Consider the following 41,863-nt stretch of genomic DNA (forward strand, 5'->3'; position numbering starts at 1 on the left):
TTACCGTGCCACGAACTGTTGCCAGTCGCGCGGTGCGCTCTTACCGCACCCTTTCACCCTTACCTGATCCCTTGCGGGCCATCGGCGGTCTGCTCTCTGTTGCACTGGTCGTAGGCTCACGCCCCCCAGGCGTTACCTGGCACCCTGCCCTGTGAAGCCCGGACTTTCCTCCCCTCCGCCCGTCTGTCCCGAGGGACACAACGACGAAGCAGCGATTGCCTAGCCAACTCCGAGGCGCGGATTATAGCCTTGCGATACGCACGGGGTAAACCGGCAATTCCCGTTTACAGCCATTTATCGCGCTTTGCCCCCCGTTTACATGCTGAATGCTCGACGGTTCGGGGGATTGCACAGGTCAAAAAGCAGTCTGCCAGCCTATTTCATCCGCTCAATAGTGCTCGAGACCATATTTGTAGAGGGCATTCTTCTTCACGCCGTGGACCTCGGCGGTCAGGGCAGCCGCTTTTTTCAGTGGCAGCTCAGTCACCAGCAGACCCAGAGTACGGATCGCCTCGGCTGGCAGATCCTCTTCATCTTTGGAGGCACCACTCACGACCAGCACGATCTCGCCGCGGCAACGGTTGTCATCCTCACCAAGCCAGGCCAGCATTTCAGAGGCAGGCAGACCATGAATTGACTCGAAGGTCTTGGTCAGCTCGCGGCACACCACCACCTGACGCTCGCCGAGAATGCGAGCAATCGCTTCTACTGTATCCTGCACACGGCGCGGCGATTCGTAAAACACCAGCGAGCGGGTGTCTTCAATAACGGCTTGCAGGCGATCGTCACGCCCCTTGCTCTTGGCGGGCAGGAAGCCTTCAAAGGCAAAGCGATCGGTGGGCAGACCGGCCGCACTTAGCGCGGTGATGGCAGCACAGGGACCGGGCAGCGGCACCACCTTTACCCCGGCTTCACGACAGCGGGTGACCAAGTGATAACCGGGGTCGCTGATGAGCGGGGTGCCGGCATCGGAGACCAGCGCAACACTCTTGCCCTCTTTGATCCGGCCGATCAGCACATCGGCTTTCTGCTGCTCGTTGTGATCGTGCAGGGCGAAGGTCGGCACCGAGATTTGGTAGTGGCTGAGCAGGATACCGGTATGACGGGTATCTTCGGCGGCTACCAGATCGACACTGCGTAAAATGTCCAATGCACGCTGGGTGATGTCCGCCAGATTGCCGATCGGAGTGGGGACTATATACAGGGTTGGGATGTCACTCATGGGATCTCCGAGTGCCCCGACAATTGTGTCGCCATATTGGCCCGTTTACACTATGGGGAACTTCAACACTGGTCGGGGAATGAACTTGAACCGGGTTACAAAGCAGCTAAGTGTATCACGACTCTTCGGCATCATACTCGCGGCAGTACTGCTCGCCGCCTGTGCGTCGGAGCCCACTCAACCGTCAGGGCAGTCAGGCATGCCCTCTGCGTTCTCCAATCTGACCAAGAATGCCCAGTGGTATCTTGAGCAGGTGGATCCCGCCAAGCCGGCCGAGGCCTTTACCTGGCAGATGCTGGCGGCACGCAGCTATCTGGCGCTGGGCCAGGCCAAACCGGCCTCGGCGCTGTTCCAGCAATTGCAGAAGCAGGCCAAGGATCCCGTTCAGAAGGCGCAGTTGCAACTACTGCAAGCCCATCTGTTGCTGGCGCAAGGCCACGCCAATCAGGCGCTGATCCTGCTGGAAGGCAAACCTGAGGTGCTGCTGGATGCCGATACCCAGAAGGATTGGTATCGCCAGCGCGTAGTGCTGCAGCTCGACATCAATAACAAGTTTGGCGCAGCCAAGTCATTGATTGCACTGGAGCCCTACCTCAATCAGAGCGAGCAGGCGACCAACCATCAGCAAATCTGGTCGTTGCTCAAAAGCATGACCCCTTCCACCCTGCAAGCGCTGGAAGAGGCTCCGGCCCCTGATGTGACCACCGGCTGGCTACGACTGGCGGCACTGGTCAACGAGTTTGGCGCCCAGCCGAACTTGCTGGCCCGCCAACTGGCAGGCTGGAAGCGTGACTTCCCCAACCATCCGGCCCAGAAAGATATGCCGGCAGGATTGGGCGATCTGGCGGCCACTGCCAGCACCTCGGTGCAACAGATCGCTGTGCTGCTGCCCCTCTCCGGCAATCTGGAGCCGCAGGGCGCAGCCATCCGTAATGGTATGCTGATGTCTTATAAGGAAAATCAGGGGCAATTCACCCTGAACTTCTACGACACCCAGAGCAAGTCGACCGGCGACCTTTATAAGCAGGCGATTCAGGAAGGGGCAGACATGATCATCGGCCCGCTGCTGAAAGATCGGGTCGAGGAGCTGCTCAAGGCCAATCCGACCGTGCCGGTACTGGCGCTCAACGAGCTGGACAAGCCGGTCGTCAACGACACCACCTACTACTTCTCCCTTTCTGCTGCCGCAGATGCCGCGCAGGCAGCCCAGTACCTTTACACCCAGGGCTACCGTAAACCGCTGCTGATCGCCGCCCAGGGGCGGATCGGTTACAGCAGTATCAAGGCGTTCGAGCAGAGCTGGGCCACCCTGAGCCAGGATAAGCCGGTCGTTGCCACCTTCGGTGCGCGCAACGAAGTGCAGGGGATGGTCAAGAATGCCCTGAGCGGCCGCTCTACCGCCCGTGCAGGTGAAGTGGTGCAACTCTCTGATGCCACACCGCGCAGCATCGATGCCGTTTACGTGGTCGCCAACAGTCTGGAAACCCGGATGATCAAGCCCTATGTGGATGTCTCGGTCAATCCGATGGGCAGCCTGCCCATCTACACCAGCTCCCGTGGCTACGACAGCGCCGCCACCGAGGTCGCCTCCGAGCTCAACGGCATGCATATCGCCGATATGCCGCTGCTGCTGGGCGGCTACGAGAAACAGCGCGAGCAGATCGCCCTGCTCTGGCCGCAGACCCAGGGTGACCTGCTGCGTCTGTTTGCCATGGGCTACGATGCCGTCAGCCTGGCTGAGAACCTCCAGCAGATGCGCAAGGTAGGCGGCATGCAGCAGGCCGGCATGAGTGGTCAGCTGAGCGTGGATGCCCAGGGCAATATCGTGCGGATGCTGAGCTGGGGTACTTACCAGAACGGCAAACTGGTCGACGAGAACGCCGTTCAGCAACTGGAGGAGCCCTCCAATGAAGGAACTATGGAAACGGATGCGCCAGCAGTTGCCGAGCCTGTTCCCCTCACCAACGAGCAAGGGACAGCACTTTGAACAAGTCGCTGAACGCTGGTTGCAGGCCCGGGGCCTGCAACCGGTAGCTCGCAACTACCGCTGTCGTGGCGGTGAAATAGATCTCATCATGCACCAGGGCCAGACCCTGGTGTTTGTTGAGGTGCGCTACCGGGCCACCGGCAGCCATGGCGGGGCCGCCAGCTCGGTCACCCGCAGCAAACAGCACAAGATCATGCTGGCAGCGCGCCACTATTTGAAGCAACATGCCATCAACGAGGCCAATCAGGCCTGCCGATTCGATGTGATTGCGTTCGAGGGCGACCAGCCAGCCTGGATCCAGAACGCATTTTAAGAGGACCCTATGACTGACCGCATCAAAGAGAACTACACCGAAAGCATCCAGACCAAGATAGCCGCCGCCGAGGCGTTGCCGGATGCCATCCATACTGCAGCCCAGATGATCACCATCTGCCTGCTCAATGGCCACAAGGTGCTGGCATGCGGTAACGGTCCTTCTGCCGCACTGGCGCAACTGTTTATCTCCGAGCTGGTCAACTGCTACGAGACCCAGCGCCCCTCCCTGCCCGGCATGGCCCTGACCCCGGACATGGCAACCATCAGCGCCATCGCCACCGACCACGGTTTTGAAGAGGTCTACGCCAAGCAGATCCGCGCGCTGGGCCAGCCTGGCGACATTCTGGTGGTCATCACCACCTCCGGCCACAGCCGCAGCCTGATCAAGGCCGCCGAGGCTGCCCTCTCCCGCGACATGACCATAGTGGTGCTGAGCGGGGGTGACGGTGGCGAAATGGCAGGTCTGCTCGGCCCAAACGATGTGGAGATCCGTGTTCCCTCCTCCCGTCGCCCTCGCATTCTGGAAGTGAACCTGTTGACCCTGCACTGCCTGTGTGATCTCATCGACCAGACACTTTTCCCGCAACAGGAAGATTGAAACCATGAAAAAGCACACTATCCTGCTCGGTCTGCTGGTTAGCACCCTGCTGCTGCAAGGCTGCGCAGCCCTGGTTGTTGGCGGCGCCGCAGGGACTGCCAAGGCCTCTGGCGATCGCCGAACCCTGGGCGCGCAGTGGGATGACCAGACCATCGAGCTGAAAGCGGCCAATCTGCTGGCCGACAACAAACCCCTCAGCGCAGCCAGCAAGATCAGCGTCTACAGCAACAATGGCCGCGTCCTGCTGGTCGGCCAGACACCTTCTGACGTTTACAAGATTGAGGCGGGCAAAATTGTCAGTCGCATCGAAGGGGTCCGCCACGTCTACAACGAATTGCGCATCGGCCAACCTGCCAGTTTCACCACCCGCAGCAATGACTCCTGGATCACCTCCAAGGTGAAAGCCGACATGTTCGGCACCAAGAACTTCGACAGCACCAAGGTCAAGGTGGTCACCGAGAACGGCGAGGTGTTCCTGATTGGTCTGGTGACTCGCCAGGAGGGAGAGCAGGCAGTCAACATCGCCCGCCATGTCACCGGCGTGAAGCGCGTGATCAAGGCCTTCGAATTCGCCCAGAACTAAGCCCGACCGCACATAAAAAAACGCAGCCAATCGGCTGCGTTTTTTATTTGATCACCTTCAGGGTCGGACGACCGCTTGGACGCGGTGGTTCCGGCTCAGGCTCCACCGGCGCTTCAGCCTGCTCCAGCCAGATATCGTAACCCGGCTCAGGCGGGAACATGGTGCCCACGCCGTTCTCCCGGGCATGGATAGCCAGCACGGCCGCCATCGGGATATAGACCTGCTGGGATACCCCGCCAAAACGGGCACTGAAGCTGATAGCCTCGTTATCCATGTGAAATTGCATCACGGCTCGGGGCGCGATATTCAGTACAATTTGCCCGTCCTGAGCAAACTGCATCGGCACCATCACATGGGGAATGTTGACGTTGACCACCAGATGAGGGGTCAGATCGTTGTCCAGCAACCAGTCAAAGAACGCCCGTAACAAGTACGGGCGGCTCGGTGTCATTGTCGGTTCCATGCTCATACGCCAGCACGGATCTCGCGTTCGGCTTCGGTCAGGGAAGCCTGGAAGGACTCACGCTCGAACAGACGAACCATGTAGGCCTTCAGCTCTTTGGCGCCACGACCGGTCAGGTCGATGCCAAGGCTCGGCAGACGCCACAGCAGCGGTGCCATGTAGCAATCCACCAGACCGAACTCTTCGCTCATGAAATAGGGCATTTCACCGAAGATCGGCGCGATGGCCAGCAGGTTGTCACGCAGTTCGTTGCGTGCCGCTTCAGCATCGGTACCGGCCATGATCTTGTCGGCCAGGGAGTACCAGTCCAGCTCGATGCGGTGCATCATCAGACGGCTGTTACCGCGGGCAACCGGGTAAACAGGCATCAGGGGCGGATGCGGGAAGCGCTCATCCAGATACTCCATGATGATGCGCGAGGTGTAGAGCGCCAGCTCACGATCAACCAGGGTCGGTACAGAGTTGTACGGGTTCAGCTCGGCCAGCTCATCCGGCAGATTGGCTGGGTCAACCTGACAGATATCCACACTAACACCCTTCTCCGCCAGGACAATACGCACCTGATGGCTGAACATATCGTTGGCACCGGAAAACAGCGTCATTACCGAACGCTTATTGGCAGCTACAGCCATTGAACCCTCCCGTCATAAAAAAGCAGAAACGGCAATGAAGCATCTTGGTCTTCATTGCCGTGCATTATATTACCCGGATCTGGTCGCTTAGTGAACGTCGCGCCAGAATTCCTTCTTCAACAGCACAGTGAAGATGAAGAAGATCACGATGAAGCCAAGCACCCAGAAGCCCATGCGTTCACGCTCCTGTTGTACCGGTTCAGCCGAGTAGACCAAGAAGTTTACCAGATCCAGTACCGTCTTATCATACTCTTCGTCATCCATTTCACCGTTGCCGTCAGATTTGATGCTGACAACCTGCTGGGTCTCGACGCCATCGACCATGTGAGTCGCGAACTCGGCACGGGGAGTCCCCTGCAGCGGCTCCAGCACATGGGGCATGCCCACTGACGGGAACACCACGTTATTCACACCAAACGGACGGGTCGGATCCACGTAAAAAGAACGCAGATAAGTGTAAATCCAGTCCGCACCACGTACTCGGGCAACCAGAGTCAGGTCGGGAGGCGGCGCACCAAACCACTTGGCGGCATCCTTCTCGGACATGGCACTCTTCATCAGATCACCCACTTTGGCGTCGGTGAAAATGAGGTTCTCCTTCATCAGATCCTCAGGGATCTCCAGATCGGCAGCAACCCGGTTGTAGCGTTGGTACTGGGTAGAGTGGCAGCCGGCACAATAATTCATGAAGGTGGCAGCTCCGCGTTGCAGGGATGCCTTGTCACTCAGATCGTAATTGGCCTTGTCCAGTGCAACCGCACCTCCAGCGGCAAACACCAGAGAGGGCAGCAGGGTCAGCACTGCAAATATTATTTTTTTCATTTAAATGTCACCCTCTCCGGCAGCGGCTTGGTGCGTTCGTTTTTGCTGTAGAAGAACAACAGCACGAAGAAACCGAAATAACCCAAGGTACAGATCTGGGCAACCAGCGTCAGAGTCGGCGTCGACGGCAGTACACCCAGCACCCCCAGAATGATGAAGCAGACCACAAACTGGGCGATGTTCAGCTTGTGCAGCTTGCTGCGATAGCGTACTGAACGCACCTTGCAGCGATCCAGCCAGGGCAGCAGGAACAACACCACAATAGAGAGGCCCATCATGATGACGCCAAGCAGCTTGTCAGGTACCGCACGCAGAATCGCGTAGAAGGGGGTGAAGTACCACACAGGCGCGATGTGAGCCGGAGTCTTCAGGCCGTTGGCCACTTCAAAGTTCGGCTTCTCGAGGAAGTAACCCCACATATCCGGCTTGAAGAAAATGATGGCGCAGAAGAAGAACAGGAAGCCAGCGACACCGATCATATCCTTGACGGTGAAGTAAGGATGGAATGCCACCGCATCCAGCGGCCAGCCGTTCTCGTCCTTGTGCTTCTTGATATCGATGCCATCCGGGTTGTTGGAGCCCACTTCGTGCAGCGCCAGGATATGCATCGCAACCAGCATCACCAAAACCAGCGGCAACGCGATGACGTGCAGCGCGAAGAAGCGGTTCAGGGTCGCACCAGAGATAACGTAGTCACCACGGATCCACAGGGTAAGATCGTCACCGATGACCGGAATGGCACCAAACAGCGAAATGATGACCTGGGCCCCCCAGAATGACATCTGTCCCCAGGGCAGCAAGTAGCCCATAAAGGCTTCCGCCATCAGCACCAGGAAGATCAGCATGCCGAAAATCCACAGCAGCTCGCGCGGCTTCTGGTAAGAGCCGTAAATCATACCTCGGAACATGTGCAGGTAGACCACCACGAAGAAGGCAGAGGCACCGGTAGAGTGCATGTAACGTAGCAGCCAGCCATACTCCACATCCCGCATGATGTACTCGACGGAGGCAAACGCACCTTCCGCAGAGGGGTTGTAGTTCATGGTCAGCCAGATGCCGGTGATGATCTGGTTAACCAGCACCAACATGGCCAGCGAACCGAAGAAATACCAGAAGTTCAGGTTCTTCGGAGCCGGATACTTGGCCATGTGGTCGTTGTACATGGCCGTAAGCGGAAAGCGATCGTCAATCCAGCCCATCAGTTTGCTCAACATGATCAGGCCTCCTTGCCATCGGCACCGACCAGAATGGTGGTGTCGTTAATGAATTGATACGGCGGAATAACCAGGTTCAGTGGTGCAGGCACCCCCTGGAACACACGGCCAGCCATATCGAACTTGGAGCCATGACACGGGCAGAAGAAGCCGGACGCAACCCCCTGCACCTGCTCACCAAAACTGTCAGGCAGATAAGAAGGTGAACACCCGAGATGGGTGCAGATACCGACCGCGACAAAAATTTCGGGCTTGATCGATCTGTACCCGTTATGGGCATAGTCAGGCTGCTGCGGCTCTTCTGATGAGGGATCCCGCAACTTGTCATCATGTGCTGCCAGGGCATCCAGCGTCTGCTTGGTGCGTTTCACCACCCAGACGGGTTTGCCACGCCACTCGACACGGATGAGCTGACCCGGTTCCAACTTGCTGATATCGACTTCAACCGGTGCACCGGCTGCTTTGGCCTTGGCACTCGGATTCCATGACTTTATAAACGGCACTGCGGTAAACGCAGCTCCTACCCCACCAACGGCAACCGTTGACCAGGTAAGAAATCTGCGGCGACCGGTATCAACTGGCGCATTGCTCATCCAAAAACTCTCCCATGTGGACTCCGCACATTCTTATAGTGTCCCTGTTCCCCATTTTTCCCGTGACAACAGCGGCGGAAGCTGGATTTACAATTGCCACAGAAAACAGGGGAAATTTTAAAGAAAAGATAACAACTTGACAAGAAAGAGCGGTGAGCAATAAAAACAATAAAGAAACAATTTTTTGTCTTTTGTGACGCGTGGTTAGCATTGATGTCGGTAATATTACTAATAAAAAAAGCCTGGCGGTTGCCAGGCTTTTTTGACACTCGAAAGAGTGAGCACCGAAAGCGAATTAACGCTTGGAGTACTGCGGACGCTTACGAGCTTTGTGCAGACCGACTTTCTTACGCTCAACCTTACGGGCATCGCGAGTAACAAAGCCTGCTTTACGCAGTTCGGAACGCAGGGTTTCATCGTACTGCATCAGAGCACGAGTGATACCGTGGCGGATCGCACCAGCTTGACCGGAGATGCCACCACCGTTAACGGTGATGTACAGATCCAGTTTCTCGGTCATCTCAACCAGTTCCAGCGGCTGACGAACTACCATGCGGGCAGTCGGACGACCGAAGTACTGCTCCAAGGAGCGCTGGTTGATTACGATCTTACCGCTACCCGCTTTGATAAATACGCGAGCAGTGGAGCTTTTGCGACGGCCGGTACCGTAGTATTGATTTTCTGCCATGTTGCCAGTTCCCGATTAGATATCCAGTACTTGAGGTTGCTGAGCAGCGTGAGCGTGCTCGGCGCCTGCGTAAACTTTCAGTTTACGGAACATGGCACGGCCCAGAGGACCTTTCGGCAGCATGCCTTTAACAGCAGCTTCGATTACCATTTCCGGTTTACGCTGAATCAGCTTGTCGAAGCTGATTGACTTGATACCACCCGGGAAACCGGAGTGAGCGTGGTACATTTTGTCGGTAGTTTTCTTACCGGTAACACGTACCTTCTCAGCGTTTACAACGATGATGTAATCACCGGTGTCAACGTGCGGAGTGTATTCAGCTTTGTGCTTACCACGCAGACGAGCAGCGATCTCGGTTGCGATACGACCCAGAGTTTTACCTTCTGCGTCCACAATGTACCAGTCACGTTTTACGGTTTCTGGCTTGGCAACGAAAGTTTTCATTAAGTTAAACCCAATTACCTGTTACAGACCCAATTGTTTATGGGGGCTCTCCCACAAACAACAAACGATGGCCTACCTGTACCCCTTCGAATACAAGTAAAGCTTAAAGTGTTGCTGTCTTATCGACAGCTGTAACGTGGGCCGGGCGATTATAAGTGAAGTTGCCTTAAATATCACCTGCTAATTTCACTGCCATGAAACCAGCAAATGTCGCCCGGCCCTACCTGCCGCAGATGCCCATCCGACTGGCAGGCGCGGTATTGTGACTAAGGAAGGTGCACTCTGGCAAGGTATTCGTGCGATTGCATTTCCTGAAGCCGTGAAAGACAGCGTTGGAATTCGAAATTCAGCAGCCCTTCACCGTAGAGTTCTGCCATGGGAACCGCCGCCGACATGATGAGCTTGACGTGCCGTTCATAAAACTCATCGACCATGGCAATGAAGCGGCGAGCCGCGTCATCCGTGCCTGTGCCCATTGGCTGCACATTGGCCAGCAGAACAGTATGGAACAGTCTGGCCAGCTCGATATAGTCGTTCTGGGAGCGGGGAGTACAGCAAAGTTGCTCAAATTCCATATAGAGCACCCCTTCCCCCATTCCGAGCGACGTCAGCTGACGATGATTGACCTCGAACGTCCCCTCGCAAGCCGTGTGCCCACCGGTTAATTGCTGAAAATAGCGGTCAAGATTGGCTTTTGCCTGCAAGTCCAGCGGGCAGTGATAAATCTCCGCTTGTTCCAGCGTACGCAGGCGATAGTCGATACCGCCATCTACGTTAAGTACCTCGCAATGACGCTCGATCAGCTCGATAGCTGGCAGAAAACGGGCTCGCTGCAGCCCGTTGCGATAAAGATCCTGCGGCGGAATATTTGAAGTGGCGACCAGCACAACGCCGTGACCAAACAGCTCCTGAAACAGCGTGCCCAGCAACATGGCATCGGTGATGTCGGAGACAAAAAATTCGTCGAAACAGATGATGTCTGTCTCGCTGGCAAGCTTGCTGGCCACCAGTTTGAGGGGATCGGACTGCCCGCTCACCCCCTGCAATTCATCGTGAATGCGGTGCATGAAACGGTGGAAATGGCTGCGCATCTTGCGCGTCCCCGGCAGGCTGTCGAAAAAGGTATCCATCAGCCAGGTCTTGCCTCGGCCCACTCCGCCCCACATATAGATACCGAGGACGGGCTCCGGCGGCTTGGGCTTTTGCAGCCAACCCAGCAACCCTCGAGATCTGGTCGGAGTCGGGCGCCGTAGCAAATCCTGATACAGTCGCTCCAGCCTGCTAATGGCCATCCCCTGCGCGGGGTCGGCCACAAAGCCGGGGCGCAGCAGATCCTGCTGGTATTTTTGCTGCGGTGTCATCCTTGAGCGCCTCTCCAAGTCCCTGAATCGAGGACAAAATGGTATCACGGCCTCAGGACGCACGGTATAGTGCCATCAAGGCATGGCGGTTATGACGACCGCATAAACCCACTCTGTTTTAGCTGTAACAAGGAGCATCTATGAGTCTGTTAACTGGGATCCTGCTGGCTGTCGCGGCCTTGATTATCGGTATCGTTCTCGGCCGTTTTTCGGTACGCAGCCGCGATGCCGGCCGTCTGGAACAGGAACTGAAAAAGGCCCACAAGGAGCTTGAAAGCTATCAGGGCCAAATCAATACCCACTTCGCCGACAGCGCCGCGCTGATGGAGCAACTGGCCGAGCAGTATCAGACCCTCTATCGCCACATGGCCGAGCAGAGCAAATTCCTGGCCAAGGCACAGGAACCGCTGTTCCGTGAATCATTGGTAGAAGAAGCCCCAACCAAAGAAGCAGATGAGCCGGGCGTACCGCCTCGCGACTATGCCGGCGCCTCTTCCGGACTGCTCAAACAACCAAATTAGTTCCTCGCGGAACTAATTGGCCAGCCCTGTGGTCTGACCTTGACGATTGCAATGCAACTTTTTCTGGGAGCTGTTTTTCATATGCGTAAACCTCTTTCCATGCTCAGTGTGCTAGCCCTCAGCGTCGGTATCGCCATGTCTGCGGCCCCTGCTCAGGCCGCACTGCCTTCCCTGTTAGGCTCTAATCAGGAGATGCCAAGCCTGGCGCCTGTTCTCGAACAGGTCACCCCGGCGGTGGTCAATATCTCGGTTTCTGGCAAAAAAATTACCCGTCAGCGTCTGCCGGAACAGTTCAAGTTCTTCTTCGGCCCCAACATGCCCGATGAACAGGTGAGCGAGCAGCCGTTCCAGGCGCTCGGCTCCGGTGTCATCGTCGATGCCAAGAAGGGTTACGTCATCACCAACGCCCACGTGGTGCACGAGGCGGACGAGATCAAGGTCAACCTGAAGGATGGTCGTGAATATGCGGCCAAGAAGATCGGTGAAGACAAGCAGTCCGACATTGCCCTGCTGCAAATCAAGGCCGAGGATCTGGTGCAGATCAAGTTCGCCGACTCCGACGAGCTGCGGGTAGGTGACTATGCGCTGGCCATCGGCAACCCGTTTGGTCTGGGTCAGACCGTCACCTCCGGTATTGTCAGTGCGCTGGGTCGCAGCGGCCTCAACATCGAGAATCTGGAGAACTTCATCCAGACCGATGCGGCCATCAACTCCGGTAACTCCGGAGGAGCCCTGCTCAACCTGCGTGGCGAGCTGATCGGTATCAACACCGCGATTCTGGGCCCGAACGGCGGCAACATCGGCATCGGCTTTGCCATCCCTTCCAACATGGTGCGGGATCTGACCGAGCAGATCGTCAAGTACGGTGAAGTGCGTCGCGGCCAGCTGGGTATTACCGGCACCGAGCTCACCTCCGACATCGCCAAAACCTTCGGTTACAACAAGAAGGATGGTGCCTTCGTCAATCAGGTCATGCCTGATTCGGCGGCCGACAAAGCGGGCATCAAGGCTGGCGATATCATCGTCAGCATCGATGGCAAACCGGTTCGCTCCTTCGGCGAGCTGCGCGCCAAGATCGCCACCATGGGCGCTGGCAAGCAGGTCGAACTGGGGCTGATCCGCGATGGCAAGTCACAAACTGCCAAGGTGACCCTGAAGCAGGCCGATGACAGCGAAGTACGCGCCAGCGCGCTGCATCCAGCACTGGAAGGGGCCAAGCTGAGCACCACTACCGACCCGGTCTCCGGTGTTGCGGTGGCCGATATTGATCCTCGCTCTCCGGCAGCCGCTTCCGGCCTGCAGAAGGGTGACATCATCATCGGGGTCAACCGCCTGCGCATCAACACCCTGGGCGAGCTGACCAAGGCGCTCAAGAACAAGCCTGACGTGCTGGCACTCAACATCCAGCGCGGCGACTCCTCGCTCTATCTGGTGATCCGCTAACGCTCAAGTTGTTCGCCAACCCCTCTATCACCCGCGGCCTTCACCGCGGGTGATTTTTATCCATCGATAGTGTTATTCTCTGCGCGCAGCCTGTACGGATGAGAATGACATGAAAATTTCCCCTTTAGTCAGTTACTTGGGCAAGTCTGTCGGTTTCGGTTTGACCGTCGCGGCGCTGCTGTTGCTGCTGTTTCCCAATTTTCGCGGTGGCGCCCAACTCCCGGGGCTCATCACCAATGCCCGAGAACTGAGTTTCTCCTATGCCGCTCATCGGGCCGGCCCCGCCGTCGTCAACATCTACACCCGCAGCTTTGCTCCCAACCAGGGCAATCAGGGAGAACTGCGTCCACAAGGACTGGGCTCCGGCGTCATCATGACCCAGCGCGGCTACGTGCTGACCAACTACCACGTCATCGCTGACGCCGACCAGATCATCGTAGCCCTGCAGGATGGCCGGGTTTTCAGTGCCGAGCTGGTCGGCACAGACCCGCTTACCGACCTTGCCGTGCTCTATATCGAGTCAGACAACCTGCCGGTAATCCCGCAAGATCCGGAGCGGTTGCCAGAAGTGGGCGATGTAGTACTCGCCATCGGCAATCCCTACAACGTCGGCCAGACCATCACCCAGGGCATCATCAGCGCGACTGGCCGCACCGGTCTCTCCAGCATGGGGCCGGACAGCAATGGCCGGCAGGATCTGCTGCAGACCGATGCCGCCATCAACGAGGGCAACTCGGGTGGCGCGCTGGTCAACGGCCGTGGCGATCTGGTGGGCATCAACACCGCCACTTATCACCTCAACGGCAATCAGGAGAGCTACGGCATCAGCTTTGCCATCCCCTACCGGCTGGCGAAGCGGATCATGGATGAGCTGATCACCAACGGCAGGGTCATTCGAGGCTACCTTGGGATATCCAGCGTCGAGATCAACCCGATAATCGCGCGGATGATGAATCTCGGCGATCTGCGTGGTCTGGTAGTGAAGAGTCTGGATCCCTACGGTCCAGCAGCCAAAGGCGGTCTGCAACGAGGGGATGTGCTGCTCAAGATCAACGGCGAAGCCATCAGCGGTCCCAGAGCCGCCTTGGACAAGATCGCCGAGAGCCGCCCCGGCACCAAGCTGACCATATCGGTGTTACGCTCCGGCAAGCCGCTGGAAGTGGTGGTCACCATTGAAGAGGATGTGCGCTATCAGAACCGGGCTGGAGTCAGCAATGTCTCATCGGCCAGCTAACGCGGCAACGGTCTATTGCATCAGCCTGCAGCCTGATAGGCTGCGCCTAACTCTCATTTCTCCATGGAACTACATAGTCAGCCATGTCATGCCGCAATAGCGCGACCGAATACAAGTGAAAGGAATAGAAGAAGAACGAGGAGTGACTACTCCTCATTGAAGCCGGAGGTGAACAGCTCCACCACGGCGGCCAGGGCCTCGACCTCTTCGGGGCCCTCAACCTGTACTTCCACCTGCCGCCCTTGCGCGGAATCCAGCATCAGCAGGCCGATGATGCTGTCAGCATCGGCCTCCACACCATCTTCATTGCGCAGCAGCACGTGGGCATCGAAACCCTGCACCAGCTCGAACAGCATCATGGCTGGTCTGGCATGAATACCCAGCTTGTTTTTCACTTCAACCGAGGCGGAAACAGTCATCGGGTCGTCCTATTGGTCCGTCAAGATTGGGGGACACTCTTGTCGAGAGTGCGGTGGCGGATCTGCACGTTCTTGCCAAGCAAACGGAATGCACTGGCCAGCCGCTCTGCAATAAAGACCGAGCGGTGCTGACCGCCGGTGCAACCGATGCCGACCGTGAGGTAGCTGCGATTGTTGCGCTCCAGATGGGGCAACCAGGTCACCAGCATGTTCTCGACCTGCTGGGTAAACAGCATCACGTCAGCCTGCGCCGAGAGGTAGTTGGCGACCGGCTCATCCTTGCCAGTGAACGGCTTGAGCTCGGGGATCCAGTGAGGATTGGGCAGGAAGCGAGCATCGAACACGAAGTCGGCATCCTTGGGAATGCCGTACTTGAAGCCGAACGACTCGAACACCAGCACCAGCTCGTTCTCTTTCTTGCCGAGTACCCGGGTTTTGATGAGCTCGCTCAGGTCGTGAATGCTGAGGGTGGTGGTGTCGATACGCAGGTCAGCGGTCGAGGAGAGTGGCGCCAGCAGGTGGGTCTCCTCCCGAATCGCCTCATCCAGCGACAGCTTGTTGCGTGAGAGTGGGTGCAAACGGCGGCTCTCGCCATAGCGTTTGAGCAGGGTGCCGTTGTCGGCGTCGAAGAAAAAGCTGGAGAACTCTACCCGCCCCTCATTGCGCACCTGAGCCAGCAGATTTTCCAGTTTCTCCGGATCGCTCGGCAGGTTGCGCACGTCGATGCTGACCGCCAGCTTGTCGTACTGGCTCTCCACCGAGACAATCAGCTGGGGCAGCAGATTGACCGGCAGGTTATCCACACAGTAGTAACCCAGATCTTCCAGCACTCGCAGGGCTACCGTTTTACCGGAGCCCGAACGTCCACTTACCACGATTAACTGCATCTTGTTCCCTCACGCCAAAACGGGTGTCTCATCCTTGGCCTGCTGTCAGGCCGAGGTCATGATCTGATAGAGCTCTTCGTCGCTGGTTGCCTGACGCAACTGGCGGCAAACCGCCTTGTCACCCAGCTTGGAAGCCATCAGAGAAAGGGTCTTGAGATGCTGCTTGCACTCGCTTTCCGGCACCAGCAAGGCAAACAGCAGGTCAACCGGTTGATTGTCGATGGAGTCGAAAGGAATAGGGTCGGCAAAGGTCATCAGGATCGCGGTTGGCGGGAACTCATCGTCAATGCGACCGTGGGGGATCGCAATACCGGCACCGATCCCGGTACTACCCATTTTTTCACGGGCCAGCAAGCATTCAAACAGCGCCTGACGGGAGGTGCCAAGGCGTTCGGCGGCCAGCTCGCTGATGATTTCGAGGGCGCGTTTCTTGCTGGTACAAGGGACTGCACTCTTGGTGCAGTCCCGACTCAGTATGTGTTCAAGTTGCATGGTTATTTTTTATTTAACTTATCTTTGTGCTTGATGATCTGCCTGTCCAGCTTGTCGAGCAAGGTGTCTATCGCAGCATACATATCGGCATGTTCAGAGTTGGCAAACACTTCGCCACCGCTGACGTGCAATTTGGCTTCCGCTATCTGGTTCAGTTTTTCCACGCTAAGCACCACATGAACATTGTTGATGTGGTCGAAGTGACGCTCGAGTTTGGCAAATTTGTTATTCACATAATCACGCAGAGCTTCGGTGATCTCGACATGGTGTCCGGTCAGGTTAATTTGCATAACATCATCCTTTTGTTTGCCTAAACCAGGCGTTTGCGCTGATTGGAAGGTGGGATAAACAAGGATTCGCGATACTTAGCGATCGTGCGTCTCGCCACCATAATACCCTGTTCGGCCAGCAAATCCGCGATCTTGCTATCACTTAACGGCTTGGCAGGATTCTCTGCCGTGACCAGCTTCTTGATGAGCGCGCGAATTGCGGTCGATGAGCACTCTCCTCCTCCTTCGGTGTTCACATGGCTGGAGAAAAAAAACTTCAATTCGAAGATACCACGGGGGGTATGCATGTACTTCTGGGTCGTCACCCGGGAGATGGTCGACTCATGCATCTCTACCGCTTCGGCGATGTCATTGAGCACCATCGGCTTCATCGCCTCTTCACCATACTCGAAAAAGCCCTGTTGCTGCTCGACAATGCAACTGGCAACTTTCAGCAGGGTGTCATTGCGACTTTCCAGGCTCTTGATGAACCACTTGGCTTCCTGCAAATGGGAGCGGATAAACTGGGTGTCGGTGCTGCTGCGGGCGTTGCGGGCCATGGCGGCATAGGTCTCGTTGACCCGGATGCGGGGGGCGGAGTCGGGATTGAGCTCGACCACCCACTTGCTGCCCTTCTTGACCACGGAGACGTCGGGGATCACGTACTGAGAGTCACTCTGGATGATGCCGTTGCCGGGACGTGGCTCCAGCAGCTGGATCAGATCCAGCACCTCCTTGAGGTCGCTCTCTTTGAGTTTTGTCTTGCGGGCGAGGGTGCGGTAATCCCGGTTGCCGAGCAGCTCCATGTGCTCGAGGATCACCTCCTTGGCCTCGTTGAGCCAGGGGGTCTGCGGGTCATACTGGTCCAGCTGGATCAGCAAACACTCCTGCACAGAACGGGCAGCAATGCCGACAGGATCGAAGTGCTGCACCCGCTTGAGTACCGCCTCGACCTCATCGAGTTCCACCTCTACGTCATCGCTGGTGACTGCAGCCTGGATATCCTCCAGCGCAACGGTCAGATAACCGGATTCGTCGATGGCATCGATGATGGCGAGCGCGATGGCGGCATCCACATCGCTGAACGGTGTGAGCCGCATCTGCCACAGCAGATAATCCTGCAGGTTTTCGGTGGTCTCTCCCTGATAGACGCTATCTTCCCCATCATGGATGGGGCCCGCGCTCTGGGCGGTGCCGGCAGAGTAAACCTCGTCCCAGGTGGTATCCACCGGCAACTCGTCCGGCATCTGCTCCTGGGCCATGGCATCGCTGGAATCCAGCTGGCTGGCATCGACCGGCGCTTCCGGACTGGTCTCTTGCGCCTCGCTCTCTTCCTGCTCCAGCAGAGGGTTGTTTTCGAGCGCTTGCTGAATTTCCTGCTGAAGTTCCAGAGTGGAGAGCTGGAGCAGACGAATCGCTTGTTGTAATTGCGGCGTCATGGTCAGGGACTGACCGAGACGCAACTGTAATGTCGGCTTCATCTACGTCGGGATATCCTTATGTTCAGCGAGGCACTCGTCAAAGGAAATGAAGGCATGCCCCCTTACTATAGACTGAATTGATCGCCCAAATAGACGCGCTTGACCTGCTCATCGGCAAGGATGTCAGCCGGTGCACCTTCGGCAATCATCTTGCCGTGGCTGACGATATAGGCCTTCTCACATACGTCCAGAGTCTCTCTGACGTTGTGGTCGGTAATCAAGACGCCAAGGCCTCTATCTTTCAGATGCTGAATGATCTTCTTGATGTCTATCACAGAAATCGGGTCAACCCCTGCAAAGGGTTCATCCAGCAGAATAAAACGCGGCTCGGCCGCCAGCGCGCGGGCGATCTCGACCCGACGGCGCTCACCGCCGGAGAGGCTCTGACCCAGGTTGTCGCGAATGTGGGTGATGTTGAACTCTTCCAGCAGTTGCTGAACCTTGTCCTCACGCTCCTCACGGCTCAACCCTTTGCGGGTCTGCATCACTCCCATCAGGTTGTCGAACACCGACAGGCGACGGAAGATGGAGGCCTCCTGCGGCAGGTAACCGATGCCGTTGCGAGCCCGCACGTGCATGGGCTGCAAACTGATGTCCTGATCGTCGATAGTGATGAGACCGGCATCGCGCTGCACCAGCCCCACGATCATATAGAAGGAGGTGGTCTTGCCCGCCCCGTTGGGGCCGAGCAGGCCGACAATCTGGCCGGTGCCCACTTCAAGGCTGACGTCACTCACCACCATGCGGCGCTTGTAGCTCTTCTGCAGGCCCACTGCTTTTAACACTGCCATGGCTTATTTTCCCTGCTTCTTCTGGTCGGCGGGCTTGTCGAAATTCTCTACCTGATCCGGCAGGAATACGGTTTTGACCCGCTGGCTCGGGCTCTTGCTCTCGGCAATCATCTTCTGTTTGACGATGTCGTAGCGGATCAGATCGCCATTGACCTGGCTATCTTCCTGCTTGAGCTGACCGTTGCCGGTGATGGTCACCAGCCGGTTCTTCAGCTCGTAGCGGATAGTGTTGCCGTGGGCATTGACCGGCTTGCCGTTATCCAGAATCTGGAAGAAGGTGGCGGGTTTGCCGTAGGCAGTCATCACCTCCGCCCCTTTCTCGCCGGAGCGGGTCACTACCACCTTGTCAGCCTTGATCCGGATGGTGCCCTGATTGATGGTCACATCCTCTTCGAAGGTGATGCGGTTGTCCTGCATCTCGGCCACCTGTTTGACGGCATCGACGTAGACCTTCTCGGCAAAGTCGGACTCTTTGGCGGTCACCGCACCACACAACAACAGGGCTGCGAGGGCCAGATTAGCGTTTTTCATTGAAATAGATGGCATGGCCTTGATCCAGTAACTCAAAATATTTGCGGTCCAGATGGCCCTTGAGGCCAACCCCTTGGGTCTGGAAATCCCGACCCAGAATGTTCACTTCCCGGTTGCTGCGCACATCCTGTGTCACCAGATCCAGCTCCAGATAGGGGGTATCCAGTGTGGAGATAAAGGAGGTGGGCAGCAGACCATCCAGATGCACCTTATCCCGCAGGATGACGTTGTCGCCGGTGTTGAGCACGCCGGTTTCGGCAGTCACCTTCCACTCGGCGGCACCCTGATCGTCATACATGTAGACCACCGGCTTGTCGAAGGTGGCCTGCTCGAGGATTTGATAATACTCGGCGTAGGTCGACTCCAACCGCTCGGTGCGCTTGCCATTGATATCAAAACGGGTGGTCACCAGATCTTTGGCGACAAAATCCGGCTGATAGTTTTCGATTTTGACAGCGCTCTCCGGCACCAACTCAACCTTGCCCAGCTGCCAGGCAACCAGCGCAACCAGAAACAGCAGGGCAAACAACAGGGTCTGTCTGCTCATACCGAGGCCTCGGGCTGATAATCGTCGTGGCCCTGCGCCTGCAAAATGAGGTCACACACCTCGCGCACCGCCCCCACACCACCGCCAAGCCGGGTCACCATATCGGCACGACTCAGCACCAGCGGATGGGCATCGGCCACCGCGATACCCAGGCCGCAGGCGGCCATCACCGGCAGATCGATGGTGTCATCGCCCATATAGGCGGCCTGTTCAGCAGTCAGCCCCAGCTTGGCCAGCAGCGCTTCGAAGTGAGGCAGCTTTTTATCAGCCCCCTGCACCACATGAGCCACCCCCAGGCTTTTCATCCGATCGCTGACGATACGGGAGTTGCGCCCGGTGATGATGGCGATCTCGATCCCGGCATTGAGCAGTGCTCGCATGCCCGCGCCATCGCGGGTGCAGAAGGTTTTCAGCTCTTCGCCGTTGTTTCCCATGTAGATGAGGCCGTTGGAGAGCACCCCGTCCACATCGCACACCAGCAGGCGGATTTGCGCCGCCTTCTCAAACTGGCTGCGCGTCACCGGACCATAGAGGGTCGGTACGTTTTGCATCAAATTACTCCGGCTTTCAGCAGGTCGTGCATGTTGAAGGCGCCGAGCGGGCGCTTGTCACCATCCACCACCAGTAATCCGTTGATTTTTCTCGTTTCCATCAGCTTGACGGCTTCTGCAGCCATCATCTCTGGGCCTACGGTAACACAGTTGGCCGTCATCACACGGCTGATGGGGGTGTGATGGATATCGATCTGCTGGTCAAGAATGCGGCGCAGGTCGCCATCGGTAAAGAGCCCGGCCAGCAGGCCATTGCCATCGACCACAGCCGTCATACCGAGCCCCTTGCGGCTCACTTCCAGCAGCGCCTGGCTGATGGTGGCATCTATCCCTACCCGGGGCAACAGCTCACCGCTGTGCATCAGGTCGCCGACCCGCAGCAACAGACGCTTACCAAGGGAACCGCCCGGGTGAGAGAGGGCGAAGTCATCGGCGGTAAAACCTCGCGCTTCCAGCAGAGCCACCGCCAGGGCATCGCCCATCACCAGGGTTGCCGTGGTGCTGGAAGTGGGTGCCAGACCCAGCGGGCAAGCCTCTTTCTCCACCTTGATGCACAGGTGCACGTTGGCCTCTTTGGCCATGGTGGAGGCGGGATTGCCGGTCATGCAGATGAGCGGAATGCCGCGGCGCTTGAGTACCGGCAGCAGGGCCAGGATTTCGTCGCTCTCACCGGAGTTGGAGATGGCGATGATAAGGTCGCCACTGGAGATCATCCCCAGATCGCCGTGACTCGCTTCCCCCGGGTGAAGGAAGAAGGCCGGGGTGCCGGTGCTGGCGAGGGTGGCGGCGATCTTGCTGCCGATATGGCCCGATTTGCCCATGCCGGTGACCACTATCTTGCCACCGCAGCGCAGCACCATTTCGCACGCCTTGTCGAAGGCGTCGTTCAGATACTGATATAGTCCATCAATGGCTTGCTTTTCTGTGTCCAGTACCGCGCGGGCACTGCGACGAAAATCGAACAGTTCAGACATTTTCTCAGGCTTTACAGACATAAAGACACAGCTCCGGGCCGAAATTAGCTGCGGGATTATAAAAAAGTCTGCCCGGATAAGCGAATCGGATGGCAAGTCCCGCTCTCAATGACGCACTTTGTTACAGAAAACTGTCGTGCAAATGGGCTTGCAGCCTGTTCAATAGTTGTTCCTTGCTGTTGCTTAGACCTAGACTACCCCATAAAATTCGCACCTCATTTACACCGGATGGACAATTGTTTGAACAATGACCTGATCACCATCTCCGATCTGACCTTCAGTCACGGAGATCGGCTGTTGTATGACGGGATCAACCTGACCATTCCTCGTGGCAAGGTAACCGCCGTCATGGGCCCGAGCGGCATCGGTAAAACCACCCTGCTTCGGCTGATCGGTGGCCAGCTCAAGCCGGAGTCCGGTCACATTCTGTTTGACGGGGAAGATATCCCCACCCTCTCCCGTTCGCGCCTCTATGAAGTGCGCAAACGGATGAGCATGCTGTTCCAGAGCGGCGCCCTGTTTACCGGCATGACGGTCTACGACAACGTGGCCTTCCCGCTGCGGGAGCACTCCGGCCTGCCGGAGGAGCTGATCCACACCATCGTCATGATGAAACTGCAGGCGGTGGGCTTGCGCGGCGCAGCGAAACTGATGCCCTCCGAGCTCTCCGGCGGCATGGCGCGCCGAGCGGCGCTGGCACGGGCCATCGCCCTTGACCCCGACCTCATCATGTATGACGAGCCCTTCGTCGGGCAGGATCCCATCACCATGGCGGTGCTAGTCAAGCTGATCAAGGAGCTGAACGATGCCCTCGGTATCACCTCAGTCATCGTCACCCACGATGTGAAAGAGGTGCTGAGCATCGCCGATTACGCCTACATCATTGCCAATCGCAAGGTGGTGGCGCACGGTACGCCGGATCAGCTGCGCGAGGAGCACAATCCCGAAGTCGAGCAGTTCCTCAAAGGATTGCCCGATGGTCCTGTTCCGTTTCATTTTCCGGCAGGCGATCTGCTACAGGATCTCTGATGTTGATAAGTCAAATAAGCAAGCTGGGGCGGGTCGGAGTGCGGTTTATCAGCTCCGTCGGTCGCGCCACCATCATGTTGTTCCATGCGCTGGCGGGCAAACCCGAGCCGCGCAAGCACTTCCCGCTGCTTGTCCAGCAGTTGTATGTGGTGGGCGTACAGTCGGTGGCCATCATTCTGGTCTCCGGCCTGTTCATCGGCATGGTGCTCTCGCTGCAGGGTTACAACGTATTGAAGGATTTCGGCGCCGAGCAGAGCCTGGGGCCGCTGGTCTCCCTCTCCCTGCTGCGGGAGCTGGGTCCTGTGGTCACTGCGCTGCTGTTTGCCGGCCGTGCCGGTTCGGCCCTGACCGCTGAAATCGGCCTGATGAAGGCCACCGAGCAACTTTCAAGCCTCGAGATGATGGCGGTCGACCCACTGCGCCGGGTGGTTGCCCCCCGCTTCTGGGCTGGCGTCATCAGCATGCCGCTGCTGGCCTTTATGTTCAGCCTGATCGGTATCTTCGGCGGCAAGCTGGTCGGTGTGGACTGGCTCGGCGTGGACGAAGGGGGCTTCTGGTCTGCCATGCAGGCCTCCGTCGACTGGCATGAAGACATCATGCAGGGCGCCATCAAGAGCCTGATTTTCGCCCTAGTGGTCACCTGGATTGCGCTCTTTAACGGCTATGATGCCAAGCCGACCTCGGCCGGGATCAGTCAGGCCACGACCCGAACTGTGGTCCACTCATCCCTCGCCGTGCTCGGCCTGGATTTTATACTCACTGCAGTCATGTTTGGATAAGGTAAAGATGAAGTTCAGCAAAGTAGAATTCCTGGTCGGCACCTTCATGCTGGCTGGCATCGGTGCCATTCTGGCACTGGCCCTGCAAGTGGCCGGTTTGAGCTTCAAACCGGAAGGAGAAACCTATACCCTGCGCGCGCATTTCGATAATATCGGCGGCCTGAAAGTCCGTTCGCCGGTCAAGGTCGGCGGCGTGGTGGTAGGCCGGGTCAGCGACATCGTACTGGACCCGAAAACCCAGGTGCCCGAAGTGACCCTGATGATGCAAAAGAGCGCTGGCGAGTTCGCCGATACCAGTTCCCTCTCCATCCTCACCTCCGGTCTGCTCGGCGAGCAGTACATCGGTCTGGCCCCCGGCTTCAGCGATGAGGAGATGGGCACCGAGATGCTCAAGGATGGCGACCTGATTGAAGACACCAAATCCGCCATCGTGCTGGAAGATCTGATTGGCAAGTTCCTCTACAGCCAATCCTCCGACAGCAAATCAGACAGCAAGAAGGAGTAATCATGTTCAAGAAAATCGCCCTGCTGCTGGGTCTGATGACCAGCATGCTCTTTTCCCTGTCTGCCCAGGCCGCAGTCGATGCCACCGACCCCAACGCGCTGGTGGATCAGGCGGCCAAGCAGACCTTTGCCCGCCTGAAGGCCGATCAGGCCCAGGTGAAAAGCAATCCGGATCACCTGCGGGTGATCATCCGCGAAGAGCTGCTGCCCTATGTGGACAACCGCTTCGCCGCCTACAAGGTGCTTGGCAACCAGATTAAAGAGACCACCGAAGCGCAGCGCAATGCCTTCGTCGAGGTGTTCACCGAGTACATGGTGAGCTCCTACGCCGATGCGCTGGCCCATTTTGACAAGCAGACCGTCAAGGTCGAGCCGGGCAAGGCTCCCAGCGGCAATATCACCGCCGTCAACGTCAGCGTGAAAGAGGCCGGCAAGCCGGACATCTTCCTCGAGTTCAAGCTGCGCAAGAACAACAAGACCGGCGAGTGGAAAGCCTTCGACATGGTGGCAGAGGGGATCAGCCTGCTCTCCGCCAAACAGAGCGAGCTGGGCGGTTTGATCCGCCAGAACGGCATCGATGCGGTGATCGCCCAGTTGCGCGCCCACAATGCCAAGCCGTTGGTGCTCAAGTCATGAGACTGAGCGGCGAGCTGCAGGCGGCTCAGGTGATTGAGCTGTGGCAACGGCGGGCTGACTGGTGGCAGGAAGACCAGATCGAGCTCGGCGACGTGACCACGCTGGATTCCGCCGGGCTGGCCCTGCTGGTCAAATGGGCCAAAGCCGTATTAGCGCGAGGCGCCACACCGCAATTGGTGGGCGCCTCCAGTGATTTCTATACCCTGGCCAACCTCTACGGGGTGGCCGGGCTGTTTCAGTCAACCCCGCTCACAACTGAGGACGCATAATGCAAGTCTCTGAAATTGAAGCGATACTCCTTGAGGCTCTGCCATTGTCCGAAGTCCATGTCAAAGGGGACGGTAGTCACTACCAAGTGATCGCCGTCGGTGACATGTTTGACGGCATGAGCCGGGTCAAGAAGCAGCAGGCCATCTATGCCCCGCTGATGGACAAGATCGCCAGCAACGCCATTCACGCCCTCTCCATCAAGGCGTTCACCGACGCCGAGTGGAAACGCGAACGTAAATTCCTATTGCCCTCCTGATTTGGTAACGAAGTAAAAAATGGACAAATTCAAAATCGATGGTCGTTGTACTCTCAACGGCGAAGTGACCATCTCCGGCGCCAAAAACGCCGCGCTGCCGATCCTGTTCGCAACCCTGCTCTGTGATGAAGAGGTACACCTCTCCAACGTGCCGCGCCTGAAAGATGTGGGCACCACCATCAAGCTGCTGGAGATGCTGGGCGCCACCACCAAAGTCAACGGCAACGTCACCGTGCTGACCGGTGCGGTCAACAACCACGTCGCCCCCTACGAGCTGGTGAAGACCATGCGCGCCTCCATTCTGGCGCTGGGCCCGCTGGCTGCCCGTTTCGGCGCCGCTGATGTCTCCCTGCCCGGCGGTTGCGCCATCGGTGCCCGTCCGGTCAACCTGCACGTCCACGGCCTGCAGCTGATGGGTGCCAAGATCACCATCGAAGATGGTTACATCAAGGCCCGTGTCGATGGCCGCCTGAAAGGCGCTCACATCCTGATGGATATGGTCTCCGTGACCGGTACCGAAAACCTGATGATGGCTGCGACCCTGGCTGATGGCCGCACCGTGATCGAAAACGCCGCGCGCGAGCCGGAAGTGGTCGATCTGGCCAACTTCCTCAATACCCTGGGTGCCAAGATCCAGGGGGCGGGTACCGACACCCTGACCATCGATGGTGTCGAGCGCCTGCACGGCGGCAACTACAGCGTGCAGCCTGACCGCATCGAAACCGGAACCTTCCTGGTGGGCGCGGCGGTCACCGGCGGCAAGATCACCTGCCGCAAGACCGACCCGACCCTGCTGGAAGCGGTACTGGTCAAGCTGGAAGAGGCTGGTGCACTGATTGAGAAGGGTGAAGACTGGATCACCCTCGACATGACTGGCCGCACCCTCAAGCCGGTCACCATCAAGACTGCCCCCTACCCGGCCTTCCCGACCGACATGCAGGCACAGTTCACCGTGCTGAACGCCGTTGCCAAAGGCACCGGCATGGTCACCGAGACCATCTTCGAGAACCGCTTCATGCACGTTCCCGAACTGGTACGGATGGGTGCAGACATCGAACTGCAGGGCAATGTGGCGATCTGCCGTGACACCGAGCAGCTCAAGGGTGCCCAGGTGATGGCGACCGATCTGCGCGCCTCCGCCAGTCTGGTGCTGGCCGGCTTCGTGGCCGAAGGCTCCACCATCGTCGACCGTATCTATCACATCGACCGTGGCTACGAAGACATCGAGCAGAAGCTGCAGGGTCTGGGCGGCCGCATCGAGCGCATCAAGGGCTGATAGCCCACTGATCGCAGGCCGATAAAAAGGCCCCCTCGCTAATGCAAGGGGGCCTTTTTACATTCATCTGGGCTGCCGAGATTCAATGCGGTCGAGAGTGGTCCATATCGTGTCAGGCTATTTACCAGCCCCCTGGCGGCCAACGTTCATTGGCTCGAGACTCGCCAAAGAACCAAAAAAGTGGGGTGACATGTCCATGTCACCCCCTCGCAAATAGCATGTTCCATATTGGAGTCCGGCCACGCCAGGTCTCTGTTTCACTTTCCGATAGTTCGCGACCCATCTTAAGTGCGCGCCAATTGCAGCAATGCAACCGGCCAGCTACCCGTTACAACCTTCGTCCACACGGCAGACAAGCCGCCGTGTTTGTCCTTGCAACTGAAATATTACGCATAAAAACAAAATAAAAAACGTTTTTATGCTAATTCCATTCACATCAGAGTACAAAAAACAGCCTTATCATCACCACTAAATTGTTATAAAACAGAAAGATAGATTCATGCATGGTTATTCACCCGCAAAGGGCATCAGCAATGGCTTACAAGGCTTTGCGAGATCTCGCACAAAAAATGGCTGCCTTACAGCCAACGGCGCAGGGGCAACCAGTCACTCAGGCGAGCTATCAGTCGCCTTGGCCACCCCTCGGGTTTGCGCGGCAATCCACCGGCCTGCTCCTGCCAGCGAGCCAGCCACGTTCGCAGCGCCTCGCAGATCGGCAGGCAGTGCAGATGCAGCATCAGTTCGGTATTGAGAAACAGCGAGCGGGGATCGAGATTAAGGCTGCCAAACAGCGCCCGCTCCTTCCCCAGCAGGATCAGCTTGGCGTGCAGGCTGCCGTGACCATGATCAAACTCGGCGACCCGGATCCCGCGGCGCAGCAACCAGCCGAGATAGCGCTGATAGGCGCCATAGACCAGCGGCACATCGGTGCTGGCCAGCGAGTTGGTGAGAATGTCGATGGCGACCCCCTGCTGGCGTAGCCGCGCCAGACGGTGCCGAAACCCGCGAGTAAGGATGAGGTAAGGGGTCACCAACCCCAGCGAGCCGGGATTGTCAGCCAGCTGGCGCCAGAGCTGACGGGCGGTGGTGGGACGGGAGATGAGCCCCTTGCCGGGACGGTCGAACCACACCTCTGCCCGCCCCTCGTGCCACTGCAGCGGTACATCGCTCTCGTCAAACAGCGCCGCGGGCAGATCATAGACCGTCGCCACCGCCGGATCCGTCATGGTGAACAGGAAGTCGTTGACCACCTCTATTTCGGCGGGCAGCAGCTCGCGGCGCAGCAGATGGCGGATGGGGTGACTCCAGCGGCTGTGCCAGAACTGCTCGAACCCCTGCGCCATCTGCTGGCACAGCCCCCCCTGACAGGCGAGATCGAGATCCACGAAGGGGGCTTGCGGATCCAGACCGAAGTAGCGATCGCCTATGTTGCGCCCGCCGATCAGCGCCAGCTTGCCATCCACCAGCAGCAGCTTGTTGTGCATCCGGTGGTTGATGCGGCGAAAGCTGAGCAGCCCCTCCAGCAGCAGTGCCAGCGGGCGCCAGCCCCGCAGCCAGAAGGGGTTGAACAGCCGCACTTCGATCCCGGGGTAGTGAGCCACCATCTCCAGAAAGCGGTTGTCACCGGCATAGAGATCATCCACCAGCAGCTGTACCTTGACGCCACGCCGGGCGGCGTGAAGCAGCTCGCTCAGCAGCAGCTTGCCGCTGCTGTCCTCCTCCCAGCTGTAGTACTGCGCCTGGATCCGCTCGCGGGCATGGCGGATCCAGTGACAACGCACCTTGAGCGCCAGCTGGGGATCGTCGATCAGGGCAAAGGATCCGGGGATCATGGTGTCATCCTGCTGTCATGGCCGGGTGTCATAACGCTGGCGAGCCTCTTCACATATTCAAAAGGAGTTGCTGATGGAACTGCATGATACCCCGATGTTGCGCTATCTGGGCCAGCTCAGCCAGCCAGATCTCATCCCGGCCACCGGCCCTGCTCACTGGTTTTTGCAACACAGGGACGGTGGCTGGCAATTGCCGACCGTGCAGGCGACCCTGCCGGTCAACCGGCTCAGGGCTGAGCCGCTTCGATAGCGGCAGCCTTGCCCTCGATCTGGGGCAGGCTGAAACGATAGGCCACGTAGTACTTGTAGATGGTGCCGACATAGTTGATCGGCCCCTGTCCGACTTCGTTGGCCACCAGCTGATCCACGTTACCGAACCAGACGTTGGGATCGAGTCCCAGTTTCTCCGCCTTGCCTCGCAGCGCCTGCACCCGGTTCGGCCCAGCGTTGTAGGCGGCGAGGGCAAACAGGTGGCGGTTGAGCCGATCCAGCTTGGGATCATTGAAGTAGGTATCGAGGATCAACCGCATGTAGCGGCAGGCGGCCTCCACATTTCCCTCCAGCGTGGTGAGTCTGGCGCCGTTGATGCCGACTTCCCGCCCCGTACTGGGCAGCAACTGCATGAGGCCCACGGCCCCCTTGGGCGAGCGCGCCTTGGGATTGAGGCCGGACTCCTTGTAGCCAAGCGCCGCCAGCATCAGCCAGTCGAGATCGTATTGATTGGCGTACTTCTCCAGCACCTTGCGAATGGTCGCGAGGCGCCCCATAGGATCCGGCGCCAGGATATTGCTCATCTGATCGCTGCGAACCAGCAAGCGGCGCAGGGTCATGTCGCTGTAGAGGCTGTTGCGGCTGACGCTCGCCAGATAGCCATTGACCGCTTTCAGCAGCTCGGGGCTGTTCTTGCGCAGCGCCCAGCCACTGGTGCCGTTGCTGCGCAGGGGGATCAACTTGTGAGCCTTGAGACCGGAGATCATGCCACTCAGCCAGATCCGCCCCTTGTAGCTGTCGGTCACCGTCAGGGGAATAATGCCGGCGGCCACCATCTCCAGCAGATCGCCATCCTGTAGATATTCGGGCACCGTCTCGATATAGACGGGGGGCAGCCCCAACTCGCGAAACAACCAGTTGAGCTGGCGCAAGCTCTCGTAGTAGCTGGAGCTGGCCCGCACCCAGACCCGCCTGCCGGAGAGCTGGGTAATGCGGCTGAAGGCGGGCAGGCTGTTCTGGCTAACCACCCACTCCTCGATGGAAGAGATGAGCGGCCGGGAGAAGGCCACCTGTTCACGCCGGGTCGGGGTCACCGTCATGGTCGCCGCCACCAGATCCCCACGCCCCTCGGTCAGATAGTCCAGCAGCTTGTCCTGCCGCACCGGGATGTAGACCACCTTGAGTTTGACCTTCTCTTTAGCGAGATAGGTGTTGTTCAGCCAGCGCTCGAATCCTTGCAGCTGATTGACCAGAATGCCGTACTGGGTGCCGCGATCGAGAAAATAGAAACCGCGCTCATAGACCACCAGAGCCCTGAGTTCGCGCTTTTGCAGAATGCTTTCGAGGTCCCCGGGTTGGGGCAAACGCACCGGCTTGAGCTCAGCCGCCAGCAGGGAAAAACAGCAGAGGGCCAGCAGAGCCCAAATCCAGCGTCGCATCACGATGGCTGCCCCTGTGCTGAGGTCACGCCTGCTGCCTGTTGGCAGCACGGATCACGATAGAGGGTGGGATTGGGGGCAGAGATCCATCGCTGCGTCATGATATTTACGCCTTCTGTTGGCCGACTCGCGCCGGGCAAAACGTCTGTGGGATAGAGTAACTATAGAACGCCGACCCACAGCAGAAGGGTCAACACGGCAGGCAAACCTGCCGCGTTATCAGACAACTCAGATAGAGCGGGCCCGCATTTCGAAAATCAGTTTTTCGGCGGTGCAGGTGAATTGCAGGCGGGCTTTCAGGATCACGCCGTTGGCGCCCTGGGTCAGTTCGCTGCTCACTTGAGCTTCGGCGGTGACCTGTTTGGCAAGTGCTTCATAGGCAGCCAGCTTGGCGCGGGCATCCGCCTCGGCCGCGGCTTCAATAACCAGCTCCATCACATCGTCGCCTTCGCCGATGATGGTGCCGATCTCGGCAAAACAGCCGCAGCTGTCACAGGTTTCGTTCAGTTCAACTTTCTCGTCTACAGACATTTTCTACTCCTACTGCTTATTTCGGATGATTTGCGTCGTCACGCATCGCCTTGCGAAAATCTTTGATGGCGGTCCCCAGATCCTCACCTGCACTGGCAAGACGCTTGCTGCCGAAGACCAGCACAACGACCAGCAAGAGGATCAGCATATGCCAGATATGAATTCCACCGAGTCCCATAGGGATACTCCCTCACAAAGAGATATCTGTTACTTGTATCAAAATAGAGCGCAGGGATTGTTGGGCAAAATCAAGGCAGGTGCAAGTGAGCAAATAAATCATAGCCAAAAAATAGGGCGACCCTGAGGTCGCCATATTGATTGTGCTACATGCCCCCTCAACCGCTACATCCTGTACCAGTGGTTCATGCGAACCTGAGACCATTCGAGGATAAGATCGCCAAGATATGAAAACAAATGGTATAAATTCATCTTAGAATTGAAGAGGATTCATATCATGCTGCTGGAACAACTGGGTCGCATCGACCTAAATTTGCTGATTATCCTGCAGGTATTGCTGGAAGAGCGCAACGGCAGCAAGGCGGCACGCCGCCTTCATCTGAGCCAGTCCGCGGTCAGTAAAGCCCTCGGCCGTCTGCGCGATACCTTCAATGATCCCCTCTTCATCCGATCTGCCTACGGGCTGGAACCCACCGGCCGTGCCCTTGCACTGCAGCAGCAGTTGCAACCCATCCTGCTGTCGCTGGATAACCTGATCCAGCCGCCCGAGTTCGACCCCGCCAGCTCGGAGCGAGAGTTCGTCATCGCCAGCATGGACAGCGCCTTTACCCTGTTTGCCCCGCTCTACCTGAGCGAGCTGAAGCGGCAGGCACCAAGGATCCGCTTGCGTTACGAGGAGTGGACCGAGAACAGTCTGACCGAGATGAGTCAGGGACAGGTGGACATCGCCTTCGCGGTGCGGGAGAACTGCATCAGCTCCGATTATCGGCTCGATACCCTGCCCGACAGCATCTGTCAGCGAGTGCTGGCGGTCGATGACCTCACCTGTCTGGTGCAGCAGCACCACCCCGCGCTGCGAGAGCCCAACTGGAATCTGGAGCACTACCTCAGTTATCCCCATGTGCAGACTTACTGCGAGGGACGGGACCGCTGGATGCTGGATCACAAGCTGGCAGAGCAGGATCTCTACCGGCGTATCGAGGCAACCGTGCCCTCCTTCGAGGCGGCGCTGCGGATGGGGATGCACTCCGACATGATAGTGACCCTCTCCAGGCTCTACGCTCGCCACGCTACCCAGGTCTATCCGCTGTTGCAGCTGCCGCTGCCCATCGGGTTGGACAGCATCTCCCATCTGCTCATCTGGCATCAGCGTCACAGCGAGGATCCGGGCCACCGCTGGCTGCGGGAATTGCTGCTCTCCCTCATCATGAGCAAACTGGAACCCGCAGCGACCACTCACGAGTGACGACACGCCCTCTCGGCAGGAAGAAAAGAACGGGGCTCTGCGTAGCCCCGTTTCATTCACTTCAAGATGTAAACCGCTCAGCCTTGGCCGGTCACTGCCAGATAGTGATGTACCCCGTCCAGCAGCATCTGGACCGAGATCATCACCAACAGCATACCCATCAACCGCTCCACCGCAGTGAGTCCCCGCTCACCCAGCAGCTTGTTGAATACCTCGTAGAACATCAGGATCACCGCGCTGGCAGCCCAGGCCATAAAGAGCGCCAGCGACCAGTCCACCATCCGGCTGGGCTCCTGATTGGCCAGCAGCATCAAGGAGGCGAGGATCGAGGGACCGGCGATCATCGGGATCGCCATCGGCACCAGGAAGGGCTCCTCGCCCGCCGCCAGCCCGGTCACGCCCCCCTCACTCGGGAAGATCATCTTGATGGCGATCAGGAACAGGATGATGCCCCCCGCAATGCTGACCGCCTCCTGCCGCAGGTTGAGGAAACCGAGGATCTGCTGACCGACGAACAGGAACAGCATCATGATGGCCAGCGAGAAGAGCAGCTCGCGCACCATCACCTTGCGGCGCCGCTTGGGATCGATATGACGCAGGATAGAGAGGAAGACCGGCAGGTTGCCCAGCGGGTCCATGATCAGAAACAGCATGACTGCGGCAGAGAAAGTATCCATACAACGCCCGGGCTACGCCCTGAATAGGGAAAAGAGAGGGGGCGAAATATAGCAAAGGGCGAAGAATTGAGCGAGCGCCATGATGCGCTCGCAGCGGGATTAACCGTGGTTGCAGATCTTGTCGGCGCGGGTCTGGAAACCCTCAGCCGAGTCGATGAATTTGCCGCGAGCGGCCAGAAAGTCGATCAGCGCTTCCGCATCCATCTCGCTGGCGCTGCAGGTATGAAAACGGGCCTCGGCACCGAACCGCTCGGCCATCGCCTGTTTCAGGCTGGCACGGGTAAATTGCCCCCCTTGTGCCAGCATCATCTCCATCACTTCGTGACCATGAACCGATTGCGACATCTCTCACCTCAATAATGAACATATTTAATGCCAATTAAATATCTCCCCGCCCGGAGGGATCTTGATATAGGCCAATAAATTGCGCATTACCTGGTCAGGGGAGTGGTCACCGCCACCGCTTTGTCGATAATGTGGCAACCCGCGTCAGGGATCGCTACACTGGCGCCCCTTTTTGGCCATCGCAGACAATGTATAAGGATATTGGCGTCATGCTGTTCCATGGAGAGGCTCTCAAGCCCTGGCAGATCTGGACCCGCCGACCACTTTGGCTCAAGACCCTGATCGGCATGCTGACGGGGGTGGTTCTGGGCGTCGGCTTTGAAGAGCAAGCCCTGCTGCTCAAGCCCCTTGGCGTCTTGTTCGTCAACACCATCCAGATGCTGATGGTGCCTCTCATTTTCTGTTCGGTCATCGCCGGCCTCACCTCGCTGCTCAAGGGCAAGGCCCTCGACCGCATCGGCAGCAAGGCGATTTGTCTCTACTTCTTCTCGACCGCCATCGCCATCTGCATCGGCCTGATGATGGGCTGGCTGCTGGAGCCCGGCATGGGTGCCGACATGGGGCCCCATCAGCGACTCGGTGTGGCAACCCAACCCACCCTGGCCAGCGTGCTGAGCCATCTGGTGCCGAGCAACCCGGTACAGGCGATGGTGGATGGCAAGATCCTGCAAGTGATCGTCTTTGCAGTGGCGTTGGCGGTCGCCCTCAACGCCAGCGGTCGCCGTGGCCGCCCCGCCATCCTCTTCTTCACCTCGTTGGCCGAGGGGATGTTCAAGCTGACCCAGATGGTGATGGCGCTCGCCCCTTACGGTGTCTGCGCCCTGATGGCCTGGATGACCGGCAAATACGGCCTCGACCTGCTGCTGCCGCTGCTCAAGGTGATCGGCGCCGTCTACCTCGGCTGTCTGCTGCACGTGCTCGGGGTCTACAGCGGCCTGCTGCTCCTGCTGGCACGGCTCAATCCTTTGCACTACTTCAAGAGCATCGTTGATGCCCAGGCGGTTGCGTTTACCAGCAGCTCGAGCAGCAGTACCCTGCCCATCAGTCTGGCCTGTGCCGAGAAGCGGCTGGGAGTCTCCCCCGCCATCACTGCCAAGGTGCTGCCCATCGGCGCCACCATCAACATGGATGGCACCGCCCTCTATCAGGGAGTGACTGCGCTGTTCGTGGCTCAGGCATTCGGTGTGGATCTGCACATGGTCGATTACCTGACCATCATCAGCATCGCTACCCTGGCCAGTATCGGTACCGCTGGCACCCCGGGCACCGGGTTGATGCTGCTGACCCTGACCCTGACGGCGGTGGGCTTGCCGCTGGAAGGGGTGGCACTGATTGCAGGCATTGACCGGATCCTCGACATGGCGCGCACCACGGTCAACGTATCGGGGGATATTCTGGTGTCGGTGCTGATCGCCCGCAGCGAAAACGAGCTGGATCTGGCGACCTATCACGATGCTAGCGCAGGAGAAGATATCGAGTTCCCGCCGCGCTAGCGGAAGAAAGATCAGCTGTCGTGGGGATCGTGATGACAGCGCCAGCAAACGTCGAAGTTGGCGCCGTTCTCCTCCCCGCACTGGCCGCACAGCCAGCCGTTACCCTGACGCTGCTGGTAACGCTCGATGACCCGTCCTGCCTTGCTGCGATCCTCGGCCCGCACCATCAGGGTCACCTGCAACATGTCGACCGGCAGTTCGCCAAGGGCGCCCGACAGCCCCTCGCCATTGAGGCGCACCAGCACCCCTTCTGCCTCCAGCGCCCCTTTCAACGCGTGCGCTTCCAGGGTGTGTGAGGCGCGATAGAGATTGATCCAGTTATCCATAGCTCCCCCTTACAACAACTTGTCGATGCCAAACTCGGCGCCGTTATCAATCATGAAATCGATGAATGCCCGCAACTTGCGCGGCATCAGTTGCCGCTCTGGAAACAGCAGATATATGGGCACCCTGGGTTGCTGCCACTCTGGCAGCAGGATCACCAGCTCGCCGCTGGCCAGCTCATCCTGACAGAGCATAGCGGGTAACGAGGCCAACCCCAGCCCCGCCTTCGCAGCCTCCCGGGCACAGGTAATATTATTGACCCGAAAACGGGATGGGGGGTCAACCAGCACCTCTCTACCATCCAGCTCGAAGCACCAGTGAGAGGCGAGAAACCCGCTGCTCACCGTCACCCGCTCGTGGTTGGCCAGATCCTCCGGCCGCTCGATGACCGGGCTGCGGGCCAGATAGTCCGGGCTGGCACAGAGCAACCTTCCGGTGCTCCAGAGTCGGCGCGCAGCCAGATTGGAGTCGCTCATGTCGCCAATCCGCACCACCGCATCCAGCCCTTCGCTGATAGGGTCCACCACTCGATTGGTCAGCTCCAGCTCCACCTGCAAGGCGGGATAGGCCTGCAAAAACTTGGCGACCAAGCGCCCAACCACCAGTTGCCCCGTCTCGATAGGCACCGCCAGTTTGAGCGTGCCGGTTACCTCCTGCTGGCTGGCGCTCAGCATGAGCTCGGCTTCGGTCAGGGCATCGACCGCCTTGCTACAGTGCAGGTAGTACTTCTCCCCTTCCTCGGTCAAAGTGAGCTGACGAGTGGAGCGATAGAGCAGACGCACTCCGAGCCGCTGTTCCAGTTCGGCGATGCGGCGGCTGACCATCGCCTTGGTCATCCCCAGCTCGCGGGCGGCCCCCGTAAACGAGCCCTTGTCGACGATACGCACCAGAATTAACGCGGCATTGAGATCCATTGTTGCACCAGTGAAACTGTATATCTCGTGAACCAATACTAATCGAAACAGTTGACCAGTGTTAGCCTGCGCCCCTTAAGTTCAGGAATCACAAAAATGAGTCAACACAAAAAAATTCCCCTGCTGGCAGCCATGATATTGGCGCTGCTCGGTCTGCTGTTCGCCGGTTACTGGTATCTTCACGGCCGCTATTTTGAAAGCACCGACAACGCCTATCTGCAAAGTGAAGTGACCGGGATCAGCTCCAAGCTGCCCGGCTATATCCGCGAAGTGCTGGTCACCGACAACCAGCCGGTCAAAGCGGGCCAACTAATAGCCCGTCTCGATGATCGCGAATACAAAACCAGGGTCGCGGAGGCCGAAGCCGACCTGCGCCTCAATCAGGCGACGGCCGAAAATCTGGCCGCCACCCGCACCCAACAACTGAGCCTGATCCAGCAGGCCGAGGCCAAGCTCGCCTCCGCCAACGCCGAACAGCTGCGCGCCAGCCAGCAGGTCAACCGGATCAGTCAGCTCAACCAGCGCCACTACAGCTCGCAAGACAGTCTGGACGAGGTGCGTGCCGGCCTGCAGGTCAATCAGGCGCAAGCCCGGGAGGCCCAAGCCGCCCTGCAGGCGGCACGTGAACGACTGCTGGTACTGGATGCCGAGCGCAAACAGAATCTGGCCAAGCTGGCATTGAGCGAAGCACAACTGGAGCAGGCCAAGCTGGAGCTCGGCTACACCGAACTGCGGGCACCGGCCGACGGCATCATCGGCAAGCGCAGCCTGCGGGAAGGGCTCTACGTCCAGTCCGGTATGCAGGTCGCCAGCCTGGTGCCGCTACAGCAGGTGTGGGTCGAGGCCAACTTCAAGGAGACCCAGCTCGCCCATATGCAGCCGGGCCAGAAGGTCGAAGTGGTGCTCGATGCCTACCCGGATCAACCGGTCGAGGGGATCATCGACAGCCTGGCCCCGGCCACCGGTGCCAAGTTCGCCCTGCTGCCACCGGAGAATGCTACCGGCAACTTCACCAAAATCGTGCAGCGGGTACCGGTGAAGATCCGCATCCCCGAGCCAGGCCCGCTGGCAGGCAAGCTGCTGCCGGGTCTCTCCACCGAAGTGATCGTGGATACCCGCACTCCTGAGCCCGTGGTGGCTGCCAACTGATGGAACCCATTCCACGTCGCAACTGGATCGCGGTCATGGGGGGGCTTATCGGCGCCTTCATGGCCATCCTCGATATCCAGATCACCAATGCCTCCCTGAAGGATATTCAGGGGGCCCTGTCGGCCACCCTGAGCGAAAGCTCCTGGATCTCCACCTCCTATCTGGTGGCGGAGATGATCGCCATCCCCCTGAGCGGCTGGCTGAGCCGGGGGCTGAGCGTGCGCCGCTACCTACTCTGGACCACCAGTGCGTTTATCGCCGCCTCCGTGCTCTGCTCGTTCAGCTGGAACCTCACCAGCATGATCGTCTTCCGGGCGCTGCAGGGCTTCACCGGCGGGGCGCTGATCCCGATGGCCTTCTCCCTCATCGTCACCCTGTTGCCGCTACAAAAGCGGGCCACCGGCATGGCGCTGTTTGGCCTCTGTGCCACCTTCGCCCCCGCCATCGGTCCGACCCTCGGCGGCTGGCTCACCGAGCAGATGTCGTGGCACTACATCTTCTATCTCAACGTGCCGCCGGGACTGCTGGTGATGGCCATGCTGGCCCACGGGCTGGATAAAAAACCGGTGGACTGGGCCGTGATCAAGCGGGTAGACCTCATCGGGATTGTCACCATGGCACTTGGCCTCGGCCTGCTGGAGGTGGTACTGGAAGAGGGCAATCGGGAAGACTGGTTCGGCTCAAGTTTCATCGTGCGACTGGCGGTCATCTCGGCAGTGGCGCTGGTGTTCTTCGTCATCAGCCAGCTGATCCGCCGTCACCCGCTGGTCAATCTGCGGTTGCTGCACAACCCGCGCTTCGCGCTGGCCTGCTTCGCCTATCTGATCCTCGGCATGGCGTTGATGGGCTCCATCTATGTGCTGCCGCTCTACATGACCCAGATCCACAACTACAACGCGCTGGAGATCGGCGAAGTCCTGATGTGGATGGGGCTGCCGCAACTGCTGGTGCTACCGCTGGTGCCCAAACTGACCCACAAGATAGACCCGCGCTATCTGGTGAGCTTCGGCTTCCTTATCTTCGCCGTCAGCTGCTTTATGAACGTCAACATGAGTGCCGACTACGCCGGGCCGCAGCTGATCCAGTCGCTTATCGTGCGGGCGCTGGGGCAGCCCTTCATCATGGTGCCGCTCTCCCTGGTCGCCACCGCCAGCCTGAGCCACGACGAGATCCCCTCCTCCTCGACCCTGCTCAACGTACTGCGCAACCTCGGTGGCGCGTTCGGTATCGCCATCATCGCGACCCTGCTCGACAACGATACCCGCACCCATGTGCTGCAAATTGGCAGCACTCTGGCCGCCAGCAGTATCGAGGGGCAGAGCTATCTGCTGCAACTGGCCCAGAGCATGATGGCGCAGGGTTCAGGCCCCGAGATTGCTCAGCAGCAAGCCCACGCCATGCTGGCCAACACCATCAACCGGGAAGCAGCCATCATGGCCTACAACCAGGTGTTCTACATCATGGGGATCTTCTTGCTGATCGCCAGCGGCCTGATGCTGTTGCTCAAATCCCCCGCCCCACGGGCTGCGGATGCCGAACCGCTAGAGGCGTGAAAAACGCCGGGCATAAAACGAAAAACGGGCCAATGCCCGTTTTTCTTTATCTGTTACCTGTACTCCACCACGTGGTGTTATCCCGCCAGCGAGCCCGCAATCAGGAATTGTGCCGCAAAATAGCTGCTCATCACCCAAGCGCGGGCGTGGGGAAAGGGGCGGCGGAAGCGATCGAGCGCCAGCATGCTGTCGGAGAAGAGGAACATCAGTGCCCCCACCAACGCAGCGGCAGAACCGGCAGTGAGAGAGGCGTGCCAGGCACCGGCGGCCACCCAGGCCATGCCGATAATCACCAGCATGTAGCAAAAGACCGGGATCCGCATCTCCCCAAGCTTGCCCCACAACAGGCCAAATACCATGCCGGCAATCAGCAACAGTAGCAAGCCGTCCACCAGATTGAGCAGCAGCGGTCCTTGGGCAAAGCCGACGATATAGCAGAGATGCGCGACAAGAAATGCCGCCAACCCTTGAATGAAGCGATCGCTTGGCAGCATCAGCAGCACATCGCCCGCCAGCGAGAGGCAGAGGCCGAGCAGGATCCAGGCGTGGGAACCGTCGTGGTCATAACTCTGGTAGCCGAACGCCAACGCGATGATAAACAGCATGGTCAGCGGCTTGCTGATATAGAACTGGCGGCTGTCTGAACCGTAGGCCGCACGGATATGCCACCAACCTGAAGCGATGATCAAGAAACTCAATAACATGCCCTGCTCCTCACCTGTTGCTCGCAGTCATACGGCAACCGTTTTTATCATGATGCAGGGTAACAAATTCCCTCCCCCAGTGGCAGGGGTGCTTATCAAATGGACAGACTAAGCCTAAAGTCTAATTGCCGCCCCGAGTGGTTCAGGGCATAAGTGACGGGTCTGGAGGATCACCATGGAAGAAGCTATGAAGAACTATCTGCCCGCCATCGATATCATGATGTGCCATCTGGGGATCAGCTTTGAGCAGGCCTGCGAACAGCTGGGTCTCAGCCAGCAGGAGCAACAGGCACTGGATCAGTTGCAGCAACAGCAGAGCCGAGCCAACTAAGCCCTCCCGTTATTGGATATCATGATGTGCCATCTGGGGATCAGCTTTGAGCAGGCCTGTGAACAACTGGGTCTTAGCCAGCAGGAGCAACAGGCGCTGGATCAGTTGCAGCAACAGCAGAGCCAAGCCAACTAAGCCCTCCCGTTATTGGATATCATGATGCGCTATCTGGGGATCAGCTTTGAGCAGGCCTGTGAACAGCTGGGTCTCAGCCAGCAGGAGCAGCAGGCACTGGATCAGTTGCAGCAACAGCAGAGCCAAACCAACTAGCCCGTTCAAACATGCATACCAAAGAGAAGACCGCCAGCAGGCGGTCTTCTCTTTTAGTATGTGTGATACCCCAGCAAGGCATCATGCAATGCCTGCCAGCAGGCGACTCCAGTTGCGTTTACCAGCGATAAAGCCGTCACGCAGGGCCCGGTACTCCAGTTGCAGCTTGAGGCGGTCATAGCGCGCCAGCGCCTTGCGCTTGCGCAGCTCCAGCAGCCGCTTGCGACTAGCGTAATAGTGTTGCAACTGCTGGCTCAGCTTGTCGTACTCCTCCTGCAGCAGCGCCTGCCACAGTTCGCGATCTTCCTGCTTGCGCAACTTGGCTTGTGCCCGTTTCAGCTGCATCTGCAGCCGGGCTTGTTCGATACGCTCCTCCGGCGAAGATCTGAGATCTCCCGCCAGACCGCACCAGGAGGCGAGCCGGATCAACCACTTGGTCGGATCGAACTGCCACCAGTGAATGCCATTGCGGTAGTCATTCTCGAACAGGTGGTGAAAGTTGTGGTACCCCTCGCCAAAGGTGAAAAAAGCCAGGATGCCGTTATCGCGAGCGGTATTGCGGTCGGTATAGGGCTGACTGCCCCAGATGTGGGCCAGCGAATTGATGAAGAAGGTGGTGTGGTGAGTCATCACCATTCTCAGCACGCCTGCCAACAGCAACATGCCGAGCATATCCCCGTGCCATAGGCCGAGCAGCAGCGGCAGCCCCAGATTGGCCGCCAGCGCCAGCGTCAGATAGTGACGGTGCTGAAACGCGACCACCGGGTTGTTCTGCAGGTCACGCACATTATTGTAATCGCCATAGCGATCTCCCTGATGCTCCCGCAGCATCCAGCCGATGTGGGAATACCAGAAGCCGCGCCCCGCGCTGTAGGGGTCTTTATCGTTGTCATCCACATGACGATGGTGACGGCGGTGATCGGCCGACCAGTGCAGGGCCGAATTCTGCAGCGCCAACGCACCGCCGATGGCAAACAACCACTGCAAAGCGGGGTGCGCCTTGTAGGCCTTGTGCGACCAGAGCCGGTGATAGCCTGCGGTGATGGAGAGACCACTAAGGCAGAACAACAACAGGAAACTGGCCCACTGCCAGAGATCGTAACCGTGGCTCACGCCGTACCAGGGCACGACAATCAACGCCACTATCCCGGAGAGGGAGAACAGCAGGGTATTGGTGAAAATAATGGGGGGTCTGGCCATCTCATTGCATCCTTTCAGCGAACAGCTGTTAGCCATTTTCTATGGTGATTTCCTCACGGTCAATGGTAAAAAAATAGGATACAAACCTGATCCTGAGGCGCCTTCGGGTTATCATTTGTCCTCGTTAAGCTGAAGGTGACTGATTTCGTGGGTATTCGCGCTCAACAAAAAGAAAAAACCCGGCGTACATTGATCGATGCTGCATTCAGCCAACTGTGCGCCAATCGGAGTTTCTCCAATCTCAGCCTGCGGGAAGTCGCTCGCGAAGCGGGTATCGCGCCCACCTCTTTCTATCGCCACTTTCGCGATATGGAGGAACTGGGCCTGACCCTGGTTGACGAAGGAGGCCTTACCCTGCGCCAACTGATGCGCCAGGCACGCCAGCGCATTGCCGGTGGTGGCAGTGTCATCAGCACCTCGGTGCAGACCTTTATGGAGTTTGTCGAGAACAACCCCAACATCTTCCGGCTGCTGCTGCGGGAACGCTCCGGCACCTCGGCCGCCTTTCGTCAGGCGGTGGCTCGCGAAATCCAGCACTTTATCGCAGAGCTGACCGATTATCTGGAAGCCACCACCGAAGCACCACGGGAAGATGCCTACATCCAGGCAGAAGCCATGGTCACCATCGTCTTCAGTGCCGGTGCCGATGCACTCGACATGACCAGCGAAGAGTGCCGTGCACTCTCCGACCGAACAATTCGCCAACTGCGGATGATCGCCATGGGCGCCGAGGTACAAAACCAGAAGCGCCGTGAACCTCACCCATGACCACAGGATGGAGAACGATATGACTGAACAGCTTATGATCCCGAAAAAACCGCTCGCCATGGCCATGCTGATTGGTATCTGTGGCGATGCCTCTCTGGCCGTGCTGACCAACTCGGTCGTACCTTTCTCCTTCTTTCCGCTGATTGCCCTCTGGCTGGCGGCCTATCAGCTGTTCCAGCACTATCGCCATGAACCCATGGTGGGCAACACTCCCATCTGCACCCTGCTCTGCTTCTTTATCGGTGTCTTCGGTCACTCCGCGCTGCTCAAGGTGCAATACCCGGAGCTTGGCAGCAACTTCTTCTCCCTGATCATGATGCTGCTGTTACTGGCAGCCCTCTCCATCAAGCTCGGCCTGAGCATTGGCAACAAAGAGAAGCACTGATAAATAGACCGAGTGATGGTAATCAGTTGATAGATAAAGCAAAGAGGCCTTCCCGTCGGGAAGGCCTCTTTGCTTGAACGGTACCTGATTAATCTCGGTATTCCCAACCTAGCCAAGCTGCTGGGCTTCAAGATCGACGTGCAAATGGAAGAGGGGTGGTCAATATGGAACTTCCCTGCAACCAGCAGGCGGCAGAAGCCTGATTTGACCACCTTCAGAGTCATTCAGATAGCTGTAAATGAGACTGATAAGACTCTGATATAGCCCGAAAATGGTGGAAATAATCGGCTATCTGGCACTCTTACTTGGCAGGGAAAAGCCAGATATTGGTGGTTTAACACGCTAAAAATACAAAAGCCCGGTCGTGAAGCCGGGCTTTGCTGTTCGTTCTGGTGTGCAAACCTGTGGGTCTTATGGACAAAACCACCCATAGCAAAAAGGCCTTCCCATCAGGGAAGGCCTTCAAATTAGTGGCGGAGCGGACGGGACTCGAACCCGCGACC

At 58.3% G+C, this 41,863-nt stretch carries 51 protein-coding genes and 1 other RNA gene (1 of these 52 cut by a window edge); 22 read left to right on the plus strand and 30 right to left on the minus strand.

The annotated features are described in order from the left end of the window. An RNA gene (gene rnpB / locus G5137_RS12915) (RNase P RNA component class A) lies at positions 1-231 on the minus strand (it extends 156 nt beyond the left edge of the window). A gap of 157 nt (positions 232-388) precedes the next feature. Then, the gene (gene rsmI, locus G5137_RS12920) at positions 389-1,222 is read right to left on the minus strand and encodes a 16S rRNA (cytidine(1402)-2'-O)-methyltransferase (RefSeq protein WP_042079676.1); all 834 of its coding nucleotides are present in this window, start codon (positions 1,220-1,222) and stop codon (positions 389-391) included. A 199-nt stretch (positions 1,223-1,421) separates the two neighbouring features. On the opposite strand from rsmI, the gene G5137_RS12925 reads away from it, so the two are divergent. The 4 genes from G5137_RS12925 to dolP are packed head-to-tail and all read left to right on the plus strand — an operon-like array spanning position 1,422 to position 4,705. Continuing rightward, positions 1,422-3,209, plus strand: a complete 1,788-nt coding sequence (locus G5137_RS12925) for a penicillin-binding protein activator (protein ID WP_234888387.1) — start codon at positions 1,422-1,424, stop codon at positions 3,207-3,209. Beyond that, positions 3,151-3,522: a YraN family protein gene (locus tag G5137_RS12930; protein ID WP_005355127.1), complete on the plus strand. Its 372-nt coding sequence runs from the start codon at positions 3,151-3,153 to the stop codon at positions 3,520-3,522. Before G5137_RS12925 ends, G5137_RS12930 begins: the two co-directional genes overlap by 59 nt. A gap of 9 nt (positions 3,523-3,531) precedes the next feature. Then, on the plus strand, positions 3,532-4,122 hold the full coding sequence (locus G5137_RS12935; protein WP_421255503.1) for a D-sedoheptulose-7-phosphate isomerase: 591 nt from the start codon (positions 3,532-3,534) through the stop codon (positions 4,120-4,122). A 4-nt stretch (positions 4,123-4,126) separates the two neighbouring features. Next, a complete protein-coding gene (gene dolP, locus G5137_RS12940; protein WP_005336277.1) occupies positions 4,127-4,705 on the plus strand; it encodes a division/outer membrane stress-associated lipid-binding lipoprotein in 579 nt (192 codons plus the stop codon). A gap of 43 nt (positions 4,706-4,748) precedes the next feature. Here dolP and G5137_RS12945 read toward each other — a convergent pair whose 3' ends face one another. The 8 genes from G5137_RS12945 to zapE all read right to left on the minus strand — a co-directional run bounded on the left by G5137_RS12945 (position 4,749) and on the right by zapE (position 10,922). Further along, positions 4,749-5,174, minus strand: coding sequence for a ClpXP protease specificity-enhancing factor (locus G5137_RS12945; RefSeq protein ID WP_005336278.1), 426 nt, complete (start codon positions 5,172-5,174; stop codon positions 4,749-4,751). Continuing rightward, positions 5,171-5,800 carry a stringent starvation protein SspA gene (gene sspA, locus G5137_RS12950; protein WP_005336279.1) on the minus strand — a complete coding sequence of 210 codons (630 nt, stop codon included), beginning with the start codon at positions 5,798-5,800 and terminating at the stop codon, positions 5,171-5,173. Before sspA ends, G5137_RS12945 begins: the two co-directional genes overlap by 4 nt. Before the next feature lie 87 nt (positions 5,801-5,887). Beyond that, the gene (locus G5137_RS12955; protein ID WP_201938939.1) at positions 5,888-6,622 is read right to left on the minus strand and encodes a cytochrome c1; all 735 of its coding nucleotides are present in this window, start codon (positions 6,620-6,622) and stop codon (positions 5,888-5,890) included. Continuing rightward, entirely contained in the window at positions 6,619-7,836 is a 1,218-nt protein-coding gene (locus G5137_RS12960; RefSeq protein WP_005341735.1) for a cytochrome b, read from the minus strand. The genes G5137_RS12955 and G5137_RS12960 overlap by 4 nt, the downstream gene beginning before the upstream one ends. A gap of 2 nt (positions 7,837-7,838) precedes the next feature. Continuing rightward, positions 7,839-8,429: a ubiquinol-cytochrome c reductase iron-sulfur subunit gene (gene petA, locus G5137_RS12965; RefSeq protein WP_216952217.1), complete on the minus strand. Its 591-nt coding sequence runs from the start codon at positions 8,427-8,429 to the stop codon at positions 7,839-7,841. A 295-nt stretch (positions 8,430-8,724) separates the two neighbouring features. Next, positions 8,725-9,117, minus strand: coding sequence for a 30S ribosomal protein S9 (gene rpsI, locus G5137_RS12970; RefSeq protein WP_005336286.1), 393 nt, complete (start codon positions 9,115-9,117; stop codon positions 8,725-8,727). A 15-nt stretch (positions 9,118-9,132) separates the two neighbouring features. Further along, positions 9,133-9,561 carry a 50S ribosomal protein L13 gene (rplM, locus tag G5137_RS12975; RefSeq protein ID WP_005341737.1) on the minus strand — a complete coding sequence of 143 codons (429 nt, stop codon included), beginning with the start codon at positions 9,559-9,561 and terminating at the stop codon, positions 9,133-9,135. A gap of 266 nt (positions 9,562-9,827) precedes the next feature. Beyond that, positions 9,828-10,922 carry a cell division protein ZapE gene (gene zapE, locus G5137_RS12980; RefSeq protein ID WP_421255504.1) on the minus strand — a complete coding sequence of 365 codons (1,095 nt, stop codon included), beginning with the start codon at positions 10,920-10,922 and terminating at the stop codon, positions 9,828-9,830. A gap of 140 nt (positions 10,923-11,062) precedes the next feature. Between zapE and G5137_RS12985 the strand changes: the two genes are divergently transcribed. The 3 genes from G5137_RS12985 (at position 11,063) to degS (ending at position 14,120) form a co-directional block, all read left to right on the plus strand. Then, positions 11,063-11,443, plus strand: a complete 381-nt coding sequence (locus G5137_RS12985) for a YhcB family protein (RefSeq protein ID WP_216952219.1) — start codon at positions 11,063-11,065, stop codon at positions 11,441-11,443. Positions 11,444-11,524: 81 nt separating this feature from the next. Next, on the plus strand, positions 11,525-12,886 hold the full coding sequence (locus G5137_RS12990; protein WP_005336295.1) for a Do family serine endopeptidase: 1,362 nt from the start codon (positions 11,525-11,527) through the stop codon (positions 12,884-12,886). Positions 12,887-12,995: 109 nt separating this feature from the next. Beyond that, positions 12,996-14,120 (plus strand): outer membrane-stress sensor serine endopeptidase DegS, encoded by a 1,125-nt coding sequence (gene degS, locus G5137_RS12995; protein ID WP_421206659.1) that lies wholly within the window; start codon positions 12,996-12,998, stop codon positions 14,118-14,120. Between the two features lie 146 nt (positions 14,121-14,266). Here the strand turns inward: degS and npr are convergent, their stop codons facing one another. The 10 genes from npr to G5137_RS13045 form a co-directional block, all read right to left on the minus strand. After that, positions 14,267-14,539 carry a PTS phosphocarrier protein NPr gene (gene npr / locus G5137_RS13000; protein ID WP_005336318.1) on the minus strand — a complete coding sequence of 91 codons (273 nt, stop codon included), beginning with the start codon at positions 14,537-14,539 and terminating at the stop codon, positions 14,267-14,269. Positions 14,540-14,559: 20 nt separating this feature from the next. Then, positions 14,560-15,426, minus strand: a complete 867-nt coding sequence (gene rapZ, locus G5137_RS13005) for an RNase adapter RapZ (protein WP_421255505.1) — start codon at positions 15,424-15,426, stop codon at positions 14,560-14,562. A gap of 45 nt (positions 15,427-15,471) precedes the next feature. Continuing rightward, positions 15,472-15,918, minus strand: coding sequence for a PTS IIA-like nitrogen regulatory protein PtsN (gene ptsN, locus G5137_RS13010; RefSeq protein WP_005336322.1), 447 nt, complete (start codon positions 15,916-15,918; stop codon positions 15,472-15,474). A gap of 2 nt (positions 15,919-15,920) precedes the next feature. Next, complete coding sequence (gene hpf / locus G5137_RS13015) at positions 15,921-16,208, minus strand: ribosome hibernation promoting factor (protein ID WP_005336323.1); 288 nt, start codon at positions 16,206-16,208, stop codon at positions 15,921-15,923. Positions 16,209-16,228: 20 nt separating this feature from the next. Further along, the gene (locus G5137_RS13020; protein WP_005336331.1) at positions 16,229-17,668 is read right to left on the minus strand and encodes an RNA polymerase factor sigma-54; all 1,440 of its coding nucleotides are present in this window, start codon (positions 17,666-17,668) and stop codon (positions 16,229-16,231) included. A gap of 65 nt (positions 17,669-17,733) precedes the next feature. After that, positions 17,734-18,459 (minus strand): LPS export ABC transporter ATP-binding protein, encoded by a 726-nt coding sequence (gene lptB / locus G5137_RS13025; RefSeq protein WP_005336333.1) that lies wholly within the window; start codon positions 18,457-18,459, stop codon positions 17,734-17,736. 3 nt (positions 18,460-18,462) lie between these two features. After that, the gene (gene lptA, locus G5137_RS13030) at positions 18,463-18,990 is read right to left on the minus strand and encodes a lipopolysaccharide transport periplasmic protein LptA (protein WP_040068817.1); all 528 of its coding nucleotides are present in this window, start codon (positions 18,988-18,990) and stop codon (positions 18,463-18,465) included. Beyond that, positions 18,977-19,537, minus strand: coding sequence for an LPS export ABC transporter periplasmic protein LptC (gene lptC, locus G5137_RS13035; protein ID WP_005336338.1), 561 nt, complete (start codon positions 19,535-19,537; stop codon positions 18,977-18,979). Before lptC ends, lptA begins: the two co-directional genes overlap by 14 nt. Further along, positions 19,534-20,088: a 3-deoxy-manno-octulosonate-8-phosphatase KdsC gene (gene kdsC / locus G5137_RS13040; protein WP_164535919.1), complete on the minus strand. Its 555-nt coding sequence runs from the start codon at positions 20,086-20,088 to the stop codon at positions 19,534-19,536. Before kdsC ends, lptC begins: the two co-directional genes overlap by 4 nt. Further along, a complete protein-coding gene (locus G5137_RS13045) occupies positions 20,088-21,083 on the minus strand; it encodes a KpsF/GutQ family sugar-phosphate isomerase (protein WP_421255506.1) in 996 nt (331 codons plus the stop codon). Before G5137_RS13045 ends, kdsC begins: the two co-directional genes overlap by 1 nt. A 207-nt stretch (positions 21,084-21,290) precedes the next feature. On the opposite strand from G5137_RS13045, the gene mlaF reads away from it, so the two are divergent. Genes mlaF through murA form a run of 7 tightly spaced genes read left to right on the plus strand, consistent with a single transcriptional unit; the run spans position 21,291 to position 25,812 of the window. Beyond that, entirely contained in the window at positions 21,291-22,091 is an 801-nt protein-coding gene (gene mlaF / locus G5137_RS13050; protein WP_005336343.1) for a phospholipid ABC transporter ATP-binding protein MlaF, read from the plus strand. Next, entirely contained in the window at positions 22,091-22,870 is a 780-nt protein-coding gene (mlaE, locus tag G5137_RS13055; protein ID WP_005336345.1) for a lipid asymmetry maintenance ABC transporter permease subunit MlaE, read from the plus strand. The genes mlaF and mlaE overlap by 1 nt, the downstream gene beginning before the upstream one ends. A gap of 7 nt (positions 22,871-22,877) precedes the next feature. Then, entirely contained in the window at positions 22,878-23,375 is a 498-nt protein-coding gene (mlaD, locus tag G5137_RS13060) for an outer membrane lipid asymmetry maintenance protein MlaD (RefSeq protein ID WP_005336348.1), read from the plus strand. A gap of 2 nt (positions 23,376-23,377) precedes the next feature. Beyond that, positions 23,378-24,010: an ABC transporter substrate-binding protein gene (locus G5137_RS13065; protein WP_421206654.1), complete on the plus strand. Its 633-nt coding sequence runs from the start codon at positions 23,378-23,380 to the stop codon at positions 24,008-24,010. Beyond that, complete coding sequence (locus G5137_RS13070) at positions 24,007-24,279, plus strand: STAS domain-containing protein (protein ID WP_421206652.1); 273 nt, start codon at positions 24,007-24,009, stop codon at positions 24,277-24,279. Before G5137_RS13065 ends, G5137_RS13070 begins: the two co-directional genes overlap by 4 nt. Beyond that, positions 24,279-24,536, plus strand: coding sequence for a BolA family iron metabolism protein IbaG (gene ibaG, locus G5137_RS13075; protein WP_005306001.1), 258 nt, complete (start codon positions 24,279-24,281; stop codon positions 24,534-24,536). Before G5137_RS13070 ends, ibaG begins: the two co-directional genes overlap by 1 nt. 19 nt (positions 24,537-24,555) lie before the next feature. Continuing rightward, a complete protein-coding gene (murA, locus tag G5137_RS13080; protein WP_421255507.1) occupies positions 24,556-25,812 on the plus strand; it encodes a UDP-N-acetylglucosamine 1-carboxyvinyltransferase in 1,257 nt (418 codons plus the stop codon). Positions 25,813-26,390: 578 nt separating this feature from the next. Here murA and G5137_RS13085 read toward each other — a convergent pair. After that, complete coding sequence (locus G5137_RS13085) at positions 26,391-27,644, minus strand: phospholipase D-like domain-containing protein (protein ID WP_421231511.1); 1,254 nt, start codon at positions 27,642-27,644, stop codon at positions 26,391-26,393. Positions 27,645-27,717: 73 nt separating this feature from the next. On the opposite strand from G5137_RS13085, the gene G5137_RS13090 reads away from it, so the two are divergent. Beyond that, positions 27,718-27,894, plus strand: a complete 177-nt coding sequence (locus G5137_RS13090; RefSeq protein ID WP_005339947.1) for a hypothetical protein — start codon at positions 27,718-27,720, stop codon at positions 27,892-27,894. On the opposite strand, the gene G5137_RS13095 is transcribed toward G5137_RS13090, so the two are convergent. The 3 genes from G5137_RS13095 to tatA all read right to left on the minus strand — a co-directional run bounded on the left by G5137_RS13095 (position 27,872) and on the right by tatA (position 30,002). Beyond that, positions 27,872-29,293, minus strand: a complete 1,422-nt coding sequence (locus tag G5137_RS13095; RefSeq protein WP_227341810.1) for a transglycosylase SLT domain-containing protein — start codon at positions 29,291-29,293, stop codon at positions 27,872-27,874. The two genes, G5137_RS13090 and G5137_RS13095, sit on opposite strands and share 23 nt — an antisense overlap. Before the next feature lie 228 nt (positions 29,294-29,521). Further along, positions 29,522-29,824: a YfcZ/YiiS family protein gene (locus tag G5137_RS13100; RefSeq protein ID WP_101531245.1), complete on the minus strand. Its 303-nt coding sequence runs from the start codon at positions 29,822-29,824 to the stop codon at positions 29,522-29,524. Between the two features lie 16 nt (positions 29,825-29,840). Then, positions 29,841-30,002: a twin-arginine translocase TatA/TatE family subunit gene (tatA, locus tag G5137_RS13105; protein ID WP_005339944.1), complete on the minus strand. Its 162-nt coding sequence runs from the start codon at positions 30,000-30,002 to the stop codon at positions 29,841-29,843. Between the two features lie 276 nt (positions 30,003-30,278). Between tatA and G5137_RS13110 the strand changes: the two genes are divergently transcribed. Then, positions 30,279-31,247 (plus strand): LysR family transcriptional regulator, encoded by a 969-nt coding sequence (locus tag G5137_RS13110; RefSeq protein WP_005348538.1) that lies wholly within the window; start codon positions 30,279-30,281, stop codon positions 31,245-31,247. 77 nt (positions 31,248-31,324) lie between these two features. Here the strand turns inward: G5137_RS13110 and G5137_RS13115 are convergent, their stop codons facing one another. Then, positions 31,325-31,924, minus strand: a complete 600-nt coding sequence (locus G5137_RS13115) for a YhgN family NAAT transporter (protein ID WP_040069536.1) — start codon at positions 31,922-31,924, stop codon at positions 31,325-31,327. 99 nt (positions 31,925-32,023) lie between these two features. Further along, the gene (locus tag G5137_RS13120) at positions 32,024-32,269 is read right to left on the minus strand and encodes a YecH family metal-binding protein (RefSeq protein ID WP_005357633.1); all 246 of its coding nucleotides are present in this window, start codon (positions 32,267-32,269) and stop codon (positions 32,024-32,026) included. A 209-nt stretch (positions 32,270-32,478) separates the two neighbouring features. Here G5137_RS13120 and G5137_RS13125 point away from each other — a divergent pair, with 209 nt between their 5' ends. Further along, positions 32,479-33,762, plus strand: a complete 1,284-nt coding sequence (locus tag G5137_RS13125; RefSeq protein WP_219295564.1) for a dicarboxylate/amino acid:cation symporter — start codon at positions 32,479-32,481, stop codon at positions 33,760-33,762. Positions 33,763-33,773: 11 nt separating this feature from the next. Here G5137_RS13125 and G5137_RS13130 read toward each other — a convergent pair whose 3' ends face one another. Next, on the minus strand, positions 33,774-34,088 hold the full coding sequence (locus G5137_RS13130) for a DUF2007 domain-containing protein (protein ID WP_005339933.1): 315 nt from the start codon (positions 34,086-34,088) through the stop codon (positions 33,774-33,776). 9 nt (positions 34,089-34,097) lie between these two features. Beyond that, on the minus strand, positions 34,098-35,000 hold the full coding sequence (locus G5137_RS13135; RefSeq protein WP_005357631.1) for a LysR family transcriptional regulator: 903 nt from the start codon (positions 34,998-35,000) through the stop codon (positions 34,098-34,100). A 96-nt stretch (positions 35,001-35,096) separates the two neighbouring features. Between G5137_RS13135 and G5137_RS13140 the strand changes: the two genes are divergently transcribed. After that, a complete protein-coding gene (locus G5137_RS13140) occupies positions 35,097-36,149 on the plus strand; it encodes an HlyD family secretion protein (RefSeq protein ID WP_219295563.1) in 1,053 nt (350 codons plus the stop codon). Further along, positions 36,149-37,702, plus strand: coding sequence for a DHA2 family efflux MFS transporter permease subunit (locus G5137_RS13145; RefSeq protein ID WP_421255508.1), 1,554 nt, complete (start codon positions 36,149-36,151; stop codon positions 37,700-37,702). Before G5137_RS13140 ends, G5137_RS13145 begins: the two co-directional genes overlap by 1 nt. A gap of 77 nt (positions 37,703-37,779) precedes the next feature. Here G5137_RS13145 and G5137_RS13150 read toward each other — a convergent pair whose 3' ends face one another. After that, positions 37,780-38,406 (minus strand): lysoplasmalogenase, encoded by a 627-nt coding sequence (locus tag G5137_RS13150; protein WP_421223133.1) that lies wholly within the window; start codon positions 38,404-38,406, stop codon positions 37,780-37,782. Between the two features lie 175 nt (positions 38,407-38,581). On the opposite strand from G5137_RS13150, the gene G5137_RS13155 reads away from it, so the two are divergent. Further along, on the plus strand, positions 38,582-38,737 hold the full coding sequence (locus G5137_RS13155; protein WP_231720668.1) for a hypothetical protein: 156 nt from the start codon (positions 38,582-38,584) through the stop codon (positions 38,735-38,737). 351 nt (positions 38,738-39,088) lie between these two features. On the opposite strand, the gene G5137_RS13160 is transcribed toward G5137_RS13155, so the two are convergent. Further along, positions 39,089-40,207: a fatty acid desaturase gene (locus G5137_RS13160; RefSeq protein WP_216959726.1), complete on the minus strand. Its 1,119-nt coding sequence runs from the start codon at positions 40,205-40,207 to the stop codon at positions 39,089-39,091. 147 nt (positions 40,208-40,354) lie between these two features. On the opposite strand from G5137_RS13160, the gene fabR reads away from it, so the two are divergent. Continuing rightward, positions 40,355-40,975 (plus strand): HTH-type transcriptional repressor FabR, encoded by a 621-nt coding sequence (fabR, locus tag G5137_RS13165; RefSeq protein WP_005339921.1) that lies wholly within the window; start codon positions 40,355-40,357, stop codon positions 40,973-40,975. A 19-nt stretch (positions 40,976-40,994) separates the two neighbouring features. Next, complete coding sequence (locus tag G5137_RS13170; protein ID WP_213389829.1) at positions 40,995-41,360, plus strand: YijD family membrane protein; 366 nt, start codon at positions 40,995-40,997, stop codon at positions 41,358-41,360. The last annotated feature ends 503 nt before the right edge of the window (positions 41,361-41,863 follow it).

It is taken from the genome of Aeromonas sp. 600282 (assembly GCF_049175755.1).
GTDB lineage: Bacteria > Pseudomonadota > Gammaproteobacteria > Enterobacterales > Aeromonadaceae > Aeromonas > Aeromonas veronii_A.

Bases quoted from the DNA above. Each gene is read 5' to 3' on its own strand.
- murA (WP_421255507.1), top strand. From the start codon at position 24,556: ATGGACAAATTCAAAATCGATGGTCGTTGTACTCTCAACGGCGAAGTG.
- rplM (WP_005341737.1), bottom strand. From the start codon at position 9,561: ATGAAAACTTTCGTTGCCAAGCCAGAAACCGTAAAACGTGACTGGTAC.
- petA (WP_216952217.1), bottom strand. From the start codon at position 8,429: ATGAGCAATGCGCCAGTTGATACCGGTCGCCGCAGATTTCTTACCTGG.
- G5137_RS13120 (WP_005357633.1), bottom strand. From the start codon at position 32,269: ATGTCGCAATCGGTTCATGGTCACGAAGTGATGGAGATGATGCTGGCA.
- G5137_RS13045 (WP_421255506.1), bottom strand. From the start codon at position 21,083: ATGTCTGTAAAGCCTGAGAAAATGTCTGAACTGTTCGATTTTCGTCGC.
- G5137_RS13145 (WP_421255508.1), top strand. From the start codon at position 36,149: ATGGAACCCATTCCACGTCGCAACTGGATCGCGGTCATGGGGGGGCTT.
- lptB (WP_005336333.1), bottom strand. From the start codon at position 18,459: ATGGCAGTGTTAAAAGCAGTGGGCCTGCAGAAGAGCTACAAGCGCCGC.
- mlaF (WP_005336343.1), top strand. From the start codon at position 21,291: ATGGACAATTGTTTGAACAATGACCTGATCACCATCTCCGATCTGACC.
- G5137_RS13135 (WP_005357631.1), bottom strand. From the start codon at position 35,000: ATGGATCTCAATGCCGCGTTAATTCTGGTGCGTATCGTCGACAAGGGC.
- G5137_RS12985 (WP_216952219.1), top strand. From the start codon at position 11,063: ATGAGTCTGTTAACTGGGATCCTGCTGGCTGTCGCGGCCTTGATTATC.
- G5137_RS13095 (WP_227341810.1), bottom strand. From the start codon at position 29,293: ATGCGACGCTGGATTTGGGCTCTGCTGGCCCTCTGCTGTTTTTCCCTG.
- G5137_RS13130 (WP_005339933.1), bottom strand. From the start codon at position 34,088: ATGGATAACTGGATCAATCTCTATCGCGCCTCACACACCCTGGAAGCG.
- G5137_RS13115 (WP_040069536.1), bottom strand. From the start codon at position 31,924: ATGGATACTTTCTCTGCCGCAGTCATGCTGTTTCTGATCATGGACCCG.
- G5137_RS13160 (WP_216959726.1), bottom strand. From the start codon at position 40,207: ATGGCCAGACCCCCCATTATTTTCACCAATACCCTGCTGTTCTCCCTC.
- G5137_RS13150 (WP_421223133.1), bottom strand. From the start codon at position 38,406: ATGTTATTGAGTTTCTTGATCATCGCTTCAGGTTGGTGGCATATCCGT.
- G5137_RS13125 (WP_219295564.1), top strand. From the start codon at position 32,479: ATGCTGTTCCATGGAGAGGCTCTCAAGCCCTGGCAGATCTGGACCCGC.
- kdsC (WP_164535919.1), bottom strand. From the start codon at position 20,088: ATGCAAAACGTACCGACCCTCTATGGTCCGGTGACGCGCAGCCAGTTT.
- G5137_RS13110 (WP_005348538.1), top strand. From the start codon at position 30,279: ATGCTGCTGGAACAACTGGGTCGCATCGACCTAAATTTGCTGATTATC.
- G5137_RS12960 (WP_005341735.1), bottom strand. From the start codon at position 7,836: ATGTTGAGCAAACTGATGGGCTGGATTGACGATCGCTTTCCGCTTACG.
- G5137_RS13090 (WP_005339947.1), top strand. From the start codon at position 27,718: ATGGAACTGCATGATACCCCGATGTTGCGCTATCTGGGCCAGCTCAGC.
- G5137_RS13070 (WP_421206652.1), top strand. From the start codon at position 24,007: ATGAGACTGAGCGGCGAGCTGCAGGCGGCTCAGGTGATTGAGCTGTGG.
- G5137_RS12935 (WP_421255503.1), top strand. From the start codon at position 3,532: ATGACTGACCGCATCAAAGAGAACTACACCGAAAGCATCCAGACCAAG.
- G5137_RS12955 (WP_201938939.1), bottom strand. From the start codon at position 6,622: ATGAAAAAAATAATATTTGCAGTGCTGACCCTGCTGCCCTCTCTGGTG.
- mlaE (WP_005336345.1), top strand. From the start codon at position 22,091: ATGTTGATAAGTCAAATAAGCAAGCTGGGGCGGGTCGGAGTGCGGTTT.
- G5137_RS12925 (WP_234888387.1), top strand. From the start codon at position 1,422: ATGCCCTCTGCGTTCTCCAATCTGACCAAGAATGCCCAGTGGTATCTT.
- lptA (WP_040068817.1), bottom strand. From the start codon at position 18,990: ATGAAAAACGCTAATCTGGCCCTCGCAGCCCTGTTGTTGTGTGGTGCG.
- mlaD (WP_005336348.1), top strand. From the start codon at position 22,878: ATGAAGTTCAGCAAAGTAGAATTCCTGGTCGGCACCTTCATGCTGGCT.
- lptC (WP_005336338.1), bottom strand. From the start codon at position 19,537: ATGAGCAGACAGACCCTGTTGTTTGCCCTGCTGTTTCTGGTTGCGCTG.
- rpsI (WP_005336286.1), bottom strand. From the start codon at position 9,117: ATGGCAGAAAATCAATACTACGGTACCGGCCGTCGCAAAAGCTCCACT.
- G5137_RS13140 (WP_219295563.1), top strand. From the start codon at position 35,097: ATGAGTCAACACAAAAAAATTCCCCTGCTGGCAGCCATGATATTGGCG.
- zapE (WP_421255504.1), bottom strand. From the start codon at position 10,922: ATGACACCGCAGCAAAAATACCAGCAGGATCTGCTGCGCCCCGGCTTT.
- G5137_RS12990 (WP_005336295.1), top strand. From the start codon at position 11,525: ATGCGTAAACCTCTTTCCATGCTCAGTGTGCTAGCCCTCAGCGTCGGT.
- rapZ (WP_421255505.1), bottom strand. From the start codon at position 15,426: ATGCAGTTAATCGTGGTAAGTGGACGTTCGGGCTCCGGTAAAACGGTA.
- degS (WP_421206659.1), top strand. From the start codon at position 12,996: ATGAAAATTTCCCCTTTAGTCAGTTACTTGGGCAAGTCTGTCGGTTTC.
- G5137_RS13020 (WP_005336331.1), bottom strand. From the start codon at position 17,668: ATGAAGCCGACATTACAGTTGCGTCTCGGTCAGTCCCTGACCATGACG.
- G5137_RS13155 (WP_231720668.1), top strand. From the start codon at position 38,582: ATGGAAGAAGCTATGAAGAACTATCTGCCCGCCATCGATATCATGATG.
- G5137_RS13170 (WP_213389829.1), top strand. From the start codon at position 40,995: ATGACTGAACAGCTTATGATCCCGAAAAAACCGCTCGCCATGGCCATG.
- G5137_RS12930 (WP_005355127.1), top strand. From the start codon at position 3,151: ATGCGCCAGCAGTTGCCGAGCCTGTTCCCCTCACCAACGAGCAAGGGA.
- tatA (WP_005339944.1), bottom strand. From the start codon at position 30,002: ATGGGACTCGGTGGAATTCATATCTGGCATATGCTGATCCTCTTGCTG.
- npr (WP_005336318.1), bottom strand. From the start codon at position 14,539: ATGACTGTTTCCGCCTCGGTTGAAGTGAAAAACAAGCTGGGTATTCAT.
- ptsN (WP_005336322.1), bottom strand. From the start codon at position 15,918: ATGCAACTTGAACACATACTGAGTCGGGACTGCACCAAGAGTGCAGTC.
- G5137_RS13085 (WP_421231511.1), bottom strand. From the start codon at position 27,644: ATGATCCCCGGATCCTTTGCCCTGATCGACGATCCCCAGCTGGCGCTC.
- G5137_RS12945 (WP_005336278.1), bottom strand. From the start codon at position 5,174: ATGAGCATGGAACCGACAATGACACCGAGCCGCCCGTACTTGTTACGG.
- dolP (WP_005336277.1), top strand. From the start codon at position 4,127: ATGAAAAAGCACACTATCCTGCTCGGTCTGCTGGTTAGCACCCTGCTG.
- hpf (WP_005336323.1), bottom strand. From the start codon at position 16,208: ATGCAAATTAACCTGACCGGACACCATGTCGAGATCACCGAAGCTCTG.
- G5137_RS13065 (WP_421206654.1), top strand. From the start codon at position 23,378: ATGTTCAAGAAAATCGCCCTGCTGCTGGGTCTGATGACCAGCATGCTC.
- G5137_RS13100 (WP_101531245.1), bottom strand. From the start codon at position 29,824: ATGTCTGTAGACGAGAAAGTTGAACTGAACGAAACCTGTGACAGCTGC.
- ibaG (WP_005306001.1), top strand. From the start codon at position 24,279: ATGCAAGTCTCTGAAATTGAAGCGATACTCCTTGAGGCTCTGCCATTG.
- sspA (WP_005336279.1), bottom strand. From the start codon at position 5,800: ATGGCTGTAGCTGCCAATAAGCGTTCGGTAATGACGCTGTTTTCCGGT.
- rsmI (WP_042079676.1), bottom strand. From the start codon at position 1,222: ATGAGTGACATCCCAACCCTGTATATAGTCCCCACTCCGATCGGCAAT.